Raw genomic sequence first — 57,671 nt, forward strand, 5'->3', positions numbered from 1 at the left:
TTGCGGCCAGAGCACTAGCGTGGACCGGACGACGTCCGCGAACAGAGGAAGCGCCCCGTGACGCAGCGCAGCAGCGAGCCGTTCCGGCTGATCGTGACCGGAGGCGGCACCGGCGGTCACACGTACCCGGCCCTGACCGCGGTCCGGACCCTCCAGGCTCGGCTCGCCGCGGCAAGCCGCGCGCTGGAGGTGCTGTGGGTCGGCGTCGACGGTGGCTTGGAGAACCGCGTCGCCGCCAGCGAGGGCATCCCCTTTCGCGCGGTCGCGACGGGCAAGGTCCGGCGCTCGTCCAACCCCCTCAAGCTCGTGTCGCCCGCGAACGTGCGCGACATGAGCCGCGTCCCGCTCGGCGTGGCCCAGGCCCGCGCGATCGTCGCCGACTTCAGGCCGGACGTCGTCCTCGCCACCGGCGGGTACGTGGCGGTGCCGGTCGGTATGGCGGCGAAGATGTGCCGCAGGCCGCTGGTCGTTCACGAGCAGACTGTGCGGCTCGGGCTGGCGAACCGGTCGCTCGCGCGCGCGGCCACCAGGTTCGCGGTCTCCTCGGAGGCCACCCTCGAACTTCTGCCGGAGTCGGTGCGCGGCACCACGGTGGTGACGGGCAACCCGGTCCGGCCCGAGGTGCTGGCCGGCCACGCCCGGAAGGCGGTCGACGCGCTCGGCCTGCACTCCTTCGCCTCCGGGCTGCCGACCGTGTACGTGACCGGCGGCGCCCAGGGCTCGCAGCAGATCAACGAACTGGTGCGGGACACCCTTCCGTGGCTCCTCTCGCGGGCGAACGTGATCCATCAGTGCGGGCCCGCGAACCTCGACGCCCTCAGCGCGACGGTGCACACCCTGTCGCCGGACCTGGCCGCCCGCTACCACCTGACCGGCTATGTCGGCCCCGAGCTCCCCGACGTACTGGCGCTGGCCGACGTCGTCCTGTCCCGCAGCGGCGCCGGAACGATCGCCGAGCTCACCGCCCTGGGCAAGGCCGCCGTGCTCGTGCCGCTCGCGACGTCGGCCGGCAACGAGCAGGCCCAGAACGCGATGCACCTGCAGCAGCGACGCGCAGCGGTGGCGCTGACCGGAGAGGTCGACGCCACCATGCTGCAAGGCGCGATCGGACCGCTCCTCGCCGACCCCGGGCTGCGGGGACAGATCGCCGACCAGGCCCGGCAGCTGGGCCGCCCCGACGCCGCCGAGCGCCTGGTCGACGTGCTGCTGTCCGCCGCCTCCGCCGGGCCATCAGGTCGGCGACGCCCGGTCGCCCGCTTCGGCACCGCCAAAGCAGGCGACGGAATTTCTGCATAGGAAGTCGGCCAGGCCGACTTCCCGCACAGAACAAGGGAGGACGGCAGAAATATCGGACGCGGTGGGAAACCGGCCCTCCCGGACAAGCAGGACCATGCTCAGATCGGACGCGGTGAGCTCGGGGCCCTCCAGGAAACTGCGGACGGCCGGGCGGCCGTGGAGCCGACCAGTGGTGGCGTGTGCGGCGGCGTGCTGAGTGGTGGTCATCTCGTCCTCTCGATCCATGGTGCGCGGCGCCAGCAGGGAGTGCTGCACAGGAAGTCGGCAGGGTCGACTTCTGGTGCTTAGGCGGTGGTGGCGGCATGGGTGGCCGCACGACTGCGGCAGTGGGTGAGGGCGGTTCTGATGCGGGGGTCGGGGGCGGGTTCGGCGATGAGGAGTTCGCCGGCCTCGACGAGGGTGGTCCAGTAGCGGGCGGGGTCGCCGGTGCGGGGCAGGGGGTAAACGGCGGCGAGGGAGAGGTAGGCGGCGCGCGCGGCGGGCAGGGGCTTGTGGGTGCGGCGGGCGAGGATCGCGTAGGCCTCGGCGGGGGTGTGGCCCCGGTCGATGGCGTGCCGGGCGAGGGCGGGGAGCGGAGGCAGCATCAGGGGCGCGCTTTCAGACGGTGAGGAGGGAAGGGGCGATCAGGGCCCAGACGAACTTGCCGATCCCGCCCGCCCGGGGGCAGCAACCCCAGCGCTCGGCCAGCTCGTTGACGAGGAACAGCCCACGCCCGTCCTCGTCGCACGGGGTGGCGGAACGGACGGAGGGCCGACCGGCCCCGGCATCGTGGACCTCGATCCGCAGACGGCCGTTGGCAACGGCGAACCGGACCTCGATCAGGCAGTCGTCGGGCGCACCGGAGTGCTGGACGGCATTCGCGAAGAGCTCCCCGAGGAGCAGCTCACCGACGTCGCGGTAGCGGTCGCCGAAGGGCAGGCCCGCAAGATACGCACGGAGCAAGTACCGCGCCAGGGAGGTGGATTCGACCCGGGAGTCGAGGCGAGCGGCGAACGCACGGGAACGACAGGAGGCGAGCATGGGTGTACCTCAGGGGCAGGCAGGGCCAAAGGCGCCACTGCTGGTGATTGACCGATGACGAACAGTCAACCTTCCTGCCCCATCGTCGGCTATGGTCGAGCCGAGTCGGGAAGTTGAAACCCTTGAAACCTGACCGCAAGGGGGAACTGTCGTGCGATCCGACCGTGAACCGAACCGCAAGCTGGCGTCGCTGATGACCGAAGCCGCCTGGGGCAACGGCGAGTTGGCGCGAGCGGTCAATCGGACCGGCACAGAGATCGGACAACGGCTCACGTACGACGCCTCGGCCGTTTCACACTGGCTCGGCGGCACTTCACCGGCCGCGAAGGCCCTGCCGGTGGTCCTGGAGGCACTGGCACGGAGGCTCAAGCGGCCGATCACCGCCGTCGAAGCGGGATTTCGAAACATGCCTACCACCGTTGACGAGTCGACGGATACGGTGTCAGGGCTGATCGATCTGGGGAGCCTCGATATGGACCCATCCCGGCGCGGAGTTCTCACAGCCAGTCTGTACTCGGTGGCTCTCACCATCCCGGGCTGGCCTGACCTGGTGGGCCGCTTCGAGAAGTTGCGGACCACCCCACACCTGCGGATCGGCATGGCCGAGGTCCGGTCGGTCGCCGCCATGACCGAGCGGATCAGCGACCTGGACGACCAGTTCGGTGGCCGGATGGCCCGACCGATGGCCGCTTCGTTCCTGGTCAACACGATCGCCCCGTACCTCCAGGCGGATGCCACCGAGCACGTCCGCGAGGCGATGCTCTCGGCTGCGGCCGACCACTGCTACCTGACCGGCTACATGGCGATGGACGAGCGTCACGACGCCCTGGCTCAGCGCTACTACATGAAGGCCCTGGAGCTGGCCGGGCACGCGGGCGACCACCTCACGTACTGCACCACCCTGCGCGGCATGAGTGTTCAGGCTGTCGACCTCGGCCACGGCAGTAGCGCCCTGCGACTCGCAGACGCCGCATCGGCCGCCTCCCCGCAGGCCGGCCCCCGCATGAGGGCCTTCCTCGCGGGCCAGCAGGCGCATGCCCTCGCCCAGACCGGCGACCGCGCCGGTGCACTCGCCATGCTCCGCGAAGCCGAGGTCGCCATGGAGCAGGCCGAGTCCAAGGCCAAGGCCCACGGCTCCTACGACCCCGCCTCGCTCTCGTACCACGTCGCCCAGGTCAACTACGAGCTCGGGAACCGAGACGGAGCGATCCGCGCGCTCCAGCACTCCGAGAAGGTCCGGCCCGCCGTGTACCGCCGGGCCCGCGTACGCCACGGTTCGATGCTCGCCGAATGGCAGCTAGAAGCCGGCCGGCTGGAGGAAGCGGTCCAGAACTGGAACCGCGCCCTGGACGACTACCCGGCCGTCCAGTCCGGCCGGGCCGACGACCGCTTCCGCGCGATGCTCGCCGCAACTCGACCGCACCGTCGCAACCCTCACGTGCGCGAACTCCTCGAACGCGCCCGCCCCATGGCGACCGGCCGCCGGATCTGACTGCGATTTCCCCAATGCTTCGCACTCAGCGTAGTGATTGTGCTACGTTCCGCATCATCAACAGAACATAGAAGACCCCGGCGGTGCTGGAACACCCCGGGGTCCGGCACAGGAGCAGCAACTCCCAATGCAGATTCATCGTAACGCCCATGCGCGCTGTTTCACCGTACTTCCGAACGGCCTCCTCCAGGACCGTCGCCTCAGCTACACCGCCCGAGGCCTCCTCTCGGACCTCCTCTCCCGCCCCGACGGTTGGCGCGAGGACGGGCGGCACATGGCCGACAGCAGCCCGCAGGGGCGCGGCGCCGTCCGCCGGGCGCTCAACGAGCTCAAGGAAGCCGGGTACTACCGGGTCGAGACGGTCCGGATGCCCGACGGCACCCTCCGCACCGACGTGCACGTGTACGACACCCCGCAGCAACCGGCGTCACCGAGTAACCGCTTCTCGGACCCCGGTGAGCCCGAGACCGGTCCGCCTGACAGCCCTGTAGTAAAGAACCCGGGAGAAGTACCCACCCTCCCCGCCCAGTTGACGCGCACGGACGAGCAGACCCGCAGGGCGGTAGCCGCACTCTTCCGCGCCATCCGCCCCGAACCCCGCCTGCGCCTCGGCGAGGCCGAGGCGCAGCAGCTGGCACCCCTCGTCGTCCAGTGGCTGGAACGCGGCAGCACGGCAGCCGAGTTGGCCCACGCCCTGCTCCCCGGCCTGCCCTCGCCGCTGCACTCCCCGGTGGCGATCCTGCGCGACCGCCTCCAACGCAAGCTGCCACCCGTCCGAGCACCTCAGGCCGCACCCGCGGAGTGCGCCAGGTGCCACGACCCGGTGCCCCGGCCCGGCATCTGCCGCCCGTGCGCAGGCCTCGGCACCAGAACCCCCGAGATCGGCACCAGCGCCACCGCCACACCCAGCGGCGCCGCCCGTGCCCGCGCGGCCCTGCGCGGGCACGGACTGCCTGCCGTAGCGTGAATGCGGCCCGCAGCCATGGAGCAGGCTCTCAGGTCTCAGCTCTCAGGTCTCAGGCGGTCGGGTGGTCGGGTGAAGGTGAGGGAGCACTCCGCTGGACCCGTCCGCGAGGTCCTTCGCTCGACCCGCTGATCGGGGTCGGGGGGATAACCGCGCGACATGGTGGGGCCCGGGGGAACTACGCTGTCCGCCGTGACAGAACGGCTGCCGCTCTTCCCGCTGAACACCGTGCTCTACCCGGGCCTGGTGCTGCCCCTGAACGTCTTCGAGGAGCGCTACCGCCGGCTCGTCGCCGATCTGCTCGAACAGCCCGAGGACGAGCCGCGTCGCTTCGGGGTGCTCGCCATCAAGGACGGCCGCGAGGTCGCCCCGGTCCGGCCCGCCGAGGACGGCCCGGCCGGGCCGCTCGACGGCCTGGGCACCGCCACCGGGGACCCGCTGGAGGCGGTGTACCACATCGGCTGCGTCGCCGACGTCTCCTCCGCCCAGCCCCAGCCCGACGGCCGCTACGAGCTGCTGGTCACCGGCACCACCCGGTTCCGGCTCAGCTCGGTCGACGTCACCGGCCCGTACCTGACGGGTGAGATCGAGCCGGTGGAGGAGCTTCCCGGCGAGGGCTCGGGCGCCCTCGCCGCCGAGGTCGAGCGGGCCTTCCGGGTCTACCAGAAGCGCTTGGCGGGCGCCCGCGAGGCCAGCACCCACGGCCGCCAGCAGCTGCCCGACGACCCCCAGGTGCTCTCCTACCTGGTCGCCGCCGCCTCGGTCTTCGAGACCCCGGTCAAGCAGCGGCTGCTCGCCTGCCCCGACACCGCCCAGCGGCTGCGCACCGAACTCGACCTGCTGCGCCGCGAGAGCGCGGTGCTCAGCTGGCTGCCCTCGCTGCCCGCGGTCGACCTGACCCGCCAGTCGTTCAGCCCCAACTGACCGCCCCCACCGACCCGAGGCACCCGCGCATGGCCAAGAAGCCGAAGAAGGGCGGCCAGGGCACGCCCGCCACCGTCGCCCTGGAGACCGCCGCCGTCCCGTACACAGTCCACGCCTACGAGCACGACCCGGCCGCGGCCTCCTACGGCGGCGAGGCCGCCGAGGCCCTGGGCGTGGCCGCCGAGCGGGTCTTCAAGACCCTGGTCGCCGACGTGGACGGCACCCTCACCGTCGGCGTCGTCCCGGTCGCCGGCCAGCTCGATCTCAAGGCCCTGGCCACGGCCGTCGGCGGCAAGCGCGCCGCGATGGCCGACCCGGCCGCCGCCGAACGCAGCAGCGGCTATGTCCTCGGCGGTATCTCCCCGCTCGGCCAGCGCCGCCCGCTGCGCACCGTGGTCGACGCCAGCGCCCTGACCCACCCCACCGTCTACGTGTCGGCGGGCCGCCGCGGCCTCGAAGTGGAACTGGCCCCCGCCGACCTCATCGCCCTCACCCGCGCCCACACCGCCCCGATCGCCCGCTGAGAAGCAGAGACCCCGCACCCCGGAAGGGGCGCGGGGACCTGCGCGAGGCGGGGAGGCTGCGACCGGTACCCAGCCCGTCGCCCCTCCGCCCCGCTCAAGGGCTCAGCCCTGCCGCCGGTCCTCCGGCGCCGGAGCGGCGTCCACCGGGGCGACCGGCCCGGCGTCCACCGGAGCCACCTCCGCAGGGGGCCCCGCAGGGTCCCCGTACGACCCGGCCGGCACCCCCCAGTACGGCGGCGGGTCCTCCTCCCGCTTCCCGAACGCCGCCGACAGCGCCAGCAGCACCACCATCGCCGCCATCGGCCACACCAGCAGCGCGCCCAGCGCGCCCAGGTCGATGCTCGCGTCGAAGTGCCCGCCGTTGCCGACCCGCCGGGCCTCGCCGATCAGGTTGTCACTCGGCCCGAGCCAGCGGCCGAGCTTCCAGGCCCCGTACGAGCCGAGCAGTCCGCCGATCGCCAGCCCCAGCGCGACCGAGATCCCGCCGCCGCGCTTGCGGGTCACCAGGAAGGCCCCGAGCGCGGTGAGGATGCCGGCGCCCAGCCCGATCAGCACGAACACCGCGTCGGCGCCGGCCCGCTGTTCGCCCTCGGGGTCGACGTAGAGGATCCGGTCGCCGTCCACGACCAGCGGCACCTTGGGCGCCAGCCAGGCCCACAGCCCGGCCATCGCCAGTCCGGCCAGCAGGCACACCAGCACCACCCCGGCGCCGATCCGCAGCTCGTCCGGCACCCGGTGCCCGGTCGCGGGCGGCGCGGCGGGCAGCCCGGCGGGCGGCTCCTGGTCGGAGGCCGGCGGCGGTGCGAACGGGTCGGGTACGGCTCCCGGCTCGGCCGGCACGTCGGCGCGGGCGGGTTCCGGAGGTGTGTTCGGTACGGTCACGGGTCCCATCGTTTCACGACGTCCGTCCGAACGGCCGCACCGCCCACCGCACCGCCGGCCCGGCAAGATCCGGAAGGCGGGCCCTACCGCGCGACGGCCCGCCGGTACGCCCAGGTGGCCAGGGCCAGCGACACCACGCCCACCCCCGCGCACACCCCGAGGTCGGCGAGCACCATCCCCCAGTCCGGGTCCGGCGCGAAGGTCCGCGCGAACGCCTCCACCCCGTACGTCGACGGCAGCAGGTCGCGCAGCCACAGCACCGGCTGCGGCAGGTGGTCGACCGGCAGCACCCCGAGCAGCAGCGCCGCCGACATGCCGAGCTGCCCGAGCATCGTCGCGATCTCCTGTCGCGGCGCCAGCAGCCCGCAGGCCGCGCCCAGCCCGGCGAGCGCCGCCCCGGCGAGCGGCACCACGGCGAGCAGCACCCACAGCTGCCCGAGCGGCAGCCCGAACATCACCGCGCCGATGCCAGCCGTGACGAGCGTGCCGGGGAGCGTGAACGAGGCGTACGCGGCGGCCGCGCCGAGCACCACCGAGGCGGCCGGGACGGGCAGCGTCGCGTAGTGGTCGAGGCCGCCGGTGGCGCGGAGCTTCCCGAAGTACTGGGCCAGCAGGTTGAGCGCGACGAACGCCACCACCAGCACGCTGGACCCGGCGACCACCGACCGCGCCGCCGAGGTCTGCCCGCCGTCCACGACGCCCCGCATCATCACCAGGATGCCGACGGACTGGAAGGTGGCCACGAACAGCAGCGGGATCCGCGCGACCTTCGCCCGGGTGAGCTGCGCCCGGTACACCGCGGCCAGGGCCGGCAGCAGCCGGGCGGCGGGGGCGAGCGGGGCGGCGCCGGCCGTGGACCGGCCGGTCTGCGGGGGCACCGAGAGCAGCGTCACTTGGCCAGTCCTCCGTGGCGGCCGCCCAGCTTGAGGTAGGCGTCCTCAAGGCTCGGGGTGGCGAGGGTGAAGTCGTCGAGGGCGGCGAAGGCCGGGCCGGTGGTGACGGCGGCGACCAGCTCGCGGGCCTGCTCGGGGGTGGTGCGGACGGTCCAGCGGCGCCCGGTGCGTTCGGCGCGCGCGGCCAGTTCGGCGACGGCGGGGACGCCGATCGGCGCCTCGTCCCGCCAGACCAGGTCGAGCCGGACGTCGCCGTCCACCAGGGCCTTGAGCCCGCCGGGCGTGTCGCAGGCGATCACCCGGCCCTCGTCGATCACGGCGACCCGGTCGAGGACGGTCTCCGCCTCGATCACGTTGTGGGTGACCAGCAGCACCGTCGTCCCGTGCTCGGCCCGCCGCCGGTCGACGGCCGACCAGACGGCCCGCCGGGCGACCGGGTCCATGCCGGTGGTGGGTTCGTCCAGGACGAGCAGCGGCCGCTCCCCCACCAGGGTGGCCGCGAAGCAGGCGAGCCGCCGCTGCCCGCCGGACAGCTTGGCGAGCGGGCGGCCGGCGATCGGCTCCAGTCCGAGTTCGGTGAGGACGTCCGCGGCCGCGCCGCGGGCGGCCGCGCGCGAGAGCCCGCGCAGCCGTCCGGTGGTCTCGGCGGCCAGCGCGACGGTCAGCTCGTCCAGCGCGGTGGATTCCTGTCCGAGGTAGCCGAGCAGCCGGGCGGCCCGCTCCGGGTGCCGCACGATGTCGTGCCCGAGCAGTTCGACGGTGCCGGAGTCCGGCCGCAGCAGGCCGGTGAGCTGGCGGACGAGGGTGGACTTCCCGGCGCCGTTGGGTCCGAGCAGCCCGAAGACCTCGCCCTCGCGGACGGTCAGGCTGATCCCGTCGTTGGCCCGGATCTCGGTGGCGGCGGCGCCGCGCCCGGTGCGGTAGGTCCGGACCAGTTCGCGTACGGCGACGCACGGCGCGGGGGTGTCCTGGGGTGCTCGCCCGGCCGTCTCTTCCACGACCGGAGACTTTACGCGCTCACACGGGCGAACCGGACAACGGGGGCCGGTCGCCGGAGCCCATGGGGCGCGTCAGTCGTCCACCACCATCGACCCGCCGGGGACCCGGGCCGCCAGTTCCTTCCAGAACCCCGCCCGGATGGCGTAGCGGTCGTGCTCGTCGATCTGGTCGTCCTTGTGGGCGAGCAGTCCGAAGCGGGCCGCGTAGCGCAGCAGCTCGCCGTCGACCCGGTGCGGGATGCGCGGGTAGTCGGGCCAGAGCAGGGTGAGCCGTTCGAGGTCGCCGAGGCGGTCGCTCCAGCGGCGGGCGAAGACCTGCCCGACCTCGTGGGCGTCGCCGCCGATGGTGGTGATGTCCTCCTCGCGGTCGGCCCAGCGCTGTTCGGCGGTGGTGAGCTGGGCCAGCGTGGGCAGGCCGTCCCCGGCGGTGACGGAGGGCTCGGGGGCGGGCCGGTCGACCCAGCCCCGGTCGGAGGACCAGCGCAGCACCGGTCCGCCGGCCACCTGCCCGTTGGCGGCCTGCCCGGCCGCGGCGTGTCCGTTGGCGTGCCCGTTCGCGGCCGCGGTGATCGGGGTGACGGCCGAGACCCGCCCGGCGAGGTCCTTCGGGGTGGGCACCACCCGCAGGGCGGCGGCCGGCTGGGGCCGCCCGTTCGCGGCGGGCGCCTCGGGCGCCGCCTCGGCGGCGGCCGGCCGGACGCCGGGGGGCACCACGCTGGGCAGCGAGGCCGGCGGGGCGGCGAGGATCTTGGCGATCTCCTGCCGGGCGCCGCCCGTCCCGGGTGCCGGGAAGACGGTGGAGTGGTCGCGCAGCGAGAAGGACCCCTCGATCCACTCGCGGTCCAGGACCCGCCGCTCGTCGGCCTCGCCGACCAGGTCCTCGGACTGGTTGAAGTCCCCGTCAGCGGCCTGCAAGGCCCACAGATGCACGGCCACGCCGTGCTCCTTGGCGGTCATCATGCCGGGCAGCAGGTCCCCGTCGCCGGTGATCAGGACGACGTCCGCGCAGGCCCGGTTGCGGGCGAGTTCGGAGAGTTCGGCGTGCATCGCGGCGTCGACGCCCTTCTGCACCCAGCGCCCCTCGGCCCGGGTGAGGGCGCCCAGCCGCACGGTGACCCGGGGCAGCACCCGCAGCCGCCGGTGCTCGGGCATCGGGCGGCGGTCGGGGGCCGCGTCGAACCAGTAGATCCGCAGCAGCGGCAGTCCGGTCTCGGCCTCGGCGCGTTCGCGCAGGGCGCTGATCAGCGCGGTGTGGTCGACGGTGACCTTGGAGCGGGAGGGGTCTCCGGCGAGGAGGCTGGCGGCGGCACCCAACAGGTATCCGGCATCCACCAGGACGACACAGCGGTCCATCCGCGCACCTCTTTCCGCTCGCCCTCGAAGGTCGGTCTGGGTGGGCGGTCCGCCCGTCGACCCGGCGTGCGGGGTGAGGGGCCCCCTGACCGCCCGATCGTTGGGTCACCTTTTCCCCCAGGTTCGGGGCCCGAACCTCGGCGGATGTCCCGGTCACGCAACAGCCGCCCCAATGAGTCGCAAAGAAACACGAAGGCGGGCCCCGTTCAACGACGGGGCCCGCCAAACGTCACGCGGGGTTGACCCGGGTCAGCCCTTGAGCTCGGCGGCGACCAGCTCGGCGAGCTGGACGGCGTTGAGCGCGGCGCCCTTGCGCAGGTTGTCGTTGGAGACGAACAGCGACAGGCCGTGCTCCACCGTCTCGTCGACCCGGATGCGGCCGACGTAGCTCGGGTCCCGGCCGGCGGCCTGGAGCGGGGTGGGGATCTCGGACAGCTCGACGCCGGGGGCGGCGGCGAGCAGCTCGACGGCCCGCTCGGGGCTGATCGGGCGCTCGAAGCGGGCGTTGATCTGGAGCGAGTGGCCGGAGAAGACCGGGACGCGCACGCAGGTGCCGGCGACCTTGAGCCCGGGGATGCCGAGGATCTTGCGGCTCTCGTGGCGGAGCTTCTGCTCCTCGTCGGTCTCGTTGGAGCCGTCCTCGACGATGGAGCCGGCCAGCGGCACCACGTTGAAGGCGATCGGCCGCTGGTAGACCTTGGGCTCGGGGAACTCGACGGCGGAGCCGTCGTGGGCGAGCGCGGAGGCGCCGTCCACGACCTTGGCGGCCTGGTCCTGGAGCTCGGCGACACCGGCGACGCCGCTGCCGGAGACGGCCTGGTAGGTGGAGACGACCAGGGCGGCGAGCCCCGCCTCCTCGTGCAGCGGGCGCAGCACGGGCATGGCGGCCATGGTGGTGCAGTTGGGGTTGGCGATGATGCCCTTGGGCCGGTCGGCGATGGCCTCCGGGTTGACCTCGGAGACGACCAGCGGGACCTCGGGGTCACGGCGCCAGGCGGAGGAGTTGTCGATGACGACGGCGCCGGCGGCGGCGACCTTGGGGGCCAGGGCCTTGGAGGTGGAGCCGCCGGCCGAGAAGATCACGATGTCCAGGCCGGTGTAGTCGGCCGTGGCCGCGTCCTCGACGGTGACCTCGGTGCCCTGCCAGGGCAGCGTGCGCCCGGCCGAACGGGCCGAGGCGAACAGCCGCAGCTGCTCCACCGGGCCCAGCCCACCTTCACGACCAGCCCGCTCCGCCAGGATCTCGCGGACCACGCCGCCGACCTGGCCGGTGGCACCGACAATGCCGATCTTCATTCCGACTACTCCTCTGAATGGTGCTGTCTACAGCCGCACTCTGCCCATCATGCCTTGTCACGCGGGTGGGGCGACCTGGTATTCCACGGTGTGAGAGGGGGCTCCGGACAGCCCTCAGTGGTCCAGACCATTGGCGAGGGCCAGCGCGGCCGCGACCTCCGCCTCCCCGGCCGGCAGCAGCGGCAACCGTACGTCCGGGGTCGGGATCCGGCCCTGGGCGTGCAGCACGCCCTTGGTCACCGTCGGGTTCGGCGCCGTGAAGGCGGACAGCGCCAGCCCGGTCAGCCGGTGCCCCAGCTCCCGGGCCCGGTCGACGTCCCCGGCCCGCCAGGCCTCGTACAGCTCGACGAAACGGGCGGTCGCCAGGTGCGCGGAGGCCAGGATGCCGCCGGCCGCGCCCAGCGCCAGCATCGGCGACAGGAAGGCGTCCTCCCCGGTGAGGAAGGCGAACCCGGCCGGGGCGTCGGCGAGCAGTTCGGCGGCCGCCTGGTCCAGCCCGCCGGTCGCGTACTTGACGCCCACCACCCCGTCGATCGCGGCCAGTTCGCGCAGCGCGGCGGTGGAGAGCTGCTGCCCGGTGCGGTACGGGATGTGGTAGACGACCAGCGGCAGCGGGCTGCCCGCGGCCAGCGCCCGGAAGTGGGCGACCGTCCCGGCCTCGCCGGCCCGGACGAAGGCGGGCGTGGTGACCAGCGCCGCCGCCCGCGGCAGCCGCGCGCCGAGCACGGCCAGCGCCTCGCCGACGGCCCGGGTGTCACCGCCGGAGGCGCCGACGGTCAGCTGCGCCCCGCGCTCGGCGCAGGCGGCCGCGGCGACCTCGACCACCGCGTCCCGCTCCTCGGCGGTGAGCGCGGCGGGCTCGCCGGTGGTGCCGAGCGCGACCAGGCCGGCCGCCCCGGCGTCCAGGACCTCGTGCGCGAGCTTCTCCAGCGCGTCGAGGGCGACGGAGCCGTCGGCGGCGAAGGGGGTGATCAGGGGGACGTGGATGCCCTTGAGTTCCATACCGACGATCCTGCGGCCCGCCGATCACCCGGGTCCAGTTCACATGTGTGACGCTTCTCGTAAGCTGAGCCGATGCTCGATGTCCGACGACTGCGCCTGCTGCGCGAACTCGCCCACCTCGGCACCATCGCGGCCGTCGCCGAGGCGCTGTCGTTCAGCGCCTCCGCGGTGTCCCAGCAGCTGTCCGTGCTGGAGAAGGAGGCCGGCGTCCCGCTGCTGGAGCGCACCGGGCGGCGGGTCACCCTCACCCCGGCCGGGCGGGGCCTGGTCCGCCACGCCGAGTCCGTGCTGGCCCTGCTGGAACAGGCGGACGCCGAACTCGCCCACGCCAAGCAGGGGTTGGCCGGTCCGCTGCGGATCGGCACCTACCCCTCGGCGGCCCGCGCGATCATCCCTGCGGTGCTCGCCGGGCTGGCCTCCTGGCACCCGGGCCTGGAGCCGATGGTCACCGAGGTGGACCCCGCCGCCGTCGGCGCGGCGCTGCGCGCGGGCGAGCTGGACGTGGCGCTGGTGCACGAGTACGACCTCGTCCCAGCCGACCCGGAACCGGGCCTGGCCGTGACCCGCCCGGTCTTCACCGAGCCGATGTACCTGGCCGCCCGCACCCCGGCGGTGCTCGCCGAGCAGCGCGGCGCGCCGTGGATCACCTCCCCGCCGGGCACGCTCTGCCACACCATGGCCGTCCGCGCCTGCGAGGCGGCGGGCTTCGCGCCCCGGATCCGGCACCAGATCGACGACTTCACCACGGTGCTCTCGCTGGTCGCCGCGGGCCAGGGGGTGGCCCTGGTCCCCCACCTGGGCACCGCCGGGGCCCCGCCCGGCGTGGTCCTCACCAGGCTGCCGATGTACCGCCGCACCCGCGCCGCCTTCCGGGCCGGCGCGGGCTCCCACCCGGCCATCTCGGCCTTCGTCTCGGCCCTGCACACGGCCGTTCCCCCGGGGCTGGGCAGCGGGGGCTGACGAACGCCCGGCTGCCCGGCTCCCGTGCTAGACCACCAGGCAGCTCGGCCCGAGCAGCTGCTTCAAGTCCCCGAACAGCGCCGGGTCGGACTTCACCCGGTGCCGGTCCAGCCGCAGCACCGTGGTCTTGGTGCGGCCCTCCAGCCGCACCCGCACCTCGGTCGTGCCCTTGTGGTGGGTCAGCACCTCGCTGAGCCGGGCGACCAGCGGCGGGGTGACCTTCCCGGTCGGGATGTTGATGGTGATCGGCGCCTCGGCGTGGGCGTTCGACAGGTCCGGGGCGGACAGCTCCATTCCCATCAGCCTCGGCACGTCCTCCCGCTTGTCCAGCTTGCCGCGCACGAACACCACGGCGTCCTCGACGAGTTGGGAGGAGACCAGCTGGTAGCTGGCCGGGAAGAACATGCAGTCGATCGAGCCCGCCAGGTCCTCGACGGTGGCGATCGCCCAGGCGTTGCCCTGCTTGGTCATCTTCCGCTGGAGGCCCGAGATGATGCCGCCGATGGTGACGATCGTCCCGTCCGGCCGCTCCGCGAGGTCCGCGACCGCGCAGTCCGCCTTGTCGGCGAGCACGTGCTCGATGCCGTGCAGCGGGTGCGAGGAGACGTACAGCCCGAGCATCTCCCGCTCCTGGGTGAGCAGGAAGGACTTCTCCCACTCCTCCTCGGAGAACACGACGTCCAGCCCGAAGCTCGGTTCGTCCGAGGCGGTGTCGCCGCCGAAGAGGTCGAACTGGCCCTCCGCCTCCTTGCGCTTCACCCCGACGACGTTGTCGATCATCGGCTCGAACTGCGCGCTCAGGCCCTTGCGGGTGTGCCCGAGCGAGTCGAAGGACCCGGCCTTGATCAGCGATTCGACGGTCCGCTTGTTGCAGACCACCGACTCCACCTTCTCCAGGAAGTCGGGGAAGGAGGTGAACTTCCCCTTCGCCTTCCGGGTGCGGATCATCGACTCGACCACCGGCCCGCCGACGTTGCGGATGGCGGTCAGGCCGAACCGGACGGTCTCGCTGCCGTGCGGCGTGAAGTCCGAGTCCGACTCGTTGACGTCCGGCGGCAGCACCTGGATGCCCATCTTGCGGCACTCGTTGAGGTAGACCGCCGACTTGTCCTTGTCGTCCTTGACGGAGGTGAGCAGCCCGGACATGTACTCGGCCGGGTAGTTGGCCTTGAGGTACGCCGTCCAGTACGAGACCAGCCCGTACCCGGCGGTGTGCGCTTTGTTGAACGCGTAGCCGGAGAAGGGGACGAGCACGTCCCACACCGCCTGGATGGCCGCGTCGGAGTAGCCGCGCTCGCGGCAGCCCTTCTGGAAGGGGACGAACTCCGCCTCCAGGATCTCCTTCTTCTTCTTGCCCATCGCGCGGCGCAGCAGGTCGGCCTGGCCGAGCGAGTAGCCGGCCAGGATCTGCGCGGCCTTCTGCACCTGCTCCTGGTAGACGATCAGGCCGTAGGTGGGCCGGAGCACCTCCTCCAGGGGCTGCTCCAGCTCCGGGTGGATCGGGGTGATCTCCTGCTGCCCGTTCTTGCGCAGCGCGTAGTTGGTGTGGGAGTTGACGCCCATCGGGCCCGGTCGGTACAGCGCCAGGACGGCGGAGATGTCCTCGAAGTTGTCGGGCTTCATCAGGCGCAGCAGCGAGCGCATCGGCCCGCCGTCGAGCTGGAAGACGCCGAGCGTGTCGCCGCGGGCGAGGAGCTCGTAGGTCGGCTTGTCGTCCAGGGGCAGATCAAGCAGGTTGATCTTGACGCCCTTGTTCTTCTCGATCGCCTTGACGGCGTCGTCCATGATCGTCAGGTTGCGCAGGCCGAGGAAGTCCATCTTGAGGAGGCCGAGGCCCTCACAAGTGGGGTAGTCGAACTGCGTGATGGTGACGCCGTCGGTGTGCCGGGTCCAGACCGGGATGTGGTCGGTCAGCGGCTCGGCGGACATGATGACGCCGGCCGCGTGCACGCCGGGCTGGCGGATCAGGCCCTCGATGCCGCGCGCGGTGTCGATGACCTTGCGGACGTCCGGGTCGTTCTCGTACAGCGCGCGGATCTCGCCCGCCTCGCTGTAGCGGGGGTGGCTGCTGTCCGTGATGCCGGAGAGCGGGATGCCCTTGCCCATGACGTCCGGCGGCATCGCCTTGGTGATCCGGTCGCCCATCGCGTACGGGTAGCCGAGGACCCGGGAGGAGTCCTTGATGGCGGCCTTCGCCTTGATGGTGCCGTACGTGACGATCATGGCGACCTTGTCGGACCCCCACTTCTCCGTCACGTACCGGATCACGTCACCGCGCCGGCGCTCGTCGAAGTCGATGTCGACATCGGGCATGGAGATGCGCTCGGGGTTGAGGAAGCGCTCGAAGATCAGGCCGTGCGGGATCGGGTCGAGGTCGGTGATGCCCATCGCGTAGGCGACCAGCGAACCGGCCGCCGAACCACGGCCCGGGCCCACCGCGATGCCCTGGCCCTTCGCCCACATGATGAAGTCGGCGACCACGAGGAAGTACGCCGGGAACCCCATCTGGATGATGGTGTCCATCTCGTACTCGGCGAGCTTCTTGTGCTCCTCGTCGTACCCGTTCGGGAAGCGCCAGTCCATGCCCTCCCAGACCTTGGACTTGAAGAAGTCCGCCTCGGACTCGAAGCCCTCCGGGATCGGGAACCGGGGCATCAGGTTCTTGAACTTGAACATGCCCTCGGTGTCGACCCGGGAGGCGACCAGCAGCTGGCTGTTGCGGCAGCCCTCCTGCCAGGCGTCCGAGGAGTCCAGCGCGTACATCTCGGCGGCGGACTTGATGTAGTAGCCGGTGCCGTCGAAGCGGAAGCGGTCCGGGTCCGAGAGGTTCTTGCCGGTCTGCACGCAGAGCAGCAGGTCGTGGGCGCCGGCGTCGGCCTCGGTGGTGTAGTGCGAGTCGTTGGTCACGACCGGGGGGATGTCCAGCTTCCGGCTGATCTCCAGCAGCCCGTCGCGGACCCGCTTCTCGATGTCCAGGCCGTGGTCCATCAGCTCCAGGAAGTAGTTCTCCTTGCCGAAGATGTCCTGGTAGTCGGCCGCGGACTTGAGCGCCTCCTCGAACTGCCCCAGCCGCAGCCGGGTCTGCACCTCGCCGGACGGGCAGCCGGTGGTGGCCATCAGGCCGCCGGACAGCTCGGAGATCAGCTCCTTGTCCATCCGGGGCCACTTCACCAGCCAGCCCTCGGAGTAGGAGCGCGAGGTCAGCTTGAAGAGGTTGTGCAGGCCCTCCTTGTTCCGGGCCCAGATGGTCTTGTGGGTGTACGCGCCGGACGCGGAGACGTCGTCCCGCTTCTGGTGCGGCTGGCCCCACAGGATGCGCTTGGTGTTGGAGCGGGACTCGGGGGCGACGTACGCCTCGATCCCGATCACCGGCGTGATCCCGGCGTCGGTCGCCTGCCGGTGGAACTCGGCGGCGCCGTACATGTTCCCGTGGTCGGTCATCGCGACGTGGGTCTGCCCCAGCCGCTCGACCTCCTTGAACATCTGCTTCAACCGGGCGGCCCCGTCCAGCATCGAGTACTCGGTGTGGACGTGCAGATGCGCGAACGGCTGATCGCTCAAGGCGGGGCCTCCGGAGGCTCTGGTGCTGATCTGGCGGGCCGGCGAACGCGCAGGTCACAGGGGGAGAAAGCCCTGGAAATGGAGGTGGCCCGAACGCCTCTCGGGGTCCGGACCGTCACTCACGCGTTCACGCGTCCACTCTAGCCCGCCCAGCCCTGCGCGAGACGTCGCCCCGCTGCTTCCCGGACCCCCCTCTCCTCCATCGGATCATCGCGCAGACAGCGCAGCCGGGCTCCCACCTCGGGCCCTTCCGGAGCGTGTTCGACCCCCGACAGCCGGGCACCGGACTCGCAGTCCCAGAGCGACTCGGTGAAGGCCTGGTCCATCCCGGCCGACCCCAGCGCCGCCAGGGCCTCCAGGTACGCGGCCCGCTCGTACGAGTGCGGGGTGTACAGCCAGAACCGCCGCAGCAGCGACACCGCGCCGCCCGCCCTCGGCCCGAACCGCGCCAGCCCGCGCGCCAGGTCGTCCGGTCCGCACCAGACCCCGTCCACCCAGTGCCGCTCCAGCTCGGCGAGCAGCAGCGGCACGTCGCTCTCGTCACCGCGGGCGGCCGGCACCGACGTCCCCAACCCGGCGGGCCGCTCCCGGGCCGGGCAGGGGTCCGGCGCCCGCCGCCCACGCCGGGGAGCCGGGCCCTCCTCGGCCGGGACGTACTCCGGCAGCGCCGCCCGGGCCTGCTCGGAGCCCCCGAGGACCAGCAGCTCCAGCACGCCGGTCGCCCGGTCCCGGGTTCCCTCGTCCTCGGCGGCCAGCAGGTCGACCACCGGGCCGAGCGGCAGCTCCAGGTCCCGGATCAGCCGCGCCAGGTACAGGTGCCGGTCGTCGACCTGCCGGTCCCAGCGCCACTCCCAGCGGACGCAGCCGTACACCAGCTCGGCGGCGGCGGCCGGGTCCTCCGCCGCCATCCGCGCCCCCAGGCCCCGGCCGCGCTGCAACAACCCCGGCAGCGTCCCCGCCGGTGCGTACTCGTATCTCCGCTCTGCCACGAACCCATCGTCCCGCAGCCCTGGCCGGAACCGCGCCCCGCCCGTCCGGGGCCGCCGTGAACGGCCCGGCCGCCGGCACCCGTTGGAACGGACACGGGGACGGCTTCCCACCGGAGCGGGCGCAACGTTTCGCCCCTCCCACCGCATCAGTGTGGTGGGAGGGGTCACGGGGAGGGAAAGGTCGCGCCCGCCGGGCGCATTGATTCGAGTACGCAGCAAAGAATTACCCCGCATTCATTGAGTTCGTATGCGATTCTCCTTCTCAAGGCCCCAAGTCCCATCTGTTGCAAGGCCGTGACAGTCCCGGCCGAAAAGTCGTTCGCCCAGCGAGGACCGACGGTTAGCATTCCGGAATGGAATCGAAACTCCCGCCGATGCGAAATTCCGCCGACCGTGCCGATACCGCCGGTACCAGGCCGGCCCGCAGGTCGCCGCTCCGGCTGGCCCGTCTCGGTGCGACCTTCGTGGGTGTGAGCGTCGTGTCCGGCGTGCTGCTGGCGGGCCTGGTGCTGCCGGTCGCCGGGGGCGTCGGGCTGACCGCCAAGAGCACCGCGGAAGGCTTCGACGACATCTCCGACGACTTCAAGACCCCGCCGCTCACCCAGGCCACCCAGGTCTTCGACGCCAAGGGCGGCCTGATCGCCAAGGTCTACGAGCGCGACCGCACCGTCCTCACCGCCGACCAGATGTCGCCGTACATGCGGCACGCCCAGGTGGACATCGAGGACGCCCGCTTCTACGAGCACGGCGCGGTCGACCTCAAGGGCGTCCTGCGCGCGCTCGGCAAGAACGCGGAGAAGGGCACCGCCGCCGAGGGCGCCTCCACACTGACCCAGCAGTACGTGAAGAACGTCAACGTGGAGAACGCCGGCGACGACAAGGACGCCGTCAAGGAGGCGCAGCGCAAGACCCTGGGCCGCAAGATCCAGGAACTCAAGATCGCGATCAAGCTGGACGAGGAGCTGCCGAAGGACCAGATCCTCACCAACTACCTCAACATCACCTTCTACGGGAACGGCGCCTACGGCGTGGAGGCCGCCTCCCAGCGCTATTTCAGCAAGAGCAACAAGGACCTGACCATAGCCGAGGCCGCCACCCTCGCCGGCCTGGTGCAGAACCCCTCCCAGTACGACCCGAAGCTCCACCCGGTGGCCGCACAGAAGCGCCGGGACACCGTCATCGACAAGATGCTGGAGAACAAGCACATCACCGCCGACCAGGCGAAGGAGGCGAAGGCGGCCCCGCTCGGCCTCAAGTACAAGGACCCGCAGAACGGCTGCATCACCGCCAAGGCCGGCATGGGCTTCTTCTGCGACTACGTGCGCCACGTGGTCAAGCAGGACCCGGCCTTCGGCAAGACCGCCGAGGAGCGGAAGAAGTTCTGGGACAAGGGCGGCCTGAACATCTACACCACGCTGGACCCGGACAAGCAGGCCGCCGCCCAGAACGCGGTGAGCGACAACGTGAAGGTCACCGACACCGTCTCCGCCGCCGCCACCATGATCGAGCCCGGGACGGGCAAGATCGTCGCGATGGCCCAGACCCGCCCGTACGGCCTGCTGACCGAGAAGAACCAGACCGTCGTCAACCTCAACGTCGACCTCGCGATGGGCGGCGGCAACGGCTTCCAGCCCGGCTCCACGTTCAAGCCGATCGTCGCGGCCGCGGCCCTGGAGGCGGGCCTGCCGGCGACCCAGGAGTACTCGGCGCCGAACAAGCTCGAGTACCCGACCATGAAGACCTGCGAGGGGACGTGGCGCAACGACGGCCGCCCCAAGACGGTGGTGCCCAACGAGTCCGCCGGCGAGAAGGGCCCGTACCAGCTCAAGATGGCGATGGCCCTCTCGGTCAACACCTACTTCGTGCAGATGGAGCAGGACATCGGCCTCTGCGCGGTCAAGCAGATGGCCAACAAGTTCGGCATCACCACCAAGGCCAGCGGCAAGCCGCTGGAGGAGGTCCCGGCGATGGCGCTGGGCGTCGAGGAGATGAGCCCGCTGACCATGGCGAACGTCTACGCGACCTTCGCCGCCCAGGGCACCCACTGCGACCCGGTCGCCATCACCAGGATCACCACGGTGGAGGGCAAGGACGTCCCCTCCCCGCCCGGACACTGCGAGAAGGTCTTCTCCGACTCGACGGCCCGGGCGATGAACACCGTCCTGAACGGGGTGACCGAGAACAAGGGCACCGGCGCCGCGCTCAACTTGAAGGACGGCCGCCAGATCGCGGGCAAGACCGGCACCTCGGACCACAAGAAGGCCGCCTGGTTCAACGGTTACACCCCGCAGCTGGCCACCGCGGTCTGGCTGGGCGGCCCGGCCGGCGGCGTCGAGATGCGCAACATCACCATCAACGGCGAGTACCACACCGAGGTGTTCGGCGCCGACGGCCCGGGCCCGATCTGGCGGGACGCCATGAGCGACGCCCTGCGCGGCACGCCCAAGCAGTCCCTCCCGATGGCCGACATCCCCGACCCGGCCCCGCCGAAGCCCGACCCGAGCAGCAGCGGGACGGGCACGACCCCGCCGTCCGGCCCCGCGTCCGGCTCCCGGACCGGCTCCCCGTCCGACGACAACTGACCAATCACCGCGCCCCCACCCCGGCGGCCCCTCACCCCCCGAGGGGCCGCCCCCGACGGCCCCTCGGAACCGCAACCCGCCCCGCCCCGTTCCCAGTCCCGTGCTCAGTCCCCCCGGTAGTACACCTCGATCGGCACCCGCGCCTCCTCGAACAGCGCCGGCCCCTCCTGCGCCACCACCGGCCAGGCCCCCGACGCCGGATTGAGCTCAACCAACTGCTCGGTCGTGAGCGCGTACACGACCCGCCCGATCCCCGACCTGACCAGCGCCCCCGCGCACATCCCGCAGGGCTGGCAGCTGGTGTACAGGGTGGTGCGGGCGGCCGCCTCCTCGTCCAGGGCCCGGGCCGCCCACCGGGCGAGCTTCAACTCCGGGTGCGCCGTGATGTCGTCGTCCCGTCGGACGGTGTTGTGCGCCTCGGCGAGCACCGTCCCGTCCGGCCCGGCCAGCAGCGAGCCGTACGGGGCGTCGCCCAACTCCACGGCCCGGGCCGCGATTCCGATCGCGCGCCGCAGCAGCGCCTCGTCGGCAGTCGTGATCACGCCGTCCTCCTCCATTCCTCGGCCACGGCCGTCAGGGCGCGCCACGCCGTCTCGGGGCGGCGGGTCTCCTCCGGGTCCGCATGGTACGGATCCAGCACCACGGCCTCCGCGCCGAGTCGGCGCAGTTCCCGCAGGTCGTCGACGACCTGCGCCAGGCTGCCGACCCCGGCGGGCCGGTCCGGGGCGTCGAGCGGCCCGTCGGTCAGCCGCAGCGCGATCCGCGGGGCGAAGCCCGGCAGCTCGTGGCGGGTCACCACCGATCGCATCAGGGCCAGTGGCAGCCGCAGCGGGTGCCAGGCGTCGCCGAACTCGACCACCCGTCGGATCGCGGCCTCGCTGTGCCCGCCGACCCAGACCGGGGCGGCGGCGCCCTCCCCCTGCTCCGCCCAGGATTCCCGCACCACCCGCAGGTACTCGTCCGTGAGCCGCCCTCGGGCCCCGAACGGCACCCCGAGCGCCTCGAACTCCTGCCGCGACCAGCCGACTCCGACGCCGAGCACGAAGCACCCGCCGCTGAGCCGGTGCAGGCTGGCGGCCATCCGGGCCACCAGCAGCGGGTGCCGGTACGGCAGCACCAGGACGGTGGTGCCCAGCCGCATCCGCCCGTCGCTCACCCCCGCCAGCCAGGACAGCGTGGCGAAGGGGTCGTAGAAGGGCTCCGGGTAGCGTTCGGCCACGTCCGCCGTCACGGCGACGTGGTCCGACACCATCAGCAGGTCGAACCCGAGCCCCTCCACCACCCGAGCCCAGTCGCGCAGCATGCCGGGGTCGGTCCCCGGTCCGAAGTTCGGTACGTTGACGCCTAGTTGCATGCCATGAGGCTATTCCCGGCCGGATCCGGCAGGGAACCCAATGATCACGGCAGAACCGGCCCCCGGCCGTGGATCCCCCGGTAAAATCGCGGAATGGCCGTGAACCTCGACGAAACCGACTGGGCGATCATCGACCAGCTCCAGCAGGAGGCCCGGATCTCGCTCAGCGAGCTGGGCCGCCGGGTCAACCTCAGCCCGTCCGCCACCACCGAGCGGGTGCGGAACCTGGAGTCGCTGGGCGTGATCACCGGCTACCACGCCGCCGTCGACCTCTCCAAGGTCGGCTACCCGGTGCTCGCCGTGGTCCGCCTCAAGTACCCGGGCAACCGCCACCAGCCGCTGCACCACCTGCTCTCGGTGCGCCGCGAGATCCTGGAGTGCCTGCGCACCACCGGCGACGACTGCTACACCCTCAAGGTGGCCGCGACCTCCATGGAACACCTGGAGACCCTGATCGACTCGCTGGCCGGCTTCGGCTCCACCACGACCAGCGTCGTCTACAGCCAGACCCTCCCCCGCCGCGGCCCGACCCGCCCCTGACCGCGCCCGCCCGGCCGCACCCGCAACCACGCGGCGGACGGTCAGCCGCCCACCGCCACCCGGCCGATCTCCGCCGCCACCGCCGCCGGCTCGGCGGGGACCGTCACCTGCGCGACCCCGTCCAGCCCGGTGTGCGCACCGACCCGTACCGACCGCTCCGCGTTCCGCAGCAGGTCCAGGTCGTTGATGTCGTTGCCGAAGGCGACGTACTCCGCGATCCCCAGCGACCGCAGCGCCTCCCACTTGTTCGTCGCCCCCGGCGCGAAGTCGATGATCGCCTCGTCCAGGTGGTGGTTGACGGTCAGTCCGAGCCCCCGGCCGAGCTCGGCCAGCCCGGCCGGGTCGGCGCCGCCGACGACCAGGAACTTGACCACCTCGGGCAGTTCGGCCAGCTCGACCCGCCGGGCCAGCCCGCCCTGGTCGACCCGACCGCGGATCGGGTGGTCCGCCGGTCCGGTGTAGGCGTAGTCCCAGGGCCCGTCCGCGAGGTACGTCGCCCCGTGCCGCCCGACCGCCTCCATCAGCGCCCCGAACCCGGCGGCCCGGAACGCGGCCCGGGCCTCCACCCGCCCGTCGACGGACACCAGGCTGCCGTTCCCGCCGATCAGCACCGCACCGGGGAACGCCCCGCCGAGCACCGGCAGCAGGTCCCGCACCGGCCGCGCCGAGGCGAACACCAGCCGGAACCCGGCCCGCTCGCATTCCCCGAGCGCGGCCAGGATGCGCCGGTCGATCGTCCGCCCGTCGAAGCAGAGCGTGCCGTCTATGTCGAAAACCACCGTGCGGGAGCGAAGTTCAGCCATTCCCGGATGATATCCACCGGACGGATCGTGCCCACACCGCCGCCGGACCACACCGCCGGACCACACCCGCCGAACCACACCCGCCCGGCCAGGACGGCCGCCGGCCCCCGCGGCCGGGCGGCGACCGGCGCTACGCCTCCAGGTCCGCCAGGAAGTCCAGCGCCGCCGCCCAGGCGCGCTCGGCGGCCTCCGCGTCGTAGTCGTCCAGGTCCTGGTCGGTGAACTGGTGCCCGGCGCCCTGGTAGCGGTGCACCTCGACCTCCGCGCCCGCCCGCAGCATCCGCAGGTACCAGGCGTTCAGCCAGTCCTCCGGCTCGAACGGGTCCGGCTCCGCCATGTGCAGCTGGACGGGGACCGAGGTCACCGCGTCCTCGCGCAGGTCCGAGGTGCCGTGCAGGAGCAGCAGCCCGCGCGCCTTCTCGTCCGCCAGCGCCAGGTTCTGCGCGACCGCGCCACCGAGCGAGATCCCGGCGTACACCAGCCCGCCCTCGGAGAGCGGGGCGGAGGCGACGACGGCGCGCCGGAGCAGCTCGTCGCCGCCGCCGATCTCCTCCTGGTACGCCTGGGAGGCCTCGTTGTCGTCGAAGGTGCGCCCTTCGAACAGGTCCGGCGTGTGCACGGTGTGCCCGGCGGCGCGCAGCCGGTCGGCGGCGGCCCGTACGGCCGGGCTCAGGCCGTGGGCGGAGTGGAAGAGGACGATCTGGGCCACGGTTCGGGTCCTTCGACGAGCGAGTTCAGGGATACCCACCCATGATCCCGCACCCGGCCGCGAACCCCCCACCGCGAGCCCGCCGCCCCGCAGCGCCCGTCAGCCCTGCGGGCTCCAGGCCGCCACCAGCGCGAGCAGCCCCGGGAAGCGGGCGTCGAGGTCCTCGATCCGCACGTGGCTGCGGCGCTCCAGCCCGTACTGGCGCTGGCGGGTGATCCCCGCCTCGCGCAGCGCCTTGAAGTGGTGGGTGAGCGAGGACTTGGGCCGGTCGAGGCCGAACCAGCCGCAGGAGTGGTCGTAGTCCTCGGACTCCAGCAGGAGCTTGCGCACGATCGTCAGCCGCAGCGGGTCGCTGAGCGCGCCCAGCACGGTCTCCAGCCGCAGCTCGTCGCGGCCCGGCTCGGGCAGCGGCTCGGGCAGGCCGGACGGCTCGGGGAGCACCTTGACGGCGGGTGCGGCGGCAGCGGCGCTCGTGGGCGTCGGCACGGTCCTCAACTCCTCAACTGCTCGCCTCCGCAGGCTCGACGGCCCGTGGGGCGATCCCGGATTTCCAGTACGACTCCAATCGTACTGGATGCTAAGTTCGACTCGACTCGTACAGCTGCGGAGCCCCGCAGCCCGCCTCGGGAGGGACCCGTCATGCCCGCAACCAGGACCACCCCAACCCCCGCCCCGACCGCCACCACCACCGCCGCCACCACCGCCACCGCCACCGCCACCGCCACCGCCACCGCCACCGCCCCGAACCCACCCGCCCCCCGCTGGTGGATCTGGCTCGCCGCCTGGCCGGTCACCGCCGTCTTCGTCCTGTCCAACGCCGCCACCCCGCTGTACGTGCTGTGGCAGCACGACATCGGCTTCTCCAAGGGCACCCTCACCGTGGTGTTCGCGTGCTACATCGTCGGCCTGATCGGCTCGCTGCTGGTCTCCGGCGTGCTCTCCGACCGGGTCGGCCGCAAGCCCGTCCTGCTGCCGGCCCTGGCGCTCGCCCTCGCCGCCTGCCTGGTCTTCGGCACCGCCACCAGCGTCGCCGCGCTGATCGTGGCGCGGCTGTTCACCGGTATCGCGGTCGGCGCCGTCGTCTCGGCCGGGATGGCCGCGGTGACCGACGTCGCCGGGCCGGAGCGCAGGCGGACCGCCGCCCTGCTCGCCTCCTGCGCGATGGTCTTCGGCGCCGGACTCGGCCCGCTGCTCGCCGGCCTGCTCTCCGAGCTGGCGCCCGCGCCCACCGGCACCGTCTTCGCGGTCGTGGCCGGGCTGCTGGCCGCCGCGGTGCTGGTCGTGCTGCGGATGCCGGAGTCCCGCCCGGAGTCCCGCCCGGAGTCCCGCGGCCGGGGCCCCTGGGTCCGGGTGCCCGGGGTCCCGCGCGGCACCGGCCGCCGACTCGCCCTCGGCATCGCGGTGTTCGCGCCGGGCATCACCGCGACCTCGTTCGTGCTGTCGCTCGGCCCCTCGCTGCTGTCCGGCCTGCTCGGCAGCACCAACCGGATCGTCGCCGGGGCGATGGCCTTCGTGATGTTCCTCTCCGCGACCGGGGTGCAGTTCGCCGTCCAACGGCTGCGCCGCCGCGGCATCCTGACGGCCGGTGCGGCGGCGACCGCGCTGAGCATGGCCGCCCTGGTCACCGCCGTGCACACCGGGAGCCCGGCGGCGCTGGTCCTGGCCGCGCTGCTGGCCGGCGCCGGGCAGGGCATGGGCCAGCTCGGCGGTCTGTCGCTGCTGAACTCCGGGGTTCCGGCGCAGCGCCTCGCCGAGGCCAACGCCGCGCTCAACGTGGGCGGTTACCTCCCGGCCGGCCTCCTGCCCGTCTCGGCCGGCTTCCTCAGCGACGCGGTGGGCCTGACCGCCGGCGCCACGGTCTTCGGCACCGTCCTGCTGGGCCTGGCCGTCCTCGGCGGCCTGGTGGTCCTCGCCACCGGACGCGGGGTGACCGACCCGGCCTGACGGTCCGGGAGGCACTCCCGCGAGCCCCCTCCCGCAAGCCCCCTCCCGCGGACGGAAGCTTTGCAACAACATTCCATCCCGATGGTATGTATGGGCTGTCGCGACGAGGGAGGGCAGTGGCATGGCACAGCAGGAACGGGCGCGCCGCACACGGGAGAAGGTCCTGACGGCGGCGGCCGAGATCTTCGCCGCCCAGGGCTACGAGAGCACCACGCTGAACACCGTGGCCGACCGCATCGGCATGACCAAGGGCGCGCTCTACGGCCACTTCCCCTCGAAGGCGTCACTGGCCCGGGCCCTGATCCAGGAGTCCCGGACCACCTGGACCAGCCTCCGGACCGAGTACGACACCCCGGACGCCGACCCCGCCGGGGCCCTCGAAGGCATCATGGTCGCCCTCGCCGACCGGCTGCGCTCCGACCTCCGGCTGCGCGCCGCGCTCCGGCTCGCCGCAGACTGCCCCGACCTGGCGAACTCCCCCGACGACGTCCTCGCCGAGATGCACGTCTCGCTGACCGACCTGGTCCGCCGGGCCCAGCGGGACAGCGGCTTCCCCACCCACTGCGCTTCCCTGGTGGCCGAGTTGCTGCTGACCGTGATCCGCGGACTGCTGAACACCCGTCCAGGGGGCGCCGAAGGGGACGCGCCCGGCGCCCGCACCCCCGGCGGGGACCCCCTGTGGCGCCTCCTCTTCGACGCCCTGTCCGGCGCCCCGTCCCCCGCCCTCCCCTGATCCCGACGCCCCGCCGAACCGAACGCCCGCCGGCCGAACCCCGCTACGACACCACGTCCTTGCGGGCGAATCCCCGGAACGCCAACGCCAACAGCACCACCGCGTACGACAGCGACAACGACACCCCCTGCACCATGCCGCCCCACTCCAACTGCGGCTGCAGGGCGTCCGCCCAGGCGTACTGCCAGTGCGCCGGCAGCCACTCCCGCAGGTCGCCCAGGGCCGTGACGGCGTCCAGCACCCCGGTGATGATCGACAGGAACACCGCCCCGCCGACCGCCCCCAGCGGCGCGTCCGTCGCCGTCGACAGCCAGAACGCCAGCGCCGCGATCACCAGCTCGCTCAGGAACACGAACGCCACCGCGATCGCGATCCGGGGCAGCGCCTCCCCGGCCGGCAGGCTGGCCCCGGCGGGCAGCTTGAGGTCCCCCCACCCGTACGCCACCGTGCCCACGACCAGGCCGATCGCGGGCAGCATGACGATCGCGACCGCCGAGAACGCCAGCCCGACGGCGAACTTGCGCACCAGCAGCCGCGCCCGCGGCACCGGCGCGGCCAGCAGGTAGCGCAGCGAGGACCAGCTGGCCTCGGAGGCCACGGTGTCCCCGCAGAACAGCGCGACGGGGATCACCAGCATGAAGCCGGTGCCGACGAACAGCATGGTGACGGCGAAGTTGGCGCCCGAGGCGGTGGCCAGGTCGATGAAGGTGGTCCGGTCGGGGCGCCCGGGGGTGCCGCCGATCTGGAACGCCGCCAGGATGACGAACGGCATCGCCGCCAGCACCCCGCCGATCACCATCGTGCGGCGCCGGCGCAGCTGCCGCATCGCCTCGACCCGCAGCGGCAGGGTCCGGCTCGCCCGGTACCCCCGCGCGTGGTCCGTCGGGGCGGCAGCGCCCCCGGACGGGACCCGATCCGTAGTACCGGCGCTCACGCCGCACCTCCGATCAACGACAGGAACGCGTCCTCCAGGCGCCGCTGCGGTCCGGCGCTCTCCACCGGCACCCCCAGCCGCACCAGCTCCGCCAGCAGCTCGCTCGCCGCGAGCCCGTCCAGCCGGACCAGCAGCCCGCCCTCGGCGGCCTCCGCCGAGCCGACCCCGGCCAGCGCACCGACCTTCTCGGCCACCGACTCCGGGTCGAAGCCCGCGGCCACACCGATCATCAGCAGCTCGCCGGCGCCGACGATCTCGCCGACCGGCCCGGCCGTGACCAGCCGCCCGCGGTCCATCACCACCAGGTCGGTGCAGCTCTGCTCGACCTCGGCCAGCAGGTGGCTGGACACGATGACGGTCCGGCCGGCGGCCGCGTACCGGATCATCACCTCGCGCATCTCGCGGATCTGCGGCGGGTCCAGCCCGTTGGTCGGCTCGTCCAGGATCAGCAGGTCCGGCATCCCGAGCATCGCCTGCGCGATGGCGAGCCGCTGGCGCATGCCCTGGGAGTACGTCCGCACCGCGCGGTCCAACGCCTCGCCGAGCCCGGCGATCGCCAGCGCCTCGTCGAAGCGGGCGTCGGCCTCCGGGCGCCCGGTGGCCTGCCAGTACAGCCGCAGGTTGGCCCGCCCGGTGAGGTGCGGCAGGAAGCCCGCGCCCTCCACGAAGGCGCCGACCCGCGAGAGCACCGGCGCCCCGGGGCGGATCAGGTGCCCGAAGACCCGGATCTCCCCGGCGTCGGGCCGGATCAGTCCCATCAGCATCCGCAGCGTGGTGGTCTTGCCCGCTCCGTTCGGACCGAGCAGGCCGAGCACCTGGCCCTGCTCCACCCGGAAGCCCAACTCCCGCACCGCGTAACGGTCCTGGGAGCCCTTGTAGCGCTTGCTCAGCCCGCTGATGCGCAGCGGCACCCCGGCCAGCTCCGGATCGAACTCCGGCCCCGACCGCCCCGACGACCCGCCGGCCACCCGACGCCGCCGCCGCGCCAACGGCACCAGCACCAGCCCGGCGGCCACCACCACGGCGACCACCGGCAGCATCCAGGTCCGCGCGGGCAGCGGCGCCGCCTCGGTGACCAGCTCCTCGACGGTCGGCGCGGCGAGCGCCCCGGCCACCGCGACCCGGTAGGTGGCCGGTTCGGCCGGCGAGGCGTACGCCAGGTCGGTGGACGCCAGCACCAGCCGCAGCCGGTGCCCGGCCGGGAAGTCGTGGTCCACCGCGGGCAGCTGAACGGTCACCGTCCTCCCGCCGTCCGCGTCCGCGCCGGTCACCCGCAGCGGGGCCGCCAACTGCTGCGGCAGCACCGCCTTGCCGTCCGGCCCGACGTCGTACAGCTTGGCGAACAGCACCGCGTCCGGCCGGTCGGCCTTCACCCGCACCGGCACGGTCGGCTGCCCGGTCAGGTGCAGCGACTTCTCCAGCGGCGCGGATTCGAAGGCGGCGTTCTGTCCGGGGAAGTCCAGCGAGAGACCGGCCCCGAGCGAGGCCGCCTGGCTCAGCGCGCCGATCCCCGGCAGCGTCGAGATCCCCGGCGGCGCCCCGCCGGGCGGGTTGGCGACGGGCTTCTCCCCGCCGGTCAGCTCGACGGACCGGGTGCCCGTCCCGCCGAGCCCCGGGTAGCGGTCGGCGTCGGCGCCGCGCAGCACGGCCTGGAAGCCGGTCGAGTCGACCCCGCCGGTCCGGGTCACCCGGAACTGCGGCCCGGTGTCGTTGCCGCGGTTCTTCACGTAGTGGTCGAACCAGGCGGTGACCCGGTCGTCCACCCGGGCGCTGGTGTCCGTCCCGCCGTCGTGCCCGCCCGCGAACCAGTCCACCGAGACGGGCGCGCCGTTGGCCGCGACCGCCCGGGCGATCCGGTCGCCCTGGTCGAGCGGGAACAGCGAGTCCTGCTGCCCCTGCACCACCAGGGTGGGGGCCTTGAGCTGCGCCGCCACCGAGGACGGGCTGGACCGGTCCAGCAGCGCGACGGCCTCCGGGTCGGCGTGCCCGGCGGTCGCCACCCGGTCGTACATCTGGCAGAGCGAGTCCAGGAACCGCCCGCAGCCGACCTGCCCGTCGGTCGGGGCGGCACCCGGCCCGGTCCCGTCCCCGCTCCCGCTCCCGGCGGTGGCCCCACTGCGCGGCGCACCGCCCGAGGGCCCGAGGTCCCCTGCCGAGCCGGTGGTGAAGAAGATCCCGGCCCACAGCTTCTTGAACACGCCGTCCGCCGCGCCCGAGCCCTGCACCCCCTGGGGGAACAGCGCGTCGGCCAGGTTCCACCAGGTGATCTGGGTGGCCACCGCGTCGATCCGGTGGTCGTAGGCCGAGGCCAGCAGCGAGATCGCCCCGCCGTACGAGGCCCCGGTGATCCCGACCCGGGGGTCGCCGGGCCCGTCCAGCTGCACCTCGGGCCGCTGGGCGAGCCAGTCCACCAGGTGCTTGACGTCCTCGACCTCCCGGTCGGGCGCGTTCAGTCCGATCTTCCCGCCGGAGTGCCCGAAGCCGCGCGCGGACCAGGTCAGCACGGCGTAGCCCTGCCGGGCCAGCTGCTCGGCGCGGTCCCGTTCGCCCTCCTTGGAGCCGCCGAAGCCGTGCGCGAGCAGGACGGCGGGGCGCGGGGCGGTGCCGGTGGTGAAGAAGGAGGTGTCCAACTGGACCTGCTGGGTGCTGCCGGGCGTCTCCGGCATGCTGAGGAAACGATCCTCTTGCCGGACCGACTGCTCGCCGCCGGACGCCACCGCCACCGTGCCCACCCCGGCGACCGCCACCAGGGCCACCGCCCCGGCGAGCAGCTTGCGCCGCACCGACGTTCCCCGTCCGCGCCATCGACGCCATGCCCCACCGAGCTCCATGGGGGCTGATCGTATCCGCCGCCGGGGTAGGCGTCCGATAAAGCCACCACCCCTATCACCCAGTTCCGCCCGCTAAACGCCGGTATCGTACGGCTCGCCCGCCTCTCCCCCACCGAGAAGGTCCCCCGTGCTCTGGCCGCTGATCACCCTGCTCGCCACCGTCGCCGCCACCCTCGCGGTCGGCTGGACCGTCGACCAGGCCCTCCAGCGGATCAGCGCCGGCCACCCGGAGGCCCCGGTCTGGGCACTGCTCCGCCGCTGCCGGATCCCGCTCCAACTCACCGTCGCCTCAGCCCTGTTGCTCGCCGCCGACCCGCTGAAACGGATCTTCCACCGGACCGAGGACGAGGGCGCCCACCACCTGCTCCTGCTGCTCCTGATGGCCTCGCTCGGCTGGCTCACCGTCCGCGTGGTGGCCGCCGTCCTGGAGGCGCTGCTCCGCCGGTACGAGACGGTCTCCGACGACCCGGCCCGGGTGCAGCGGGTGCGCACCCAGATCGGCATGCTGCGCCGGGTGGTCAGCGCGGTGATCGTCGTGATCACCCTCGCCGTGATGCTGCTGACCTTCTCCGCGATGCGCACCGTCGGCGCCAGCCTGCTCGCCTCGGCCGGCCTGATCGGCATCGTGGCCGGCATCGCCGCCCAGAGCACCCTGGGCAACTTCTTCGCCGGCCTGCAGATCGCCTTCGGCGACACCGTCCGGATCGGCGACACCGTGGTGGTGGACGGCCAGCAGGGCACCGTCGAGGAGATCACCCTCTCCTACCTGGTGGTCCGGCTCTGGGACTACCGCCGACTGGTCGTCCCGGTCTCCTACTTCGTCAACAAGCCCTTCGAGAACTGGACCCGCCGCGACCCCGGCCTGCTGGCGGCCGTCCTGCTCCACCTCGACCACACCACCCGGGTCGACGAGCTCCGCACCACCCTGCACGCCCTGCTGGAGCGGCACCCCCGCTGGGACGGCGAGGAGTGGGCCCTCAACGTCACCGACACCACCCCCAGCACCATCATCGTCCGCGCCACCATGACCGCCCGCACCCCCGACGACGCCGCCCAGCTCCGCTTCGACATCCGCGAACAGCTCATCGCCCACCTGCGCGACGAGCACCCCCACGCCCTCCCGCGCCTGCGCACCACCGCCGACTGACCCCGCGCGCCCCCTCCGGCGCACGATCCCCGCGCCCCGAAAGGGACGCGGGGATCCACGCGAACCGCCGTCAGAGCGTCTTCGTCATCGTCCGGTGCGCGATCCCGGCATCGTCGTACACCGGGCCCTGCGCCGCGTACCCCAGCCGCTCGTAGAACCCGAGCGCCTGCACCTGCGCGTGCAGCTCGACCTCGACAGCCCCCTGCTCGCGCCCGGCCGCCTCGATCGCCCGGACGAGGTCCGCCCCGAGCCCCGTCCCCCGGGCCGCCGCCACCACCGCGAGCCGCCCGAGCAGCACCCGGCCCGCGACGCCACCGGTCAGCTCCAGCGCCTCGTCACCGAAGATCAGCCGCCCGGTCCCGAGCCCGGCCCCGTCCGCGCCCACGGCCAGCACGTGCACCGAGGTCGCGTCGTACGCGTCGTACTCCAGCTCCTCCGGCACATTCTGCTCGACCACGAACACCTCGCGCCGGACCGCCCGGACCAGCTCCAGGTCCGCCTCGCCCACGGCGACCCGGACCCGCACCGAGACGGTCATCTCAGCTCTCCGCCGCGATGATGTCCAGCGCCTTCTGCAGGTCGGCCGGGTACTCGCTGCTGAACTCGACCCACTGCCCGTCCGACGGGTGCTCGAAGCCGAGCGAGACGGCGTGCAGCCACTGCCGGGCCAGCCCCAGCCGCTTGGCCAGCGTCGGGTCGGCGCCGTACGTCAGGTCGCCGACGCACGGGTGGCGCAGCGCCGACATGTGGACGCGGATCTGGTGGGTGCGGCCGGTCTCCAGCTTGATCGCCATCAGGGATGCCGCCCGGTAGGCCTCGATCAGGTCGTAGTGGGTGACGGACGGCTTGCCGTCGCGGGTCACCGCCCACTTCCAGTCCGAGCTGGGGTGGCGCCCGATCGGCGCGTCGACGGTGCCGCTAAGCGGGTCCGGGTGGCCCTGGACCAGCGTGTGGTAGCGCTTGTCGGTGATCCGGTCGTGGAACTGCCGCTTGAGGTCGGTGTAGGCCCGCTCGGACTTGGCGACGACCATCAGGCCCGAGGTGCCGACGTCCAGCCGGTGCACGATGCCCTGGCGCTCGGCGGCGCCGGAGGTGGAGATCCGGTAGCCGGCCGCGGCGAGTCCGCCGATGACGGTGGGGCCGGTCCAGCCGGGGCTCGGATGCGCGGCGACGCCGACCGGCTTGTCGATCAGCACGATGTCGTCGTCGTCGTGGACGATCCGCATGCCCTCGACCGGCTCGGCCACGATCTGCACCGGGGCGGCGGGGGCGGGGATCTCGACCTCCAGCCAGGAACCGGCGGTCACCCGGTCCGACTTGCCGGCCACGGCGCCGTCGAGCGTCACCTTGCCGTCGGCGGCCAGCTCGGCGGCCTTGGTCCGGGAGAATCCGAACATCCGGGCGAGGGCGGCGTCGAGGCGCTCGCCCTCCAGGCCGTCGGGAACGGGGAGGCTGCGGATCTGCGCTGCGGTACTCACCCGTACGAGTATGCCGGAAACCCGCCGCGCCCCTTCCCCCTCGCCGTACCGGCCGGCGGCCGGAGGGCTACTTGCCGCTCTTCTCCGGCTGCTGGTGGACGGTCCCGTCCGGGTTGCTGCCGCGGAAGGAGAGCAGCACCACGAGGATGCCGCCGCAGACGATCGCCGAGTCGGCGAGGTTGAAGACCGCGAAGTGCTGGACCGAGATGAAGTCCACGACGTGGCCTCGGAAGACGCCCGGCGCGCGGAACAGCCGGTCGGTGAGGTTGCCGAGGGCGCCGCCGAGCAGCAGCCCGAGCGCGATCGCCCACGGGAGGCTGTACAGCCGGCGGGCGATCCGCCAGATCACCACGATGACGGCGGAGGCGATCATGGTGAAGACCACGGTCAGCGCCTGGCCCATGCCGAAGGCGGCGCCGGAGTTGCGGATCACCTGGAGGGTGACGACGTCACCGATCACCTTGATCGCCGCGTGGTTCTCCAGCTTGGCGACGACCAGCAGCTTGCTGGCCAGGTCGACCAGGAACGCCAGGACGGCGACGACCAGCAGCACCCCGACCCGGCGCGGGCCCTTGGGCTTCTCCACCGCCGTGGCACCGCCGGCGACGGCACCGTCACCGTCGGGAACCGACTCGCCGCCCGCGGGAACCGCCCCGCCGTCCGCGGGCCCGGTGGACTCGGCCACGGCCACCTCCACGCCATCGGCGGGGTTCGGGACGGCGTCGTCCCGGGTCTGGGGGGAACCTTGCGTACTGATGATCCGCTCCGCTGCCGATGTGAGCCGATGAGGGCCTGAACGCGTCCGTACCGACGGGTCAGGCGAGGTTACGGGGTCGAGCGTACGGCAAGCCCGACCCCCCGCGTCGCCCCGGTCGCCCGGCCCGTCGGTCCGGTCGGTGGACTTCCTCAGCGGCGTTCCTGCTTGGCCTTGCACTGCACGCAGAGCGTGGCCCGGGGGAAGGCCTGCATCCGGGCCTTGCCGATGGCCTGCCCGCAGGACTCGCAGGTGCCGAAACCGACGCCCTCCAGCCGCTCCAGCGCGCGCTCGGTCTGGGCGAGGCTGTCCCGCGCGTTGTTGGCGAGCGCCAGCTCGCTCTCCCGCGAGATGTTCTTCGTACCGGCGTCCACCTGGTCGTCGCCCGCTCCGTCGTTGGAGTCGCGCATCAGGCCGGCGATGGCGGCGTCGGCGGCGTCGATCTCGCCGCGCAGCCGCTCCAGGTCGTTGATCAGCTCGTCGTGCAGTTCGTGGACCTCCTCCGAGGTCCACGGGTCCTCGCCGGGCCGGACGGGCAGCGTGGCCGGGTCGACCGACTCCGCGCCGCGCGGCACGGTGACGGTGTCGGTGCTGGTGTTCTGAGGTGCGGTAGTGGTCACGGTCCCCTCCCCTGGATCGGCCGCCACGGCCTTGCGTGCCCGCTTGGTGGCGGTACCCGCGCCGGTTGCCTTCTCAGCCATGGCTTCGACCCCATCTACGAACGAATCGAGCCGCCGGTTCCCGGCGGCCTCCAGTGCCGGAACGATAATCCCGATCAAAACCGGTCACAACATGACATACCGGCGCCTCAGGATGATCCCACCCAGGCAGCCGCCCCAGCCGCCACGCCCCGCGCGCTGACAGACTTGTGCCCACCTCACCCCCGGCTAACCGCTCCCGCCGACCGGCCCGGGCCTGCCCGCGGGGCCCACTCCCCGGAATTCCTTTGGACAAACCGTCTCGCCCGGCCGATACACTGGCCCTGCAAGGCGCAGATGGGACGAGTACCGACGTACGCAGCCACCAGCGACCCGGGGACGGTGCGAGCCCGGGGGTGTGCACGGCGGGAAGATCACCCCGGAGCCGCCGGAAGAACGGCCGCCACCACGGCGGCCCACTAGACCCGGCAGCAACCCCAAACAAGAGGGCCGCACCGCACCACCGCGGCCAAGGAGGGTGGTACCGCGGGTCGGCGAAGGCCGTCTCGTCCCTCCGGAGGATTCAGTCCCAGCATCCGCCGGAGGTAGACACCCGCGATGAGTACCTACAAGCCCGTCCCCGCACAGGTCGATCTCCCCGCCCTCGAACACCAGATCCTCTCGTTCTGGCAGGACAACAAGGTCTTCCAGCGCAGCCTGGAGCAGTCCGAGGGGCGCCCCGAGTGGGTGTTCTACGAGGGTCCGCCGACCGCCAACGGCATGCCCGGGGCCCACCACATCGAGGCCCGCGTCTTCAAGGACGTCTTCCCCCGGTACCGGACCATGAAGGGCTACCACGTCGCCCGCAAGGCCGGCTGGGACTGCCACGGCCTCCCGGTCGAGCTGGCCGTCGAGAAGGAGCTCGGCTTCTCCGGCAAGCAGGACATCGAGGCCTACGGCATCGCCGAGTTCAACGCCAAGTGCCGCGACTCGGTGACCCGCCACACCGACGCCTTCGCCGAGCTCACCACCCGCATGGGGTACTGGGTCGACCTCGACGAGGCCTACCGGACGATGGACCCCTCCTACGTCCAGTCCGTCTGGTGGTCGCTCCAGCAGATCTTCGACAAGGGCCTGCTGGTCCAGGACCACCGGGTCGCCCCCTGGTGCCCGCGCTGCGGCACCGGCCTGTCCGACCACGAGCTGGCCCAGGGCTACGAGACCGTGGTCGACCCCTCGGTGTTCGTCCGCTTCCCGCTGACCAGCGGCCCGCTGGCCGGCCGGGCCGCCCTGCTGGTCTGGACCACCACCCCGTGGACCCTGGTCGCCAACACCGCCGCAGCCGTCCACCCGGAGGTCACCTACGTGGTGGCCACCGACGGCACCGAGCAGCTGGTCGTCGCCGAGCCGCTGCTCGCCAAGGCCCTCGGCGAGGGCTGGGAGACCACCGGCGAGTCCTTCACCGGTGCCGAGATGGAGCGCTGGGCCTACCGCCGCCCCTTCGACCTGGTCGAGATCGAGGACGCCCACTACGTCCTCAACGCCGACTACGTCACCACCGAGGACGGCACCGGTATCGTCCACCAGTCCCCCGCCTTCGGCGCGGACGACCTCGCGACCTGCCGCAAGTACGGCCTGCCGGTGGTCAACCCGGTGCTGGCCGACGGCACCTTCTCCCCCGAGGTCCCGCTGGTCGGCGGCCAGTTCTTCAAGAAGGCCGACGAGGCCCTGGTCGCGGACCTCAAGGAGCGCGGCCTGCTCTTCCGCCACCTGCCGTACGAGCACAGCTACCCGCACTGCTGGCGCTGCCACACCGCGCTGCTCTACTACGCGCAGCCGTCCTGGTACATCCGGACCACCGCCGTCAAGGACGCGCTGATCCGCGAGAACGAGGCCACCAACTGGTTCCCGGAGACGGTCAAGCACGGCCGCTTCGGCGACTGGCTGAACAACAACATCGACTGGGCGCTCAGCCGCAACCGCTACTGGGGCACCCCGCTGCCGATCTGGCGCTGCGAGGAGAACCACCTCACCTGCGTCGGCTCGCTGGCCGAACTGTCCGAGCTCACCGGCACCGACCAGAGCGGCCTCGACCCGCACCGCCCGTACATCGACGCGGTCACCTTCGCCTGCCGCGACTGCGGCGGCACCGCCACCCGCGTGCCCGAGGTCATCGACGCCTGGTACGACTCGGGCTCGATGCCCTTCGCCCAGTACGGCTACCCGTACCAGAACAAGGAGCTGTTCGAGAAGCGCTACCCGGCGCAGTTCATCTCCGAGGCGATCGACCAGACCCGCGGCTGGTTCTACACGCTGATGGCGGTCGGCACCCTGGTGTTCGACAGGAACAGCTACGAGAACGTCGTCTGCCTGGGCCACATCCTGGCCGAGGACGGCCGCAAGATGTCCAAGCACCTGGGCAACACCCTGGAGCCGATCCCGCTGATGGACCAGCACGGCGCCGACGCCGTCCGCTGGTTCATGGCCGCCGGCGGCTCGCCCTGGTCGGCCCGCCGGGTCGGCCACGGCACCATCCAGGAGGTGGTCCGCAAGACCCTCCTCACCTACTGGAACACCGTCGCCTTCCAGGCCCTGTACGCCCGCACCTCCAACTGGGCGCCCTCCGCGGCCGACCCGGCCCCGGCCGACCGCCCGCAGCTGGACCGCTGGGTGCTCTCCGAACTGAACACCCTGGTCCGCGAGGTCGACGCGGCCTTCGAGACGTACGACACCCAGCGCGCCGGCAAGCTGCTCTCCGGCTTCGTCGACGACCTCTCCAACTGGTACGTCCGCCGCGGCCGCCGCCGCTTCTGGCAGGGCGACGCCGCCGCGCTCGCCACCCTGCACGAGGCGCTGGAGACCGTCACCCGCCTGATGGCCCCGCTCACCCCGTTCATCACCGAACGGGTCTGGCAGGACCTCATCGTCCCCACCGACCCCCAGGCCCCGGTCTCCGTCCACCTGGCCACCTGGCCCGAGGCCGACGAGACCCTGATCGACACCGACCTCTCCCGCCACATGGCCCTGGTCCGCCGCCTGGTCGAACTCGGCCGGGCCACCCGCGCCGAGTCCGGCGTGAAGACCCGTCAGCCGCTCTCCCGCGCGCTGGTCGCCGCCCAGGGCTGGGAGGAGCTGCCCGCCGACCTGCGCGCGCAGATCGCCGAGGAGCTCAACGTCGCCACCCTCGAATCCCTCGCCGAGGTCGGCGGCTCGCTCGTCGACACCACCGCCAAGGCCAACTTCCGCGCCCTGGGCAAGCGTTTCGGCAAGGGCGTGCAGGACGTCGCCAAGGCGGTCGCCGCCGCCGACGCCGCCCGCCTCGCCGCCGAACTGCGCGCCACCGGCGAGACCGGCGTCGACCTGAACGGTGAACCGATCACCCTCTCCCCCGACGAGGTCATCATCACCGAAACCCCCCGCGAGGGCTGGGCCGTCGCCAACGAGTCCGGCGCCACCGTCGCCCTCGACCTGGCCATCACCCCCGAACTCAAGCGCCTCGGCATCGCCCGCGACGCCATCCGCCAGATCCAGGAGGCCCGCAAGAACTCCGGCCTGGACGTCGCCGACCGCATCGTCCTCCGCTGGCGCGCCACCTCCGAGGAAACCGCCGAGGCCATCGCCGAACACGGCCCCCTCGTCGCCGACGAGGTCCTCGCCACCGACTTCGCCGCCGGCGCAGCCGACTGGACCTCCGACACCTTCACCGACGAATCCCTCGGCCTCGCCTTCCAACTCCGCAAGGCCTAAGCCCCAACCGAAGCCGCCGGCGCCCCACCCAAGGGTGCCGGCGGCTTCGCCACGCCCACCCGGGCGCGCGGGCACCGCCCCGCGCGCCCACACCAAGACCCCTGAAACACCCCACCCCCGCACCCACCCACCCTCAGCAACCCCCCACCCCCTCCCCACCCGCCCCAGGCGAGAGGGACGCGCCCCCGGACCCACCTACCCTCCCGAAAGCCCACCCCCACACCAAAGCCCCCGCGCAGCGGCCCCCCTCACCCCCCGAACACAAAAAGACGCCCCCTCCCCAGCCCGAAGGCCAGAAAGGGGGCGCCCAAAAACCCCAGCTACAACCTCAGTTGTCGCCGTCCTCGTCGATCAGGAAGCCCCGCATCGGCGCGGGAGCCTGCTGCATCGGCTGCGGCGGCTGCGGCCGCACGGCCGCCATCGGCTGGGTCATCCCGGCCGGCTGCATCTGCGGCGCACCGTTCCCACCCTGCTGCCCGCCGAAGCTCGGCGCCGGCGGGTTCCCACCGAAGGAGCTCTGCCCCCCGAACGACGGCGAGTTGCCACCGAACGACGGCTGGTTCCCACCGAACGACGGCGCGGAGCCCATCGACCCGGCACCGGCCGGAGCCATCGACGACGCCGCCGGCGGCAGCGACGCGGTGGCGGGGATCCGCGGCGGGGCGAGCGAGTCGTCGGCCTGCGACTCCAGCTGGCGCAGCTGGGTCTCCAGGTACGACTTCAGTCGCGTGCGGTACTCGCGCTCGAACGCCCGCAGGTCCTCGACCTTGCGCTCCAGCGTGGCCCGCGCGGACTCCAGCGACCCCATCGCGACGCGGTGCTTCTCCTGCGCGTCCCGCTCCAGGGCGTCGGCCTTGGCCCGGGCGTCGCGCTCCAGACCCTCGGCCCGGCTTCGCGCCTCGCCGACGATCTTGTTGGCCTCGGAACGGGCCTCGGAGATCGCCTGGTCAGCGGTCTGCTGGGCGAGCGCCAGCACGCGGGCGGCACTGTCGCCGCCGGGGCCCTGCTGTTGCTGCTGCTGCTGCATCGGGCCGCCGAGCGGGCCGCCCATCTGCTGCGGGCCGCCCATGGGGCCGCCCATCGGCTGCATCTGCTGCTGCTGGCCCATGCCCTGGCCCATCGGGTTGCCCATCTGCTGCGGGCCACCGGGACCGCCCATGGGCTGGAGCATCTGACCACCCATCGGCTGGACCAGCTGCTGCTGGCCGCCCATGGTCTGGCCCATCTGCTGGGGACCGCCGGGGCCCATCGGACCACCCTGGCCGGCCGGGAGCTGCGGCGCACCGGACGGCAGGCCGAGGGGCTGGTTGCCCATCTGCTGCTGCTGCTGCGGACCACCCGGGCCCATCTGCTGCGGACCGCCGGGGCCCATCTGCTGCGGGCCACCCGGACCCTGCTGGCCGGGGACCGGCGGGCCGGATATGGCGGCCGGGACGGGAGCGGCCGGACGCTGGGCGTCCTGCGGCGGCTCCTTCCGCATGTTGGCCTGGTTCTGCGCGGCGGCGCGAGTCGCGGCGGCCAGCTTGGCCCGCAGGTCCTCGTTCTCCCGGAGGAGGCGGGTCAGCTCCGCCTCGACCTCGTCGAGGAAGGCATCGACCTCGTCCTCGTCATAGCCTTCACGCAGGCGGACGGTCGTGAACTGCTTGTTCCGAACGTCCTCGGGGGTCAATGGCATCTCTTCACCTCAACGTGATCGTCGGCACACCGGCATCCTGTCGCATCGCTCACCTACGACTAGGGGTGCACAAGCGAGATCAGGACATACACAATGATCATCAGTACGAAGAAGGACAGGTCGAGCGCCACGCCCCCGAAACGCAACGGCGGAATGAACCGCCGAAGAAGCTTGAGCGGCGGATCCGTGACAGTGTACGTGGCCTCCAGGACCAGGACCATGGCCTTGCCGGGCCGCCACGAACGCGCGAACTGGAAGACCCAGTCCATGACCAGTCGCACGAGCAGGAACACCAGGAAGACGGTCAGGGCGTAGTAGAGCACCGCCCACACGATGTCCATCGCGTTTCCCTCTCCCCGGTTCCGGGCCCTGGGGCCCACCGCTCGTCACCTGTCGCCAACCACTGTTGATCAGATCCACACGTAAAGTCGTGGCCGGGTCAGCTCTGGTTGAAGAACCCACCCTCGGCGATCCGAGCCTTGTCCTCCGCCGTGACATCGACGTTAGCAGGCGACAGCAGGAACACCTTCTGTGTCACGCGCTCGATACTGCCGTGCAGACCGAAGACGAGTCCAGCGGCGAAGTCTACGAGCCGCTTGGCGTCCGTGTCGTCCATCTCGGTCAGATTCATGATCACGGGGGTCCCGCCGCGGAACTGCTCCCCGATGGTACGGGCCTCGTTGTAGGTCCGGGGGTGCAGCGTGGTGATGCGGTAGGGCTCTCGTTCGTTCACGACCTTGGGCATGATCACCGGGGCGCTCTTCTCCAGGTTGTGGCGGCGTTCGGGTGTGATGGACGACACGGGGGCCATCCTCGGGGTCTCCTGTCGGATCGGCACCGCGGCCGGCACCGGCTGCGGGGTGATCGAGGAGACCGGGGCGGGCGCGGGGGCGGCTGCCGGCCGGGGGATGTCCTCGGTCCGCTGCCCCGTGCGGATCGGCTCGGGGTCCGCGTCGTAGTCGTCGTCGGGGTCGTACCCCTGGCCGTCGTACGTCTCGTCCTCCACGAGGCCGAGGTAGACCGCCATCTTGCGCATTGCGCCGGCCATGCTCCTGTCTCCTCCGCTTGTGGTGGACCGGCTCCGTCCCAGCGGGCGGGCCGCGGCCCAGCCTGCGGATTCCGCGGTCCGCCCACGACGGCCCGTCAAGGCGACGCGCCGTCAGAGTTCGTGGGATTGGGGCCGCGGAGCTGCGATCCACGGTTGGCTAGCACTTCGGAAAGCTGCTAGCTTCTGTCCTATTTTGTCCTGCAGTCTGATCTACTACCCGGTGACGTTACCCGAGGGGTGACCTCACTCCGAGTACCGCCGTTCCGACGCGTACATGTGTCGCTCCGGCGGCAATCGCCTGCTCAAGGTCGCCGCTCATGCCTGCGGAGACCATGGTGGCAGCCGGATGGGCCGCCCGTACGGCGGTTGCGATTTCCGCCAGCCGCTCGAAGGCCCGGACCGGGTCGCCGGCCAGCGGGCCGGCCAGCGGAGCGACCGTCATCACACCGTCCAGGCGCAGCCCGGGCGTGTCGGCGATCGCGTCGGTGAGTTCGGCGACGTCCTCGGGGGCGACCCCGGCCCGGTGCGCGCCCTCCCCGTGCTCCTTGTCCAGTGCCACCTGCACCAGGCAGCCCAGTTCCGGGCGCTCGGACTTGAGCACGGCCGCCGAGAGCGACTCGACGAGCCGCAGCCGGTCCACCGAGTGCACGTGGTTCGCGTAGCGCACCACCGAGCGGACCTTGTTGGTCTGGAGCTGGCCGACGAAGTGCCAGCTAAGAGGAAGGTTTCTGCACTGTTCCGCCTTCGGTGCGGCGTCCTGGTCACGGTTCTCCGCGACGTCCGTCACACCCAGCCCGGCCAGCAGCGCAGTGTCCTCGGCCGGGTAGGTCTTGGTGACGACGATCAGACTGACGTCCTCGCGCGGGCGTCCGACGGCCGCACAGGCGTCCGCGATCCGGCGCTCGACCACTTCGAGGTTGGTCCCGAGCTGCTCGTACCGGGCCCGCTGGCCCTCCGTCAGGGCCGCCGAGAACTGCCTGTCCCCCGGGAACGGTCCGTAGATGTCGTTCGTCATCAGTGATCAGAGTCCAACCAGACGTAGCTCGCGAGCCGACCCGTGCGCTGCTCGCGGCGATAGGAGAAGTGATCGGCGGATTCGAGGGTGCAGACCGGTGAGCGCACCAGCTCGGTGACCCCCGCCGCGGCCAGTTGGGCGGCGACTCCCTCCGGCACGTCCAGCGCCGGGGTTCCCCACGAGGTCTCGGCGAAGGCCGCCGGGACGACCTCGGCGACCTCGGCGCGCAGCCCGGCCGGCACCTCGTAGCAGTGGCCGCAGACCGCGGGGCCGGTGGCGGCGGTGATCCGCGCCGGCTCGGCCCCCAGTTCGACCATGGCCCGCACGACGGCCGGCACCACTCCGGCCGCCAGGCCGGGCCGGCCCGCGTGGGCCGCGCCCACCACGCCCGCCACCGGGTCGGCCAGCAGCACCGGGGTGCAGTCCGCGGTCAGCACCGCGAGCGCGAGCGGGCGGTCGGTGACCACCGCGTCGACCGTCGGGGCCTGCCCGGGCGGCTGGCGCTGCGTCACCACCGCGACCTCGGCGCCGTGCACCTGGTTCATCCAGACCACGTCGGCCGGGTCGAGCCCCAGCTCCCGGGCCGCGACGGCCCGGTTCTCCCGGACCGCCTCCGGGTCGTCGCCCACCGCGCCGCCGAGGTTGAGCTCCCCGTACGGCGAAGTGCTCACCCCGCCCCACCGATCGGTGAAGGCGAAGTGAGCACCAGCGCGAACCGCGTGATCGATCACTTAAGGAAGTCCGGCACGTCGAGCTCCTCGGCCGGGCTCTCCACGAACGGCTGCCGGGCCGGCTGCACCTGCGGCGGGACCGGGGCGGCGGCGGTCGTGGTGGCCGAGGTCTCGGCCGAACGGGCCGGGGCGGCCGGGGCCTCCCCCTCCGAACGGGACGTCACCGAGCCGATGCTCCCGTAGGACGGACGGCCGACCGGGCGCTCCGGGGCGGCCGGCGGGGTCGCCGGAGTGGCGGGGGTGGTGGACTTCACCACCGGGTCGCGGACGATCGCCGGCGGCTGGCCGCCGTCGAAGCCGGCCGCGATGACGGTGACCCGCACCTCGTCGCCGAGCGCGTCGTCGATGACCGCACCGAAGATGATGTTGGCCTCGGGGTGGGCGGCCTCGCTGACCAGCTGGGCCGACTCGTTGATCTCGAACAGGCCGAGGTCGGAGCCGCCCGAGATGGACAGCAGCACGCCGCGGGCGCCGTCGATCGAGGCCTCCAGCAGCGGCGAGGAGATCGCCATCACGGCGGCGGCCTTGGCGCGGTCCTCGCCGCGGGCCGAGCCGATGCCCATGAGCGCCGAACCGGCCTCCGACATGACGGACTTGACGTCGGCGAAGTCGAGGTTGATCAGGCCCGGGGTGGTGATCAGGTCGGTGATGCCCTGGACACCGGAGAGCAGAACCTGGTCGGCCGAGCGGAACGCGTCGAGCACGCTGACCTGGCGGTCCGAGATGGACAGCAGCCGGTCGTTGGGGATCACGATGAGGGTGTCGACCTCTTCGCGCAGGGAGGCGATGCCGTCCTCGGCCTGGTTGGCCCGGCGGCGGCCCTCGAAGGTGAAGGGGCGGGTGACCACGCCGATGGTCAGGGCGCCCAGCGAGCGGGCGATGTTGGCGACGACGGGCGCGCCGCCCGTGCCCGTGCCACCGCCCTCGCCGGCGGTGACGAAGACCATGTCGGCCCCCTTGAGGACCTCCTCGATCTCCTCGCGGTGGTCCTCGGCGGCCTTGCGGCCGACCTCGGGGTTGGCGCCGGCGCCGAGGCCCCGGGTGAGTTCACGGCCCACATCGAGCTTGACGTCGGCGTCGCTCATGAGGAGGGCCTGCGCATCGGTGTTGATCGCGATGAACTCGACGCCCTTGAGACCGACCTCGATCATCCGGTTGATGGCGTTGACACCACCGCCGCCGATTCCGACGACCTTGATGACTGCGAGGTAGTTCTGCGGTGCTGCCACGTCGAAGGCCTCTCGCCTCGAATTTCCGGGTCGACCCGCCCCGACGGGGGGCCGTGTCGACGGATGTCGATGGGTAGGGAGCCTGGTTTCTGACTGAATGTCCGAAATGCCGACCGCCGACCCCAACCCTAAACTTGACCTTTAGGGTTAGTCCTGTGTCTCCATCACATCACCAATGGACACAGTCTGGTGACACAGGACACTAGGTGGCTCCGGGCACGCGTTTCAACGAACACGCCGAGCTTCCCTTTTTCTTTTGAGCCTATGTGATCATCGGCCGGCAATGGAAACCGGGGTGACCACCAAGGGTCGGGCCGACACTCCGAAGCGTCAACCCCTCCCTCGGGCACAGAATCTAGCGGATCAGCCGGACACCGCCGGCGCCTCCGGCGCCGTCACGTCGAAGTTGGTGCCCTTCTGCTTCATCAGCGCGAGCAGCACCCGGGCCTTCCGGTCGGTCTGCTCCGGGCTCCCCCAGCGCACCGTCGCACCCCCGCTGAGCTGCAGTTCGATGTCGTCGTAGGAGTGCACCAGGACCGATCCGGCCCGCTTGGCGATCTCCGGCGGGAGTCCGGCGGCCACCGCCACCGCACCCTGCACCAATTGCCCCCGGGAGATCACCCCGTCGACGTCCTTCGCGGGCTGACTGAGCCGCAGCTCCACCACCGGCACGCCCGCCGGCGGGGCCGCCTCGGTGGCGAAGCTCACGCCGGTGGCGTCCACCTGGGTGAACTGACCGTCATCCCCCTTGACGGCGGCGGCCGCCGTCCGCTGCACCACCTTGACCTGCAGGGTGTGCGGCCAGCCCCGCCAGACCTCGGCCTTCGCCACCCGGGGGATCGCCTCCACCCGCTGGCGGACGCCGTCCAGGTCGACCCGGGCCAGCGGGCCGTCGGCGAGCCCGCCGACGGCCGCGCGGACCTGGTCCGACGTCAGCTTCTCGTCCGCGGCACCCTGGACGGCGACGTCGCGCACGTCCAGCAGCGAGGAGAAGAACACCACCCAGGCCAGCGCGCCCAGCACCGCGGCGCCGAGCGCGCTCAGCACCACGACGCCCCGCCGGGAGAGCCGGAGGCGGGGAGCGGACTCCTCGTCCCCGAACTCGTCCTCCTCGTGGGAGTACCCCCGGCCGGCGGCCGGGGGTGAGCCGGCGAGCCGGCCGTCAGCCACGACGGCGACCGCCCCGGTGTGCCTGGATCGCCTCGTACACCATGCCGACCAGCAGGTCGTCCGCGTCCCGGCGGCCGAACTCGGCGGCGGCCCGGCTCATGTCCCACAGCCGCTGCGGGTCGGTGAGCACCGGCAGCACGTTCTGCAGCACCCAGTCCGAGGTCAGCTCGGCGTCGTCCACCAGCAGGCCGCCGCCGGCCTTCACCATCGGCTGGGCGTTCAGCCGCTGCTCGCCGTTGCCGATCGGCAGCGGCACGAAGGCGGCGGGCAGGCCGACCGCGGCCAGCTCGGCGACGGTCATCGCGCCGGCCCGGCAGAGCATCAGGTCGGCGGCCGCGTAGGCGAGGTCCATCCGGTCGATGTACGGCACCGGGCGGTACGGCGGCATCCCGGGGACGTCGGCGACCTGCGGCAGCTCGTTCTTCGGGCCGACCGCGTGCAGGATCTGCACACCGTACTGCTGCAGCCGCGGGGCGATCGCGGTGATCGTCTCGTTGAGCCGGCGCGCGCCCTGGGAGCCGCCGGAGACCAGCAGGGTGGGCAGCCGCTGGTCGAGGCCGAAGTACTGGCGGGCCTCCGGCCGGGTGGCGTTGCGGTCCAGGGTGGCGATGGTGCGGCGCAGCGGGATGCCGATGTACCGGGAGTCGCGCAGCTTGCTGTCCGGGGTGGAGACCGCGACGAAGTCGGAGTAACGGGCGCCGATCTTGTTGGCCAGGCCGGGGCGGGCGTTGGCCTCGTGCACCACGATCGGCACGCCGGCCCGCTTGGCCGCCAGGTAGGCGGGCATCGCCACGTAGCCGCCGAAGCCGACCACGCAGTCGGCGTTGACCCGCTCGATGATCTCCTGGGCGGCCCGGACGGTGCCGCGCAGTCGGCCGGGGACGGTGATCAGTTCGGGGGTGGGCTTGCGGGGCAGCGGCACGGCCGGAATCAGCTCCAGCTGGTAGCCGCGCTCGGGTACCAGTCGGGTCTCCAGCCCCTTCTCGGTGCCCAGGGCGGTGATCCCGATGGACGGGTCGTGCCTGCGGAGTGCGTCCGCGAGGGCCATGGCCGGCTCGATGTGACCGGCGGTCCCCCCGCCGGCGAGTACGACATGCACCGAAATTCACCGCTCCCTGCGTGCCGGTCCGGGGACCGCGCGCGCTGTGGTTCGTCGTCGTGGCAGCACCCGGGCCAGTCGCTTCCTGATCCGGGAGTTCTTGCTCCGGGCGGCCAGGGCCGCCTTCGCGCCCGAGGAGCTGCGTGCCAGGCACAGCAGCACTCCGATCGCGGACATGGCCGACAGCATGGCGGAACCGCCGTAGGAGAACAGCGGGAGCGGGACGCCCGCGATGGGCAGCAGTCCCAGCGCCGACCCCAGGTTGATCATGGCCTGCGCCATGATCCAGGTGGTGGCGGCTCCCGCGGCGTACCTGACGAAGGGGTCCTTCGTACCGATGGCCACACGGATACCCGCGTAGCCTAGTGCCGCGAAGAGGCCGATCACCGACAGCGTCCCCACCAGACCGAGTTCCTCGCCGGTCGCGGCGAAGATGAAGTCGGTGTGCGCCTCCGGCAGCTGGCCCCACTTCTCCACGCCGGCGCCGAGGCCGGTGCCGAAGCCGCCGCCGAGGGCGAACGAGTAGACGCCGTGCAGGGCCTGGAAGCAGGCGCCGTCCGGGTCGAGCTTGGTGACGCCGATGCAACCCAGCCGCTCGGCCCGGTGCGGGACGGTGATCACCAGGGCGGTGCAGACCACGACCGCCACCCCGAGGGTGGCCACGAACAGCCGCAGCGGTGCGCCGACCATCCAGAGCAGCGCGAACACCATGGCCACCAGGATCATCGAGGTGCCCATGTCACCGCCGATCATGATCAGCGCGAGCAGCAGCAGGGCGCCGGGCACCAGCGGGACCAGCAGGTGCTTCCAGGTGGTGAGGGTGCCGGCCTTCTGCTTGCGGGCGAGCAGGTCGGCGCCCCAGAGGACCAGCGCGAGCTTGGCGAACTCGGAGGGCTGGAACTGGAAGAACCCGAAGTCCAGCCAGTTCTGGTTGCCGTTGATCCGCACCCCGATGCCGGGCACCGCGACCAGCGCGAGGGCGCCGATCACCCCGAACATCACCGGGTAGACGATCACCCGCAGCACCGCCACCGGGACGGAGGCGAAGCCCGCCAGCAGGACCAGCCCGAGGATGGCCGCGATCAGCTGCTTGAGGAAGTAGTACTGCGCGGTGTGGTGCTGGTTCAGCGCCAGGATCTGCGAGGCCGAGAAGACCATCATCAGACCGAGCACGACCAGCAGCAGGGTCGTGCCGACGATCAGCAGGTACGGCGTGAGCGGCCGGTCCAGCCAGTAGCGGACGCGGGCCCGGAAGGCCTGCAACCGCCCCAGCGGACCGGCCGACTTGTACTTGGTCGTGGTGGCGGAGATCACTCGCCACGGCTCGGCGGCGTCCTGCCTGGTCGCTCCGGAATCCGCCCTGCCCTGCCCCGCCACCGCTCCCCGCTCCCATCGATCACGGCTCGTTCGCCGCCGGGCCGCTCGGCCCTTCGGCGCACTCGCCAGGGGCCCGACTACTCGCCCGCCAGCTCCCGGACGGCCGCCGCGAACAGGTCGCCGCGCTCGCCGTAGTTGGTGAACATGTCCATCGAGGCGCAGGCCGGGGCCAGCAGCACCGTGTCACCCGATCGGGCGAGCGATGCGGCCGTTCGAACGACCTCGGTCATCGCCACCGCGCCAGTCTGGCCCTCGGCCGCCTCGATCACCGGCACATCCGGAGCGTGTCGCTCCAGTGCCGCGCGGATCAGCGCCCGGTCCTGCCCGATCAGCACGACCGCGCGCAGCCGCTCGGCCGCGCCCTGGACCAGGTCGTCGAAGGTCGCGCCCTTGGCCAGTCCCCCGGCGATCCAGACGATCGGCCGGTAGGCGGCCAGCGAGGCCGCCGCGGCGTGGGTGTTGGTGGCCTTGGAGTCGTCGATGTACGTGACCTCGCGGACCGTACCGACCTCGGCGATCCGGTGGGCGTCCGGGCGGAAGGCCCGCAGGCCCTCCCGGACGGCCTTCGGGTCGACCCCGTACGCCCGGGCCAGCGCCGCCGCGGCGAGCGCGTTGGCGATGTTGTGCGGGGCCGGCGGGTTGACGTCCTCGACGGCGCCCAGCTCGGCCGCGTTCTTGGTCCGGTCCGCGACGAAGGCGCGGTCCACCAGCAGCCCGTCCACCACGCCGAAGTTCGACGGGCTCGGCGCGCGGAGGCCGAAGCCGATCGCCCGGCAGCCCTCCTCGACGTCGGCCTCCATGACCAGCGCCTCGGTGGCCGGGTCGGCCAGGTTGTAGACGCAGGCCACCACGTTGCCCTCGTAGATCCGGCCCTTGTCGGCGGCGTACGCCTCCATCGAGCCGTGCCAGTCGAGGTGGTCCGGGGCCAGGTTGAGCACGGCCGCCGAGTACGGGCGCAGCGAGGGCGCCCAGTGCAGCTGGTAGCTGGAGAGCTCGACGGCGAGCACGTCGTACGGCTCCTCGGCGAGCACCGCGTCCAGCACCGAGACCCCGACGTTGCCGACGGCGGCGGTGCGCCTGCCGGCCGCGGTGAGGATCGAGGCGAGCATCTGGACGGTGGTGGTCTTGCCGTTGGTGCCGGTGACGGCCAGCCAGGGGGCGGGCTCGCCGGTGGCCGGCAGCGGCTTGCGCAGCCGCCAGGCCAGCTCGACGTCGCCCCAGACCGGCACGTCGGCCGCGGCGGCGGCGGCGAACAGCGGGCTGTCGGGCGCCCAGCCGGGCGAGGTGACGATCAGTGCGGTGCCCTCGGGCAGGCTCGCGCCGTCGCCCAGGCGCACCGCGACGCCCAGGGCCTCCAGCTCGGCGGCACGGGCCCGCAGGCCCTCGCCGCCGCCGCCGTCGACCACGGTGACGCTCGCGCCGAGCCCGTTCAGGACGCGCGCGGCGCTGATGCCCGAGACGCCGAGGCCGGCGACCACCACGGGCAGGTTCGAAAAGTCAGGATTCGTCGTCATCCGGTCCGGTATCCCGCGTAGAAGAGGCCGAGGCCGACGGCCACGCACAGGCCCTGGATGATCCAGAAGCGGACCACGACCAGGACCTCGCTCCAGCCCTTGAGTTCGAAGTGGTGTTGCAGTGGTGCCATCTTGAAGACGCGCTTGCCGGTCATCCGGAAGGAGCCGACCTGGATGATCACCGACAGGGTGATGATCATGAAGAGGCCGCCGAGCAGGATCAGCAGCAGCTCGGTGCGCGAGCAGATCGCCAGACCGGCCAGGGCGCCGCCGAGGGCGAGCGAGCCGGTGTCGCCCATGAAGATCTTGGCGGGCGAGGTGTTCCACCAGAGGAAGCCGAAGCAGGAGCCCATCAGGGCGGAGGCCACCACCGCGAGGTCCAGTGGGTCCCGGACGTCGTAGCAGGCGCCGGTGGCGGAGATGAAGTAGGCGCAGCTCTGGGTGTACTCCCAGACGCCGATGAAGGTGTAGGCACCGAAGGCCATCACCGAGGCGCCGGTGGCGAGGCCGTCCAGACCGTCCGTCAGGTTCACGCCGTTGGAGGTCGCCGCGATCATGAAGTACGCGAAGATGACGAACAGCACCGGGCCGATCGACCACTTGAAGTCGCGCACGAAGGACAGCGACTGGGAGGCCGGGCTGAGCCCGCGGTCGTCGTGGAACTGCAGCGCCAGGACGGCGAACACCAGGCCGACGATGGACTGGCCGGCCAGCTTCGCCTTCGCCCGCAGGCCGAGCGAACGGCGCTTGACGACCTTGATGTAGTCGTCCAGGAAGCCGACCAGGCCGAGGCCCGCGGTCAGGAAGAGCACCAGCAGCCCGGAGGCGGTCGGGCTGTCGCCCGTTATCGCCTTCGTGGCGAAGTACGCGATCAGGGTCGCCAGGATGAAGGCGATGCCGCCCATGGTGGGCGTGCCCTTCTTGCTGTGGTGCGCCTTGGGGCCGTCGTCACGGATGTACTGGCCGTAGCCCCCTCGCGCGAGCAGCTTGATCAGGGCGGGCGTGCCGACCAGCGAGAGGATCAGGCCGATCATCCCGGAGAAGAGGATCTGCTTCATCATCGGGCAGCACCGTCCGCCAGGAGGGCCTCGGCCACCTTCTCCAGCCCCACCGAACGGGACGCCTTCACCAGGACCACATCCCCCGGCCGAAGCTGACTGCGCAGCAGTTCGACCGCCGCGTCCGCGTCGGACACCAGCACCGACTCCTCACCCCACGAACCTTCGTTCCTCGCACCGAGTTCCATGCAGGCCGCCTCGCGTCCACCCACCGCCACCAGCTTGGTGACGTCGAGTCGGACGGCGAGCCGCCCGATGGCGTCGTGCTCGGCCAGGCTCTCCTCGCCGAGCTCCCGCATCTCGCCGAGCACCGCCCAGGTGCGGCGGCGCTCCGGACCGCGGCCGCCCATCGAGACCAGCGCCCGCAGCGCGGCCCGCATCGAGTCGGGGTTCGCGTTGTAGGCGTCGTTGACGACGGTGACACCATCGGCCCGGTCGACGACTTCCATGCGCCAGCGGGACAGCGCACCCGCCTCGCCCAGGGCTGCCGCGGTGTCGTCGACGGTCATCCCGAGCTCCGTCGCCACCGCGGCGGCGGCGAGGGCGTTCGAGACGTGGTGCTCACCGTACAGGCGCAGTTGCACGGGTGCGGAACCGGCCGGGGTGGTGAGCGTGAACGATGGCCGTCCGGTGGCGTCCAGGCGAACGTCGGTCGCCCGGACGTGGGCGTCCGGGGACTCCCCGAACAGGACCACCTTCGCCCTGGTGCGCGACGCCATGGCGCGCACCAGCCGGTCGTCCGCGTTCAGGATCGCGGTGCCGTCGGCGGGCAGCGCCTCGACCAGCTCGCCCTTGGCCTCGGCGATCGCCTCCTGGGAGCCGAACTCGCCGACGTGGGCGGTGCCGACGTTGAGCACCAGGCCGATCCGCGGCGGGGTGATCGAGGTGAGGTACTCGATGTCGCCCTTGTGCCGGGCACCCATCTCCATGACCAGGTGCCGGGTGCTGTCCTCGACCCGGAGCGCGGTCATCGGGTGGCCGATCTCGTTGTTCAGCGAGCCGGGCGGGAAGACCGTCTCGCCGTGGCGCTGGAGCAGCTGGGCGATCAGGTCCTTGGTGCTGGTCTTGCCGGCCGAGCCGGTCAGCCCGACCACCGTGGTGCGCTCGGCGCGGGCGACCACGGTGCGGGCCAGCCTGCCGAGGGCCTCCACCACACTGTCGACCAGGACGGCGGGCACACCGACCGGGCGGGAGGCCAGCACCGCGACGGCGCCGGCCTCGACCGCGGTGGCCGCGTAGTCGTGGCCGTCCACGTGCTCGCCGACGAAGGCCGCGAACAGGCCGCCGGGGCTCACCTTCCGTGAGTCGACCTCGACCGGGCCGGTGACCAGGGTGTCCGGGGCGGCGCCGTCCAGGGTGCCGCCGACGGCGGCGGCCACCTCGGCGAGGGTCAGTGCGATCACTGCTGCTCTACTCCTCGGTCGCCCCGGTCGGCCGTGGTCCGCGCGATGGATTCGCGCAGCACCTCCCGGTCGTCGAAGGGGCGGATCTCGTCTCGAACGTACTGGCCGAGCTCGTGGCCCTTGCCGGCCACCAGCACGGTGTCCCCGGCCCGGGCGCGGGTGACCGCGAGCCGGATCGCCTCCGCCCGGTCGGGGACGACCAGGACGTCCCCGCGCTCGGCCTCGGGCACCGCGGCGGCGCCGGTCAGCATGCTGGCGAGGATCGCCAGCGGGTCCTCGCTGCGCGGGTTGTCGCTGGTCAGCAGGGCGGTGTCGGCGAGCCGGGCGGCGATCGCGCCCATCGGACCGCGCTTGTGCGGGTCGCGGTCGCCACCGCAGCCGACCACGACGTGCAGCCGGCCCTTGGTGACCTCGCGCAGCGAGGCGAGGACGGCCTGGAGGGCGTCCGGCTTGTGGGCGTAGTCCACCACGGCGACGAACGGCTGCCCGCCGTCCACCCGCTCCAGCCGGCCCGGCACGCCGGGGACGGCGGCGATGCCGGCCACCGCCCGCTCCAGCGGCAGCCCGGCGGCGACCAGCACGGTGATCGCGGCCAGCGCGTTGGCGACGTTGAACGGGCCGGGCAGCGGGACGGAGGCGTCCGCCCCGGCGCCGTCCGGACCGACCACCCGGAAGGTGGAGCCGATCGGGCCGAGCTGGACGTCCACGGCCCGCCAGTCCGCCCCGGCGTCGCCGGTCGCGGAGAAGGTGGTCACCGGGATCTTGGCCTCGGCGGCGAGCCGGCGGCCGTAGTCGTCGTCCAGGTTGACCACGCCGTGGCGGGACTTGCCGGGCTGGAAGAGCCGGGCCTTCGCCTGGAAGTAGTCCTCCATGTCCGGGTGGAAGTCGAGGTGCTCGGGGGTGAGGTTGTTGAACAGCGCGACGTCGTACGCCACCCCGTCGGTGCGGCCGAAGACCAGGGCGTGGCTGGAGACCTCCATGGTCACCGCGTCCGCGCCGCGCTCGGCCATCACGCCGAGGATCGCGTGCAGGTCGGTGGCCTCCGGGGTGGTGCGCTCGCTCTTGATCCGCTCCTCGCCGACCCGCATCTCGACGGTGCCGATCACGCCCGGGACCCGCCCGGCGCCGCGCAGACCGCCCTCGACCAGGTACGAGGTGGTGGTCTTGCCATTGGTGCCGGTCAGCCCGACCATCAGCAGCCGCTCGGACGGGTGGCCGTAGACGATCGCGGCCAGCTCGCCCATCCGGGCCCGCGGCCGGTCGACGACCAGCAGCGGCAGGCCCGCGGGCGCGGCCAGCTCGGCGCCCGCCGGGTCGGTCAGCACGGCCACCGCGCCGGCCGCCGCGGCCTGGCCGGCGAAGGCCGCGCCGTGGTGGTTGGCGCCCGGGAAGGCCACGTACACATCGCCCGGGCGCACCGCGCGGGAGTCGTGGGTGACACCGGTGACGGCGGCGCCCTCGACGGGCGGCAGACCCAGCCGAGCGGCCAGCTCGGCGAGCGGCAGGGCGGCGGTCCCGGTCGGGCGGGGCGGACTCACGGTGGTTTGATCGGGTTTCGGCACGGCGGGAAGGCTATCCGCCGAAGGGTGCCCAGGGCCAAACCGGGCCTTCGCCGCGCCGCCGTCCGCACCGGCCCGCTGGTTGCTCATCCTCGTTCACGGCTTCCACTCGACGGCCAGGTTCGGTGCCTGGCTCCCGCTCGGCGGGACCTGCATGGTTTTCAGGGTGAACTCCATCACCTGCTTGAACACCGGCCCGCACAGCTGGCCGCCGAAGTGCCCGTTGACCGGGCCCTGGAGGGTGCAGGAGACGGTGTAGCGGGGGGCGTCGGCGGGGGCGAAGCCGATGAAGGAGGCGGTGTAGCCGTCGTAGCCCTTGCCGTCGGCGGCCCCCCGGTTGGCGGTGCCGGTCTTCCCGGCGACCCGGTAGCCGGGGATCGCGGCCTTGCCGCCGGTGCCCTGCTCGTCGTCGACGACCGACTCCAGCATCGAGGTGAGGGTCTTGGCGGTCTGCTCGCTGACCACCCGGGTCTGCTCGCCGGCCGGGGTCGGGACGTACTTGCCGTCCGACCCGGTGATCCCCTGGACGATGCTGGGCGCGACCCGCACCCCGCCGTTGGCGATGGTCGAGTACACCGAGGTGGCCTGGAGCGCGTTCATCTGCATCGGGCCCTGGCCGAAGGAGATGTTGTACTTCTCCGAGGCGACCAGGTCCTCCGGCTTCTTGAGCTTGCCCGCGGTCTCCCCCGGGAAGTTCAGACCGGTCGGCTGGGCCACCCCGAACTTGCGCAGGTAGCCGTCCAGGATCTGGTTGGCCTTCAGCTGGTCGCCGTCTCCGAGCGTCTCGATCGCCTCGATGGTGCCGATGTTGGAGGACTTGGCGAGCACCCCGGCCAGGGTCAGGTACCAGGTGCCGTGCACGACGTCGTCCTTGAACTCCTGCCCGGCCCGGATCAGCGGGTAGGGCACCGTCACCTTGGTGTCCCAGTTGGCCTTGCCGGTGTCCAGGACGGCGGCCAGGCTCATCAGCTTGGCCGTGCTGCCCGGCTCGTACGCGTCCACCAGGGCCGGGTTGCCCATCTGGGACTGCTTGGCGAGGCTCAGGTCGTTGGGGTTGAAGCCGGGCGCGGAGGCCATCGCGATGACCTGGCCGGTCTTCACGTCCTGGACCACCACGTAGCCCTTCTCCGCGCCGGAGTTGGCCACCTGGTCGGTGATCGCCCGCTGGGCGGCCCACTGGACGTCCCGGTTGATGGTCAGCTTGATGTCGCTGCCGGGCACGGCCGGGTCCATCGAGCCCCCGGCGGTGGGCACCAACCGCCCGCCCGCCTGCGCGTAACTGCTGTGGCCGTCCTTGCCGGCCAGCTGCTTCTGGTACTGCAGCTCCAGCCCGCCGGCGCCCTCGCCCTCGCCGTTGACGAAGCCGACCAGGTTGGCGGCCAGCCCCTCGGCCGGGTAGATCCGCTTCTGGGTCTCCCGGTTGAACACCCCGGCCAGCGGGTTGGCGCACTCGTTGTCCACCCGGGTGCGCCCGCCCTGGTCGGCCGGCTTGCCGAGCAGCTTCTTCTGAGCCTGGCAGGCCCGCGAGCCGGCCTTCTTCTCCAGGCCGGTCTTGAGGTCGCTGATCTGGCTCTTGGCGGCCGGGCTCTGCTGCGCGGCGAGCCGCTTGTAGCGGGTCTTCGGGGTGTGCAGGTCGGCGGCGATCCTCTCCTTGGCCACGCCGAGGATCGGCGACAGCAGCGCGGCCGCCTGCTCGGGCGCGTCCGGGATGCCGGTCGCCTCGGGGGTGAACATCGCCGGGTCGGCGGTGATGTCGTAGGCGTCCACGGTGGCCGCGAGGGCGACGCCGTCGGAGGACGTTATCGAGCCGCGCTCGGCGGTGATCGGGATGCTCTGGTAGCGGTTGGTGTTCGCGTCGGCGGCCAGCGCGTCGGCGTCCACCAGCTGGAGCTGCACCAGGCGCCCGGCGAAGACCGAGAACACCAGCGACAGCGCCACGGTGATCACCCGCAGCCGGCGCTTCGGCTCGGCCAGCCGCAGCGCCTTGGCGCGTTGCGGCAGCCTGGACTTCGGGCGCGACCGCACGGCCGCCTGGCTGCGGGCCGGCGGACGGTCCTCCGGGCGGCGCTGCTGCGGCGCCCTCGGCGTGCGGCCGACGGAGGCGGACCTGGCGGGCTGCGCCTTGGCCGACTGGCCGCGCGCGGGCTGGCCCTTGGCGGGCTGGGCCTTCGGGCTCTGCGCCTTCGGCGGCTGGGCCTTCGCGGGCTGGACCTTGCCGGACTGGCCGCGGGCGGGCTGCCCCTTGGCCGGCTGCCCCTTCGCGGGCTGGCCGCGCCCGGCCACCGGCCGGGCCGTACCGCTGCGCGGCGGCTGGCGGCGGCCGGAGCCGGACCCCGAACCGGAGCCGGACGGCTGACGAGGCGTCGTCATCGGGTACCACCCCCGTGCTGGGCCGGCGCGGTCGTCACCGGGTTGAGCTGGATCACCGAGTCACCGGCCGAGGCCGCCGGGGTCGGCGGCGCCGAGGGGCTCGGCTGGGCCGGGGGCTGGGCGCTCGGCGTGCCGGACGGCTGCCCGGAGGGCTGCGCCGGGGCCGGGCTCTGCGCGGCCGGCGCGGGCTTCGTCGGCCACGGATCGACCGTCGACTTCTTCACCGGCGGGCTGTCCTGCGCCGGGCCGGGCGTGCCGAGCACCTTGCCGCCGTTCGGCACGTCCAGGAAGGCCATCCCGCCGGCCGGGACCATGCCCAGTTCGCCGGCCCGCTTGGCCAGCGCGTCCGGGGCCGAGCTCTGGTCGATCTCGTGCTGGAGGCTCTGCTGCTCGTCGGTCGCCTTGGTGGTCTGCTTCTGCAGCCGGGACAGTTCGAAGGAGCCCTCGTTGAGCGCCGTGTTCAGCGCCAGCAGCCCGAGCAGCCCCGCCGCCAGCAGCACCACCACGAGCACCGTGAACGGCGTGCGTCCCCGCACGGGGCGCCGCCCCGGCCGGACCGTGATGCGCGCCCTGCCCTGTCCGGGGAGTCCTCCCCGCCCCGCCCGGACCTCACCGGCCACCGGCCCCACCGCTCTCCTCCACCCTTCGGACCCCGCCGGAGCCGTTCCTCAGCCCCGCTTGCTTCGGTCCCTGATCCTCTCCGCCACCCGCAGCCGCACGGGCGCGGCGCGCCGGTTCTCCTCGATCTCCTCCTCGGTGGCCAGCTCGGCACCGCGGGTGATCAGTTTGAGCCAGGGCTGGTGCTCCTCCGGGATGAACGGGAGCCCCGGCGGGGCGGTGCTGGTCGCTCCGGCGGCGAAGTACTGCTTCACCAGCCGGTCCTCCAGCGACTGGTACGACATCACCGCGATCCGGCCGCCCAGCGCCAGGACGTCCAGCGCCCCCGGGATCGCCCGGTCCAGGACCTCCAGCTCGCCGTTGACCTCGATCCGCAGCGCCTGGAACGTCCGCTTGGCCGGGTTCCCGCCGGTCCGGCGGGTCGCCGCCGGAATGGCGTTGCGCACCAACTCGACCAGACGCGCGCTGTTGGTGAACGGTTCCTTCTCGCGTTCCCGCAGGATGACCGACGCGATCTTCCCGGCGAACCGCTCCTCGCCGTACACCTTGAGGATCCGGGCCAGGTCGCCGTGGCTGTAGGTGTTCAGCACCTCCGCCGCGCTGATCCCCCGGGTCTGGTCCATCCGCATGTCCAGCGGCGCGTCCTGGGCGTAGGCGAAACCGCGGTCGGCCTCGTCCAGCTGCATCGAGGAGACGCCGAGGTCGAACAGGACGCCGTCGATCCGGTCGATGCCCAGGCGCTCCAGCACCTCGGGGATCTCGTCGTACACCGCGTGCACCAGCGTGGCCCGGTCGCCGAACGGGGCCAGCCGCTCGCCGGAGAGCTTCAACGCCTGCGGGTCGCGGTCCACCGCGACCAGCCGGACCTCCGGGAACTGGGTCAGCAGCGCCTCGCTGTGGCCGCCGAGGCCCAGGGTCGCGTCGACCACCACGGCCCCCGGGCGGGAGATCGCCGGCGCCAGCGCGTCCATGCACCGCTGCAGCATCACCGGAACGTGCTTGGGACCCGGTTCGTTGGTGGTCATGCGCGGTGGCGCCCTTCCTCGGTGCGGAGCAGCCCGACGACCGGGAGCTCCGACCATTCTCGCCCACCACCTGCCGGCACGACGACGCGGCCCGTGGTCCCCGCCCGCTCGAGGGGAAGGTCGTGACCGCCCGGCGCCGGGGAAGGTGCGCCAGGTGAACACGGAGCGGGTGGAGGCCACGAGCCGCATCGGCCGGGCCGCACACCGGTCGGCACGGCCCGGTTGACGGGCTCCGAGGGGTGTGCTCCAACGCGCCGCAACTCTATCGCGCGGACCCCGCCAGTCAATGGTCCGCTCCGGCGCACCACCCGGGCGGCGGTACGGATCACCGCAGGTCGCGGCCGTCGGAGCGGCCCGGCGGAGGTCCCGGCCGGCGGCCCCCGGCGGCCGGCGCGCGCCCCGTCGAGCGACCGGGTACGAACCCACCCCGGG

At 72.6% G+C, this 57,671-nt stretch carries 49 protein-coding genes; 12 read left to right on the forward strand and 37 right to left on the reverse strand.

All coding sequences use genetic code 11. The features are described 5' to 3' along the window. Positions 1-57 precede the first annotated feature (57 nt). A complete protein-coding gene (locus ACZ58X_RS21395) occupies positions 58-1,296 on the forward strand; it encodes a UDP-N-acetylglucosamine--N-acetylmuramyl-(pentapeptide) pyrophosphoryl-undecaprenol N-acetylglucosamine transferase (RefSeq protein WP_470335188.1) in 1,239 nt (412 codons plus the stop codon). Positions 1,297-1,580: 284 nt separating this feature from the next. On the opposite strand, the gene ACZ58X_RS21400 is transcribed toward ACZ58X_RS21395, so the two are convergent. Both ACZ58X_RS21400 and ACZ58X_RS21405 read right to left on the reverse strand, forming a co-directional pair. Continuing rightward, positions 1,581-1,880, reverse strand: a complete 300-nt coding sequence (locus ACZ58X_RS21400; RefSeq protein ID WP_470335189.1) for a hypothetical protein — start codon at positions 1,878-1,880, stop codon at positions 1,581-1,583. A gap of 13 nt (positions 1,881-1,893) precedes the next feature. Beyond that, positions 1,894-2,316 (reverse strand): ATP-binding protein, encoded by a 423-nt coding sequence (locus tag ACZ58X_RS21405; protein ID WP_470335190.1) that lies wholly within the window; start codon positions 2,314-2,316, stop codon positions 1,894-1,896. Between the two features lie 193 nt (positions 2,317-2,509). On the opposite strand from ACZ58X_RS21405, the gene ACZ58X_RS21410 reads away from it, so the two are divergent. From ACZ58X_RS21410 to ybaK, 4 genes are all read left to right on the forward strand, one after another. Then, the gene (locus tag ACZ58X_RS21410) at positions 2,510-3,808 is read left to right on the forward strand and encodes a tetratricopeptide repeat protein (RefSeq protein WP_470335311.1); all 1,299 of its coding nucleotides are present in this window, start codon (positions 2,510-2,512) and stop codon (positions 3,806-3,808) included. A gap of 127 nt (positions 3,809-3,935) precedes the next feature. Further along, positions 3,936-4,775: a hypothetical protein gene (locus ACZ58X_RS21415; protein ID WP_470335191.1), complete on the forward strand. Its 840-nt coding sequence runs from the start codon at positions 3,936-3,938 to the stop codon at positions 4,773-4,775. Positions 4,776-4,931: 156 nt separating this feature from the next. Further along, positions 4,932-5,696: an LON peptidase substrate-binding domain-containing protein gene (locus ACZ58X_RS21420; protein WP_470335192.1), complete on the forward strand. Its 765-nt coding sequence runs from the start codon at positions 4,932-4,934 to the stop codon at positions 5,694-5,696. Positions 5,697-5,725: 29 nt separating this feature from the next. After that, positions 5,726-6,220 carry a Cys-tRNA(Pro) deacylase gene (gene ybaK, locus ACZ58X_RS21425; RefSeq protein ID WP_470335193.1) on the forward strand — a complete coding sequence of 165 codons (495 nt, stop codon included), beginning with the start codon at positions 5,726-5,728 and terminating at the stop codon, positions 6,218-6,220. A gap of 102 nt (positions 6,221-6,322) precedes the next feature. On the opposite strand, the gene ACZ58X_RS21430 is transcribed toward ybaK, so the two are convergent. From ACZ58X_RS21430 to ACZ58X_RS21455, 6 genes are all read right to left on the reverse strand, one after another. Next, complete coding sequence (locus ACZ58X_RS21430) at positions 6,323-7,102, reverse strand: hypothetical protein (protein ID WP_470335194.1); 780 nt, start codon at positions 7,100-7,102, stop codon at positions 6,323-6,325. A gap of 83 nt (positions 7,103-7,185) precedes the next feature. Continuing rightward, the gene (locus ACZ58X_RS21435) at positions 7,186-7,995 is read right to left on the reverse strand and encodes an ABC transporter permease (protein WP_470335195.1); all 810 of its coding nucleotides are present in this window, start codon (positions 7,993-7,995) and stop codon (positions 7,186-7,188) included. Then, entirely contained in the window at positions 7,992-8,993 is a 1,002-nt protein-coding gene (locus ACZ58X_RS21440; RefSeq protein WP_470335196.1) for an ABC transporter ATP-binding protein, read from the reverse strand. Before ACZ58X_RS21440 ends, ACZ58X_RS21435 begins: the two co-directional genes overlap by 4 nt. A 72-nt stretch (positions 8,994-9,065) precedes the next feature. Next, the gene (locus ACZ58X_RS21445) at positions 9,066-10,346 is read right to left on the reverse strand and encodes an NYN domain-containing protein (protein ID WP_470335197.1); all 1,281 of its coding nucleotides are present in this window, start codon (positions 10,344-10,346) and stop codon (positions 9,066-9,068) included. Between the two features lie 249 nt (positions 10,347-10,595). Next, a complete protein-coding gene (locus ACZ58X_RS21450) occupies positions 10,596-11,642 on the reverse strand; it encodes an aspartate-semialdehyde dehydrogenase (protein ID WP_470335198.1) in 1,047 nt (348 codons plus the stop codon). A gap of 114 nt (positions 11,643-11,756) precedes the next feature. Then, entirely contained in the window at positions 11,757-12,644 is an 888-nt protein-coding gene (locus ACZ58X_RS21455; RefSeq protein WP_470335199.1) for a dihydrodipicolinate synthase family protein, read from the reverse strand. A 72-nt stretch (positions 12,645-12,716) separates the two neighbouring features. On the opposite strand from ACZ58X_RS21455, the gene ACZ58X_RS21460 reads away from it, so the two are divergent. After that, on the forward strand, positions 12,717-13,604 hold the full coding sequence (locus tag ACZ58X_RS21460) for a LysR family transcriptional regulator (protein ID WP_470335200.1): 888 nt from the start codon (positions 12,717-12,719) through the stop codon (positions 13,602-13,604). A 27-nt stretch (positions 13,605-13,631) separates the two neighbouring features. On the opposite strand, the gene dnaE is transcribed toward ACZ58X_RS21460, so the two are convergent. Both dnaE and ACZ58X_RS21470 read right to left on the reverse strand, forming a co-directional pair. Continuing rightward, complete coding sequence (gene dnaE, locus ACZ58X_RS21465) at positions 13,632-17,165, reverse strand: DNA polymerase III subunit alpha (RefSeq protein ID WP_470335201.1); 3,534 nt, start codon at positions 17,163-17,165, stop codon at positions 13,632-13,634. A 140-nt stretch (positions 17,166-17,305) separates the two neighbouring features. Beyond that, positions 17,306-18,154: a hypothetical protein gene (locus ACZ58X_RS21470; protein ID WP_470335202.1), complete on the reverse strand. Its 849-nt coding sequence runs from the start codon at positions 18,152-18,154 to the stop codon at positions 17,306-17,308. Positions 18,155-18,624: 470 nt separating this feature from the next. Here ACZ58X_RS21470 and ACZ58X_RS21475 point away from each other — a divergent pair, with 470 nt between their 5' ends. Then, positions 18,625-20,736, forward strand: a complete 2,112-nt coding sequence (locus ACZ58X_RS21475; RefSeq protein ID WP_470335203.1) for a transglycosylase domain-containing protein — start codon at positions 18,625-18,627, stop codon at positions 20,734-20,736. Positions 20,737-20,840: 104 nt separating this feature from the next. Here the strand turns inward: ACZ58X_RS21475 and ACZ58X_RS21480 are convergent, their stop codons facing one another. Then, positions 20,841-21,278 (reverse strand): nucleoside deaminase, encoded by a 438-nt coding sequence (locus ACZ58X_RS21480; protein WP_470335204.1) that lies wholly within the window; start codon positions 21,276-21,278, stop codon positions 20,841-20,843. Further along, on the reverse strand, positions 21,275-22,090 hold the full coding sequence (locus ACZ58X_RS21485; RefSeq protein ID WP_470335205.1) for an LLM class flavin-dependent oxidoreductase: 816 nt from the start codon (positions 22,088-22,090) through the stop codon (positions 21,275-21,277). Before ACZ58X_RS21485 ends, ACZ58X_RS21480 begins: the two co-directional genes overlap by 4 nt. A 93-nt stretch (positions 22,091-22,183) precedes the next feature. On the opposite strand from ACZ58X_RS21485, the gene ACZ58X_RS21490 reads away from it, so the two are divergent. Then, a complete protein-coding gene (locus tag ACZ58X_RS21490; protein ID WP_470335206.1) occupies positions 22,184-22,630 on the forward strand; it encodes an Lrp/AsnC family transcriptional regulator in 447 nt (148 codons plus the stop codon). Positions 22,631-22,671: 41 nt separating this feature from the next. Here ACZ58X_RS21490 and ACZ58X_RS21495 read toward each other — a convergent pair whose 3' ends face one another. The 3 genes from ACZ58X_RS21495 to ACZ58X_RS21505 all read right to left on the reverse strand — a co-directional run bounded on the left by ACZ58X_RS21495 (position 22,672) and on the right by ACZ58X_RS21505 (position 24,628). Beyond that, the gene (locus tag ACZ58X_RS21495) at positions 22,672-23,433 is read right to left on the reverse strand and encodes an HAD hydrolase family protein (RefSeq protein ID WP_470335207.1); all 762 of its coding nucleotides are present in this window, start codon (positions 23,431-23,433) and stop codon (positions 22,672-22,674) included. A gap of 130 nt (positions 23,434-23,563) precedes the next feature. Next, a complete protein-coding gene (locus ACZ58X_RS21500) occupies positions 23,564-24,142 on the reverse strand; it encodes a dienelactone hydrolase family protein (RefSeq protein ID WP_470335208.1) in 579 nt (192 codons plus the stop codon). 99 nt (positions 24,143-24,241) lie between these two features. Further along, positions 24,242-24,628, reverse strand: coding sequence for an ArsR/SmtB family transcription factor (locus ACZ58X_RS21505; protein ID WP_470335209.1), 387 nt, complete (start codon positions 24,626-24,628; stop codon positions 24,242-24,244). A 153-nt stretch (positions 24,629-24,781) separates the two neighbouring features. Here ACZ58X_RS21505 and ACZ58X_RS21510 point away from each other — a divergent pair, with 153 nt between their 5' ends. Together ACZ58X_RS21510 and ACZ58X_RS21515 are read left to right on the forward strand one after the other, a co-directional pair. Then, positions 24,782-26,086, forward strand: coding sequence for an MFS transporter (locus ACZ58X_RS21510; protein WP_470335210.1), 1,305 nt, complete (start codon positions 24,782-24,784; stop codon positions 26,084-26,086). A 121-nt stretch (positions 26,087-26,207) separates the two neighbouring features. Next, positions 26,208-26,819, forward strand: coding sequence for a TetR family transcriptional regulator (locus ACZ58X_RS21515; RefSeq protein WP_470335211.1), 612 nt, complete (start codon positions 26,208-26,210; stop codon positions 26,817-26,819). Positions 26,820-26,862: 43 nt separating this feature from the next. Here ACZ58X_RS21515 and ACZ58X_RS21520 read toward each other — a convergent pair whose 3' ends face one another. Together ACZ58X_RS21520 and ACZ58X_RS21525 are read right to left on the reverse strand one after the other, a co-directional pair. Then, on the reverse strand, positions 26,863-27,753 hold the full coding sequence (locus ACZ58X_RS21520; RefSeq protein WP_470335212.1) for an ABC transporter permease: 891 nt from the start codon (positions 27,751-27,753) through the stop codon (positions 26,863-26,865). Further along, on the reverse strand, positions 27,750-30,584 hold the full coding sequence (locus ACZ58X_RS21525; RefSeq protein WP_470335213.1) for an alpha/beta fold hydrolase: 2,835 nt from the start codon (positions 30,582-30,584) through the stop codon (positions 27,750-27,752). The genes ACZ58X_RS21520 and ACZ58X_RS21525 overlap by 4 nt, the downstream gene beginning before the upstream one ends. A 127-nt stretch (positions 30,585-30,711) precedes the next feature. Between ACZ58X_RS21525 and ACZ58X_RS21530 the strand changes: the two genes are divergently transcribed. Continuing rightward, positions 30,712-31,731, forward strand: coding sequence for a mechanosensitive ion channel family protein (locus ACZ58X_RS21530; protein ID WP_470335214.1), 1,020 nt, complete (start codon positions 30,712-30,714; stop codon positions 31,729-31,731). Between the two features lie 70 nt (positions 31,732-31,801). On the opposite strand, the gene ACZ58X_RS21535 is transcribed toward ACZ58X_RS21530, so the two are convergent. From ACZ58X_RS21535 to ACZ58X_RS21550, 4 genes are all read right to left on the reverse strand, one after another. Further along, positions 31,802-32,269: a GNAT family N-acetyltransferase gene (locus ACZ58X_RS21535; protein WP_470335215.1), complete on the reverse strand. Its 468-nt coding sequence runs from the start codon at positions 32,267-32,269 to the stop codon at positions 31,802-31,804. A gap of 1 nt (position 32,270) precedes the next feature. After that, positions 32,271-33,209 (reverse strand): RluA family pseudouridine synthase, encoded by a 939-nt coding sequence (locus ACZ58X_RS21540; protein WP_470335216.1) that lies wholly within the window; start codon positions 33,207-33,209, stop codon positions 32,271-32,273. 67 nt (positions 33,210-33,276) lie between these two features. Then, positions 33,277-33,969: a signal peptidase II gene (lspA, locus tag ACZ58X_RS21545; RefSeq protein ID WP_470335312.1), complete on the reverse strand. Its 693-nt coding sequence runs from the start codon at positions 33,967-33,969 to the stop codon at positions 33,277-33,279. Positions 33,970-34,115: 146 nt separating this feature from the next. Then, positions 34,116-34,583 (reverse strand): TraR/DksA family transcriptional regulator, encoded by a 468-nt coding sequence (locus tag ACZ58X_RS21550; protein ID WP_470335217.1) that lies wholly within the window; start codon positions 34,581-34,583, stop codon positions 34,116-34,118. 636 nt (positions 34,584-35,219) lie between these two features. Between ACZ58X_RS21550 and ileS the strand changes: the two genes are divergently transcribed. Next, complete coding sequence (ileS, locus tag ACZ58X_RS21555) at positions 35,220-38,348, forward strand: isoleucine--tRNA ligase (RefSeq protein WP_470335218.1); 3,129 nt, start codon at positions 35,220-35,222, stop codon at positions 38,346-38,348. 328 nt (positions 38,349-38,676) lie between these two features. Here ileS and ACZ58X_RS21560 read toward each other — a convergent pair whose 3' ends face one another. The 16 genes from ACZ58X_RS21560 to rsmH all read right to left on the reverse strand — a co-directional run bounded on the left by ACZ58X_RS21560 (position 38,677) and on the right by rsmH (position 57,239). Next, positions 38,677-40,023 (reverse strand): DivIVA domain-containing protein, encoded by a 1,347-nt coding sequence (locus ACZ58X_RS21560; RefSeq protein WP_470335219.1) that lies wholly within the window; start codon positions 40,021-40,023, stop codon positions 38,677-38,679. Between the two features lie 59 nt (positions 40,024-40,082). After that, positions 40,083-40,364, reverse strand: coding sequence for a YggT family protein (locus tag ACZ58X_RS21565; protein ID WP_030282903.1), 282 nt, complete (start codon positions 40,362-40,364; stop codon positions 40,083-40,085). 98 nt (positions 40,365-40,462) lie between these two features. Next, positions 40,463-41,071, reverse strand: coding sequence for a cell division protein SepF (locus tag ACZ58X_RS21570; RefSeq protein ID WP_030282899.1), 609 nt, complete (start codon positions 41,069-41,071; stop codon positions 40,463-40,465). Between the two features lie 226 nt (positions 41,072-41,297). Then, a complete protein-coding gene (locus tag ACZ58X_RS21575) occupies positions 41,298-42,086 on the reverse strand; it encodes a YggS family pyridoxal phosphate-dependent enzyme (RefSeq protein ID WP_470335220.1) in 789 nt (262 codons plus the stop codon). Further along, positions 42,086-42,817 carry a peptidoglycan editing factor PgeF gene (pgeF, locus tag ACZ58X_RS21580; RefSeq protein WP_470335221.1) on the reverse strand — a complete coding sequence of 244 codons (732 nt, stop codon included), beginning with the start codon at positions 42,815-42,817 and terminating at the stop codon, positions 42,086-42,088. The genes ACZ58X_RS21575 and pgeF overlap by 1 nt, the downstream gene beginning before the upstream one ends. Next, positions 42,814-44,046, reverse strand: a complete 1,233-nt coding sequence (gene ftsZ, locus ACZ58X_RS21585) for a cell division protein FtsZ (RefSeq protein WP_470335222.1) — start codon at positions 44,044-44,046, stop codon at positions 42,814-42,816. The genes pgeF and ftsZ overlap by 4 nt, the downstream gene beginning before the upstream one ends. A 363-nt stretch (positions 44,047-44,409) precedes the next feature. Beyond that, positions 44,410-45,216, reverse strand: a complete 807-nt coding sequence (locus tag ACZ58X_RS21590; protein WP_470335223.1) for a cell division protein FtsQ/DivIB — start codon at positions 45,214-45,216, stop codon at positions 44,410-44,412. Then, complete coding sequence (murG, locus tag ACZ58X_RS21595) at positions 45,209-46,315, reverse strand: undecaprenyldiphospho-muramoylpentapeptide beta-N-acetylglucosaminyltransferase (RefSeq protein WP_470335224.1); 1,107 nt, start codon at positions 46,313-46,315, stop codon at positions 45,209-45,211. Before murG ends, ACZ58X_RS21590 begins: the two co-directional genes overlap by 8 nt. A 6-nt stretch (positions 46,316-46,321) precedes the next feature. Further along, a complete protein-coding gene (gene ftsW, locus ACZ58X_RS21600) occupies positions 46,322-47,629 on the reverse strand; it encodes a putative lipid II flippase FtsW (RefSeq protein WP_470335225.1) in 1,308 nt (435 codons plus the stop codon). A 140-nt stretch (positions 47,630-47,769) separates the two neighbouring features. Continuing rightward, the gene (gene murD, locus ACZ58X_RS21605; RefSeq protein ID WP_470335226.1) at positions 47,770-49,206 is read right to left on the reverse strand and encodes a UDP-N-acetylmuramoyl-L-alanine--D-glutamate ligase; all 1,437 of its coding nucleotides are present in this window, start codon (positions 49,204-49,206) and stop codon (positions 47,770-47,772) included. Beyond that, entirely contained in the window at positions 49,203-50,264 is a 1,062-nt protein-coding gene (mraY, locus tag ACZ58X_RS21610) for a phospho-N-acetylmuramoyl-pentapeptide-transferase (RefSeq protein WP_350504707.1), read from the reverse strand. The genes murD and mraY overlap by 4 nt, the downstream gene beginning before the upstream one ends. Then, the gene (locus ACZ58X_RS21615; RefSeq protein WP_470335227.1) at positions 50,264-51,667 is read right to left on the reverse strand and encodes a UDP-N-acetylmuramoyl-tripeptide--D-alanyl-D-alanine ligase; all 1,404 of its coding nucleotides are present in this window, start codon (positions 51,665-51,667) and stop codon (positions 50,264-50,266) included. The genes mraY and ACZ58X_RS21615 overlap by 1 nt, the downstream gene beginning before the upstream one ends. Further along, a complete protein-coding gene (locus tag ACZ58X_RS21620; RefSeq protein WP_470335228.1) occupies positions 51,664-53,316 on the reverse strand; it encodes a UDP-N-acetylmuramoyl-L-alanyl-D-glutamate--2,6-diaminopimelate ligase in 1,653 nt (550 codons plus the stop codon). The genes ACZ58X_RS21615 and ACZ58X_RS21620 overlap by 4 nt, the downstream gene beginning before the upstream one ends. A 6-nt stretch (positions 53,317-53,322) precedes the next feature. Next, positions 53,323-55,596 (reverse strand): peptidoglycan D,D-transpeptidase FtsI family protein, encoded by a 2,274-nt coding sequence (locus ACZ58X_RS21625; protein ID WP_470335229.1) that lies wholly within the window; start codon positions 55,594-55,596, stop codon positions 53,323-53,325. After that, positions 55,593-56,132, reverse strand: coding sequence for a cell division protein FtsL (gene ftsL / locus ACZ58X_RS21630; protein WP_470335230.1), 540 nt, complete (start codon positions 56,130-56,132; stop codon positions 55,593-55,595). Before ftsL ends, ACZ58X_RS21625 begins: the two co-directional genes overlap by 4 nt. Positions 56,133-56,264: 132 nt before the next feature. Next, complete coding sequence (rsmH, locus tag ACZ58X_RS21635; protein ID WP_470335231.1) at positions 56,265-57,239, reverse strand: 16S rRNA (cytosine(1402)-N(4))-methyltransferase RsmH; 975 nt, start codon at positions 57,237-57,239, stop codon at positions 56,265-56,267. Between the last annotated feature and the right edge of the window lie 432 nt (positions 57,240-57,671).

The sequence above is a fragment of the Kitasatospora sp. NPDC040550 genome, assembly GCF_055594965.1.

What these genes read in the sequence shown, in the direction of transcription:
- ACZ58X_RS21400 (WP_470335189.1), bottom strand. Translation starts at nt 1,880, where the DNA reads ATGCTGCCTCCGCTCCCCGCCCTCGCCCGGCACGCCATCGACCGGGGC.
- ACZ58X_RS21405 (WP_470335190.1), bottom strand. Translation starts at nt 2,316, where the DNA reads ATGCTCGCCTCCTGTCGTTCCCGTGCGTTCGCCGCTCGCCTCGACTCC.
- ACZ58X_RS21410 (WP_470335311.1), top strand. Translation starts at nt 2,510, where the DNA reads ATGACCGAAGCCGCCTGGGGCAACGGCGAGTTGGCGCGAGCGGTCAAT.
- ACZ58X_RS21415 (WP_470335191.1), top strand. Translation starts at nt 3,936, where the DNA reads ATGCAGATTCATCGTAACGCCCATGCGCGCTGTTTCACCGTACTTCCG.
- ACZ58X_RS21420 (WP_470335192.1), top strand. Translation starts at nt 4,932, where the DNA reads ATGGTGGGGCCCGGGGGAACTACGCTGTCCGCCGTGACAGAACGGCTG.
- ybaK (WP_470335193.1), top strand. Translation starts at nt 5,726, where the DNA reads ATGGCCAAGAAGCCGAAGAAGGGCGGCCAGGGCACGCCCGCCACCGTC.
- ACZ58X_RS21445 (WP_470335197.1), bottom strand. Translation starts at nt 10,346, where the DNA reads ATGGACCGCTGTGTCGTCCTGGTGGATGCCGGATACCTGTTGGGTGCC.
- ACZ58X_RS21450 (WP_470335198.1), bottom strand. Translation starts at nt 11,642, where the DNA reads ATGAAGATCGGCATTGTCGGTGCCACCGGCCAGGTCGGCGGCGTGGTC.
- ACZ58X_RS21455 (WP_470335199.1), bottom strand. Translation starts at nt 12,644, where the DNA reads ATGGAACTCAAGGGCATCCACGTCCCCCTGATCACCCCCTTCGCCGCC.
- ACZ58X_RS21460 (WP_470335200.1), top strand. Translation starts at nt 12,717, where the DNA reads ATGCTCGATGTCCGACGACTGCGCCTGCTGCGCGAACTCGCCCACCTC.
- ACZ58X_RS21485 (WP_470335205.1), bottom strand. Translation starts at nt 22,090, where the DNA reads ATGCAACTAGGCGTCAACGTACCGAACTTCGGACCGGGGACCGACCCC.
- ACZ58X_RS21490 (WP_470335206.1), top strand. Translation starts at nt 22,184, where the DNA reads ATGGCCGTGAACCTCGACGAAACCGACTGGGCGATCATCGACCAGCTC.
- ACZ58X_RS21495 (WP_470335207.1), bottom strand. Translation starts at nt 23,433, where the DNA reads ATGGCTGAACTTCGCTCCCGCACGGTGGTTTTCGACATAGACGGCACG.
- ACZ58X_RS21510 (WP_470335210.1), top strand. Translation starts at nt 24,782, where the DNA reads ATGCCCGCAACCAGGACCACCCCAACCCCCGCCCCGACCGCCACCACC.
- ACZ58X_RS21515 (WP_470335211.1), top strand. Translation starts at nt 26,208, where the DNA reads ATGGCACAGCAGGAACGGGCGCGCCGCACACGGGAGAAGGTCCTGACG.
- ACZ58X_RS21525 (WP_470335213.1), bottom strand. Translation starts at nt 30,584, where the DNA reads ATGGAGCTCGGTGGGGCATGGCGTCGATGGCGCGGACGGGGAACGTCG.
- ACZ58X_RS21535 (WP_470335215.1), bottom strand. Translation starts at nt 32,269, where the DNA reads ATGACCGTCTCGGTGCGGGTCCGGGTCGCCGTGGGCGAGGCGGACCTG.
- ileS (WP_470335218.1), top strand. Translation starts at nt 35,220, where the DNA reads ATGAGTACCTACAAGCCCGTCCCCGCACAGGTCGATCTCCCCGCCCTC.
- ACZ58X_RS21560 (WP_470335219.1), bottom strand. Translation starts at nt 40,023, where the DNA reads ATGCCATTGACCCCCGAGGACGTTCGGAACAAGCAGTTCACGACCGTC.
- ACZ58X_RS21565 (WP_030282903.1), bottom strand. Translation starts at nt 40,364, where the DNA reads ATGGACATCGTGTGGGCGGTGCTCTACTACGCCCTGACCGTCTTCCTG.
- ACZ58X_RS21570 (WP_030282899.1), bottom strand. Translation starts at nt 41,071, where the DNA reads ATGGCCGGCGCAATGCGCAAGATGGCGGTCTACCTCGGCCTCGTGGAG.
- ACZ58X_RS21575 (WP_470335220.1), bottom strand. Translation starts at nt 42,086, where the DNA reads ATGACGAACGACATCTACGGACCGTTCCCGGGGGACAGGCAGTTCTCG.
- murD (WP_470335226.1), bottom strand. Translation starts at nt 49,206, where the DNA reads ATGACGACGAATCCTGACTTTTCGAACCTGCCCGTGGTGGTCGCCGGC.
- mraY (WP_350504707.1), bottom strand. Translation starts at nt 50,264, where the DNA reads ATGAAGCAGATCCTCTTCTCCGGGATGATCGGCCTGATCCTCTCGCTG.
- ACZ58X_RS21620 (WP_470335228.1), bottom strand. Translation starts at nt 53,316, where the DNA reads ATGAGCAACCAGCGGGCCGGTGCGGACGGCGGCGCGGCGAAGGCCCGG.
- ACZ58X_RS21625 (WP_470335229.1), bottom strand. Translation starts at nt 55,596, where the DNA reads ATGACGACGCCTCGTCAGCCGTCCGGCTCCGGTTCGGGGTCCGGCTCC.
- rsmH (WP_470335231.1), bottom strand. Translation starts at nt 57,239, where the DNA reads ATGACCACCAACGAACCGGGTCCCAAGCACGTTCCGGTGATGCTGCAG.